The 56,853-nt window shown below is 70.8% G+C and carries 51 protein-coding genes and 1 tRNA gene (2 of these 52 cut by a window edge); 34 read left to right on the top strand and 18 right to left on the bottom strand.

Annotated elements, in window-relative coordinates:
- The 4 genes from M8542_RS14925 to M8542_RS14910 all read left to right on the top strand — a co-directional run.
- Positions 1-858: the 3' portion of a serine/threonine-protein kinase gene (locus tag M8542_RS14925; protein WP_257920742.1), read on the top strand. It extends 627 nt beyond the left edge of the window; 858 of the gene's 1,485 nt are visible here — the last part of the coding sequence; the start codon falls outside the window, past its left edge; its stop codon occupies positions 856-858.
- A gap of 87 nt (positions 859-945) precedes the next feature.
- Positions 946-2,004, top strand: a complete 1,059-nt coding sequence (locus tag M8542_RS14920) for a glycosyltransferase (protein ID WP_257921054.1) — start codon at positions 946-948, stop codon at positions 2,002-2,004.
- 39 nt (positions 2,005-2,043) lie between these two features.
- The gene (locus tag M8542_RS14915; RefSeq protein WP_257920741.1) at positions 2,044-2,568 is read left to right on the top strand and encodes a DUF4231 domain-containing protein; all 525 of its coding nucleotides are present in this window, start codon (positions 2,044-2,046) and stop codon (positions 2,566-2,568) included.
- 38 nt (positions 2,569-2,606) lie between these two features.
- Positions 2,607-3,506, top strand: a complete 900-nt coding sequence (locus tag M8542_RS14910; RefSeq protein WP_257920740.1) for an RNA polymerase subunit sigma-70 — start codon at positions 2,607-2,609, stop codon at positions 3,504-3,506.
- Here the strand turns inward: M8542_RS14910 and M8542_RS14905 are convergent.
- Positions 3,493-6,732, bottom strand: a complete 3,240-nt coding sequence (locus M8542_RS14905) for a GH92 family glycosyl hydrolase (RefSeq protein WP_257920739.1) — start codon at positions 6,730-6,732, stop codon at positions 3,493-3,495. The two genes, M8542_RS14910 and M8542_RS14905, sit on opposite strands and share 14 nt — an antisense overlap.
- Positions 6,733-6,835: 103 nt before the next feature.
- Entirely contained in the window at positions 6,836-8,152 is a 1,317-nt protein-coding gene (gene pdxR / locus M8542_RS14900) for a MocR-like pyridoxine biosynthesis transcription factor PdxR (RefSeq protein WP_257920738.1), read from the bottom strand.
- Positions 8,153-8,199: 47 nt separating this feature from the next.
- On the opposite strand from pdxR, the gene M8542_RS14895 reads away from it, so the two are divergent.
- Complete coding sequence (locus M8542_RS14895; RefSeq protein ID WP_257920737.1) at positions 8,200-9,195, top strand: aldo/keto reductase; 996 nt, start codon at positions 8,200-8,202, stop codon at positions 9,193-9,195.
- On the opposite strand, the gene M8542_RS14890 is transcribed toward M8542_RS14895, so the two are convergent.
- Positions 9,123-10,019 carry a LysR family transcriptional regulator gene (locus M8542_RS14890; RefSeq protein WP_257920736.1) on the bottom strand — a complete coding sequence of 299 codons (897 nt, stop codon included), beginning with the start codon at positions 10,017-10,019 and terminating at the stop codon, positions 9,123-9,125. The genes M8542_RS14895 and M8542_RS14890 overlap by 73 nt on opposite strands.
- Before the next feature lie 82 nt (positions 10,020-10,101).
- Between M8542_RS14890 and M8542_RS14885 the strand changes: the two genes are divergently transcribed.
- The 6 genes from M8542_RS14885 to M8542_RS14860 all read left to right on the top strand — a co-directional run bounded on the left by M8542_RS14885 (position 10,102) and on the right by M8542_RS14860 (position 17,727).
- A complete protein-coding gene (locus M8542_RS14885; protein WP_257920735.1) occupies positions 10,102-11,334 on the top strand; it encodes an MFS transporter in 1,233 nt (410 codons plus the stop codon).
- A 100-nt stretch (positions 11,335-11,434) separates the two neighbouring features.
- Positions 11,435-12,034 (top strand): TIR domain-containing protein, encoded by a 600-nt coding sequence (locus tag M8542_RS14880; protein WP_257920734.1) that lies wholly within the window; start codon positions 11,435-11,437, stop codon positions 12,032-12,034.
- Positions 12,031-13,653, top strand: a complete 1,623-nt coding sequence (locus M8542_RS14875; RefSeq protein ID WP_257920733.1) for a CATRA system-associated protein — start codon at positions 12,031-12,033, stop codon at positions 13,651-13,653. Before M8542_RS14880 ends, M8542_RS14875 begins: the two co-directional genes overlap by 4 nt.
- A gap of 9 nt (positions 13,654-13,662) precedes the next feature.
- Positions 13,663-14,292 (top strand): hypothetical protein, encoded by a 630-nt coding sequence (locus M8542_RS14870; RefSeq protein WP_257920732.1) that lies wholly within the window; start codon positions 13,663-13,665, stop codon positions 14,290-14,292.
- Complete coding sequence (locus M8542_RS14865; protein WP_257920731.1) at positions 14,289-17,378, top strand: ATP-binding protein; 3,090 nt, start codon at positions 14,289-14,291, stop codon at positions 17,376-17,378. The genes M8542_RS14870 and M8542_RS14865 overlap by 4 nt, the downstream gene beginning before the upstream one ends.
- Positions 17,379-17,550: 172 nt before the next feature.
- Complete coding sequence (locus M8542_RS14860) at positions 17,551-17,727, top strand: hypothetical protein (RefSeq protein ID WP_257920730.1); 177 nt, start codon at positions 17,551-17,553, stop codon at positions 17,725-17,727.
- 25 nt (positions 17,728-17,752) lie between these two features.
- On the opposite strand, the gene M8542_RS14855 is transcribed toward M8542_RS14860, so the two are convergent.
- Positions 17,753-20,650: an AfsR/SARP family transcriptional regulator gene (locus M8542_RS14855; RefSeq protein WP_257920729.1), complete on the bottom strand. Its 2,898-nt coding sequence runs from the start codon at positions 20,648-20,650 to the stop codon at positions 17,753-17,755.
- Between the two features lie 148 nt (positions 20,651-20,798).
- Here M8542_RS14855 and M8542_RS14850 point away from each other — a divergent pair, with 148 nt between their 5' ends.
- Positions 20,799-21,398, top strand: a complete 600-nt coding sequence (locus tag M8542_RS14850; RefSeq protein WP_257920728.1) for a vWA domain-containing protein — start codon at positions 20,799-20,801, stop codon at positions 21,396-21,398.
- Positions 21,399-21,436: 38 nt separating this feature from the next.
- On the top strand, positions 21,437-22,357 hold the full coding sequence (locus tag M8542_RS14845) for a hypothetical protein (RefSeq protein ID WP_257920727.1): 921 nt from the start codon (positions 21,437-21,439) through the stop codon (positions 22,355-22,357).
- A 12-nt stretch (positions 22,358-22,369) separates the two neighbouring features.
- Here M8542_RS14845 and M8542_RS14840 read toward each other — a convergent pair whose 3' ends face one another.
- Entirely contained in the window at positions 22,370-22,966 is a 597-nt protein-coding gene (locus tag M8542_RS14840; RefSeq protein ID WP_257920726.1) for a peptidase inhibitor family I36 protein, read from the bottom strand.
- Between the two features lie 289 nt (positions 22,967-23,255).
- Here M8542_RS14840 and M8542_RS14835 point away from each other — a divergent pair, with 289 nt between their 5' ends.
- Together M8542_RS14835 and M8542_RS14830 are read left to right on the top strand one after the other, a co-directional pair.
- Complete coding sequence (locus M8542_RS14835) at positions 23,256-23,642, top strand: hypothetical protein (RefSeq protein WP_257920725.1); 387 nt, start codon at positions 23,256-23,258, stop codon at positions 23,640-23,642.
- 28 nt (positions 23,643-23,670) lie between these two features.
- On the top strand, positions 23,671-24,003 hold the full coding sequence (locus tag M8542_RS14830; RefSeq protein ID WP_257920724.1) for a hypothetical protein: 333 nt from the start codon (positions 23,671-23,673) through the stop codon (positions 24,001-24,003).
- Positions 24,004-24,047: 44 nt separating this feature from the next.
- Here M8542_RS14830 and M8542_RS14825 read toward each other — a convergent pair whose 3' ends face one another.
- Positions 24,048-24,734: a response regulator gene (locus M8542_RS14825; protein WP_257920723.1), complete on the bottom strand. Its 687-nt coding sequence runs from the start codon at positions 24,732-24,734 to the stop codon at positions 24,048-24,050.
- Positions 24,731-25,795 carry a sensor histidine kinase gene (locus M8542_RS14820; RefSeq protein WP_257920722.1) on the bottom strand — a complete coding sequence of 355 codons (1,065 nt, stop codon included), beginning with the start codon at positions 25,793-25,795 and terminating at the stop codon, positions 24,731-24,733. Before M8542_RS14820 ends, M8542_RS14825 begins: the two co-directional genes overlap by 4 nt.
- 154 nt (positions 25,796-25,949) lie before the next feature.
- On the opposite strand from M8542_RS14820, the gene M8542_RS14815 reads away from it, so the two are divergent.
- Together M8542_RS14815 and M8542_RS14810 are read left to right on the top strand one after the other, a co-directional pair.
- Positions 25,950-26,447, top strand: a complete 498-nt coding sequence (locus M8542_RS14815; protein ID WP_257920721.1) for a GlcG/HbpS family heme-binding protein — start codon at positions 25,950-25,952, stop codon at positions 26,445-26,447.
- Between the two features lie 10 nt (positions 26,448-26,457).
- Positions 26,458-27,660 (top strand): amidohydrolase family protein, encoded by a 1,203-nt coding sequence (locus M8542_RS14810; protein ID WP_257920720.1) that lies wholly within the window; start codon positions 26,458-26,460, stop codon positions 27,658-27,660.
- A 3-nt stretch (positions 27,661-27,663) separates the two neighbouring features.
- Here the strand turns inward: M8542_RS14810 and M8542_RS14805 are convergent, their stop codons facing one another.
- The 4 genes from M8542_RS14805 to M8542_RS14790 all read right to left on the bottom strand — a co-directional run bounded on the left by M8542_RS14805 (position 27,664) and on the right by M8542_RS14790 (position 35,754).
- Positions 27,664-31,701: a TIGR02680 family protein gene (locus M8542_RS14805; protein ID WP_257920719.1), complete on the bottom strand. Its 4,038-nt coding sequence runs from the start codon at positions 31,699-31,701 to the stop codon at positions 27,664-27,666.
- A complete protein-coding gene (locus M8542_RS14800) occupies positions 31,698-32,942 on the bottom strand; it encodes a TIGR02678 family protein (protein ID WP_257920718.1) in 1,245 nt (414 codons plus the stop codon). The genes M8542_RS14805 and M8542_RS14800 overlap by 4 nt, the downstream gene beginning before the upstream one ends.
- A complete protein-coding gene (locus M8542_RS14795; protein ID WP_257920717.1) occupies positions 32,939-34,477 on the bottom strand; it encodes a TIGR02677 family protein in 1,539 nt (512 codons plus the stop codon). The genes M8542_RS14800 and M8542_RS14795 overlap by 4 nt, the downstream gene beginning before the upstream one ends.
- A gap of 80 nt (positions 34,478-34,557) precedes the next feature.
- Positions 34,558-35,754 carry a TIGR02679 family protein gene (locus M8542_RS14790; RefSeq protein WP_257920716.1) on the bottom strand — a complete coding sequence of 399 codons (1,197 nt, stop codon included), beginning with the start codon at positions 35,752-35,754 and terminating at the stop codon, positions 34,558-34,560.
- Between the two features lie 98 nt (positions 35,755-35,852).
- Here M8542_RS14790 and M8542_RS14785 point away from each other — a divergent pair, with 98 nt between their 5' ends.
- The 4 genes from M8542_RS14785 to M8542_RS14770 are packed head-to-tail and all read left to right on the top strand — an operon-like array spanning position 35,853 to position 38,136.
- Complete coding sequence (locus tag M8542_RS14785; protein WP_257920715.1) at positions 35,853-36,218, top strand: hypothetical protein; 366 nt, start codon at positions 35,853-35,855, stop codon at positions 36,216-36,218.
- Positions 36,215-36,538 carry a hypothetical protein gene (locus tag M8542_RS14780; protein ID WP_257920714.1) on the top strand — a complete coding sequence of 108 codons (324 nt, stop codon included), beginning with the start codon at positions 36,215-36,217 and terminating at the stop codon, positions 36,536-36,538. The genes M8542_RS14785 and M8542_RS14780 overlap by 4 nt, the downstream gene beginning before the upstream one ends.
- A complete protein-coding gene (locus M8542_RS14775; protein WP_257920713.1) occupies positions 36,538-37,755 on the top strand; it encodes a WXG100 family type VII secretion target in 1,218 nt (405 codons plus the stop codon). The genes M8542_RS14780 and M8542_RS14775 overlap by 1 nt, the downstream gene beginning before the upstream one ends.
- 3 nt (positions 37,756-37,758) lie before the next feature.
- Positions 37,759-38,136, top strand: a complete 378-nt coding sequence (locus M8542_RS14770) for a hypothetical protein (protein WP_257920712.1) — start codon at positions 37,759-37,761, stop codon at positions 38,134-38,136.
- A gap of 3 nt (positions 38,137-38,139) precedes the next feature.
- Here M8542_RS14770 and M8542_RS14765 read toward each other — a convergent pair.
- Positions 38,140-38,215 (bottom strand) — tRNA-Arg (locus tag M8542_RS14765).
- Between the two features lie 139 nt (positions 38,216-38,354).
- Between M8542_RS14765 and M8542_RS14760 the strand changes: the two genes are divergently transcribed.
- The 9 genes from M8542_RS14760 to M8542_RS14720 all read left to right on the top strand — a co-directional run bounded on the left by M8542_RS14760 (position 38,355) and on the right by M8542_RS14720 (position 47,941).
- On the top strand, positions 38,355-40,328 hold the full coding sequence (locus M8542_RS14760; RefSeq protein WP_257920711.1) for a hypothetical protein: 1,974 nt from the start codon (positions 38,355-38,357) through the stop codon (positions 40,326-40,328).
- A 208-nt stretch (positions 40,329-40,536) separates the two neighbouring features.
- Positions 40,537-41,190, top strand: coding sequence for a response regulator (locus tag M8542_RS14755; RefSeq protein WP_003087851.1), 654 nt, complete (start codon positions 40,537-40,539; stop codon positions 41,188-41,190).
- Complete coding sequence (locus M8542_RS14750; RefSeq protein ID WP_257920710.1) at positions 41,191-41,799, top strand: trimeric intracellular cation channel family protein; 609 nt, start codon at positions 41,191-41,193, stop codon at positions 41,797-41,799.
- 68 nt (positions 41,800-41,867) lie between these two features.
- A complete protein-coding gene (locus M8542_RS14745) occupies positions 41,868-42,560 on the top strand; it encodes a response regulator transcription factor (protein ID WP_257920709.1) in 693 nt (230 codons plus the stop codon).
- The gene (locus M8542_RS14740; protein WP_257920708.1) at positions 42,557-43,966 is read left to right on the top strand and encodes a sensor histidine kinase; all 1,410 of its coding nucleotides are present in this window, start codon (positions 42,557-42,559) and stop codon (positions 43,964-43,966) included. Before M8542_RS14745 ends, M8542_RS14740 begins: the two co-directional genes overlap by 4 nt.
- Positions 43,967-44,011: 45 nt before the next feature.
- The gene (locus M8542_RS14735) at positions 44,012-44,440 is read left to right on the top strand and encodes a hypothetical protein (RefSeq protein ID WP_257920707.1); all 429 of its coding nucleotides are present in this window, start codon (positions 44,012-44,014) and stop codon (positions 44,438-44,440) included.
- A gap of 97 nt (positions 44,441-44,537) precedes the next feature.
- Positions 44,538-45,338, top strand: coding sequence for a DeoR/GlpR family DNA-binding transcription regulator (locus M8542_RS14730; RefSeq protein WP_257920706.1), 801 nt, complete (start codon positions 44,538-44,540; stop codon positions 45,336-45,338).
- Positions 45,335-46,417, top strand: a complete 1,083-nt coding sequence (gene galT, locus M8542_RS14725; RefSeq protein WP_257920705.1) for a galactose-1-phosphate uridylyltransferase — start codon at positions 45,335-45,337, stop codon at positions 46,415-46,417. Before M8542_RS14730 ends, galT begins: the two co-directional genes overlap by 4 nt.
- Positions 46,418-46,489: 72 nt before the next feature.
- Positions 46,490-47,941 carry a S1C family serine protease gene (locus M8542_RS14720; protein WP_257920704.1) on the top strand — a complete coding sequence of 484 codons (1,452 nt, stop codon included), beginning with the start codon at positions 46,490-46,492 and terminating at the stop codon, positions 47,939-47,941.
- A 142-nt stretch (positions 47,942-48,083) separates the two neighbouring features.
- Here the strand turns inward: M8542_RS14720 and M8542_RS14715 are convergent, their stop codons facing one another.
- The 5 genes from M8542_RS14715 to M8542_RS14695 form a co-directional block, all read right to left on the bottom strand.
- A complete protein-coding gene (locus M8542_RS14715) occupies positions 48,084-48,806 on the bottom strand; it encodes a hypothetical protein (RefSeq protein WP_257920703.1) in 723 nt (240 codons plus the stop codon).
- Positions 48,803-49,918 carry a molybdopterin-dependent oxidoreductase gene (locus tag M8542_RS14710; RefSeq protein WP_257920702.1) on the bottom strand — a complete coding sequence of 372 codons (1,116 nt, stop codon included), beginning with the start codon at positions 49,916-49,918 and terminating at the stop codon, positions 48,803-48,805. Before M8542_RS14710 ends, M8542_RS14715 begins: the two co-directional genes overlap by 4 nt.
- The gene (locus tag M8542_RS14705; protein ID WP_257920701.1) at positions 49,915-50,535 is read right to left on the bottom strand and encodes a methyltransferase domain-containing protein; all 621 of its coding nucleotides are present in this window, start codon (positions 50,533-50,535) and stop codon (positions 49,915-49,917) included. Before M8542_RS14705 ends, M8542_RS14710 begins: the two co-directional genes overlap by 4 nt.
- Positions 50,536-50,617: 82 nt before the next feature.
- Positions 50,618-51,301 carry a TIGR04282 family arsenosugar biosynthesis glycosyltransferase gene (locus M8542_RS14700; protein WP_257920700.1) on the bottom strand — a complete coding sequence of 228 codons (684 nt, stop codon included), beginning with the start codon at positions 51,299-51,301 and terminating at the stop codon, positions 50,618-50,620.
- Positions 51,298-51,942, bottom strand: coding sequence for a glycosyltransferase family 2 protein (locus M8542_RS14695; RefSeq protein ID WP_257921053.1), 645 nt, complete (start codon positions 51,940-51,942; stop codon positions 51,298-51,300). Before M8542_RS14695 ends, M8542_RS14700 begins: the two co-directional genes overlap by 4 nt.
- A 159-nt stretch (positions 51,943-52,101) precedes the next feature.
- On the opposite strand from M8542_RS14695, the gene M8542_RS14690 reads away from it, so the two are divergent.
- The 3 genes from M8542_RS14690 to M8542_RS14680 are packed head-to-tail and all read left to right on the top strand — an operon-like array spanning position 52,102 to position 55,245.
- Positions 52,102-53,487 (top strand): hypothetical protein, encoded by a 1,386-nt coding sequence (locus tag M8542_RS14690; protein ID WP_257920699.1) that lies wholly within the window; start codon positions 52,102-52,104, stop codon positions 53,485-53,487.
- Between the two features lie 10 nt (positions 53,488-53,497).
- Positions 53,498-54,199: a response regulator transcription factor gene (locus tag M8542_RS14685; RefSeq protein ID WP_257920698.1), complete on the top strand. Its 702-nt coding sequence runs from the start codon at positions 53,498-53,500 to the stop codon at positions 54,197-54,199.
- Positions 54,196-55,245: a sensor histidine kinase gene (locus M8542_RS14680; RefSeq protein WP_257920697.1), complete on the top strand. Its 1,050-nt coding sequence runs from the start codon at positions 54,196-54,198 to the stop codon at positions 55,243-55,245. The genes M8542_RS14685 and M8542_RS14680 overlap by 4 nt, the downstream gene beginning before the upstream one ends.
- Here the strand turns inward: M8542_RS14680 and M8542_RS14675 are convergent.
- Positions 55,242-56,210 (bottom strand): helix-turn-helix transcriptional regulator, encoded by a 969-nt coding sequence (locus M8542_RS14675; protein ID WP_257920696.1) that lies wholly within the window; start codon positions 56,208-56,210, stop codon positions 55,242-55,244. The two genes, M8542_RS14680 and M8542_RS14675, sit on opposite strands and share 4 nt — an antisense overlap.
- A gap of 63 nt (positions 56,211-56,273) precedes the next feature.
- Here M8542_RS14675 and M8542_RS14670 point away from each other — a divergent pair, with 63 nt between their 5' ends.
- Positions 56,274-56,853: the 5' portion of a nuclear transport factor 2 family protein gene (locus M8542_RS14670; protein WP_257920695.1), read on the top strand. The gene runs 191 nt beyond the window's last position; only the first 580 of its 771 coding nucleotides appear in the window; the start codon lies at positions 56,274-56,276; its stop codon lies off the right edge, out of view.

Below are 56,853 nucleotides of genomic sequence, written 5' to 3'. Positions count from 1 at the left end.
GGCCAGCCGCCGTACGGCACGGCCGACAACCCGATCGCCTTGCTCTACAAGGCCTCCAGCGGCGAGATCGTGCCGCCGGAGAAGGCGGCGCGGCTGACCCCGCTGCTGCTGCGCATGCTGGCGTCCGAACCGGCCGAGCGGCCGTCGATGGACGAGGTCGAGCGGGAGCTGCGCGCGCTGCTGCCGGACGCGGAACCGGGCGAGTCGGTCCTCGCGGCGACGGTCCCGGAGAGCGAGGCCCCCGCGGTGTCGGCGGTCCCGACCGTGCCGGCCACCGTCGCCGTGCCGCCGGCCGGCGAGGTCGCGGCCGTGTCGCCGGGCGCGCGCAAGGGCATGATCGCGGTCGGTGCGGGCGCGGCGCTGCTGTGCGTCGCGGTCGTCGTCGCGATCCTGCTGGTCGTGCGGCAGAGACCGCCGGCCGACAACACCGCCGCCCCGCCGTCCGCGCCGGCGTCCAGCTCGGCTTCGGTGACACCCTCGACGACTCCGTCACCGGCTTCGTCGTCCTCTTCGCCGCCGGCGCCGACGAGCGCGCCGCCGACCTCGCCCACGGTGTCGACCGTGGCGTCGGCCAAGACCGCCGCCGAGGCGCTCTCCACCTACTACAGCCTGCTCCCGAACAACCCGGCGGAAGCGTGGAAGCTGCTCACGGACAAGTTCAAGGCCTCGCGGCACCAGACGTACGAGACGTACACGAACTGGTGGGGCCGGTTCAAGTCGGTGAACGCGACCAACGTGAAGGAAGCCGGGCCTAGCCGGGTCACCGCGACCGTCCTCTACGACGGCGGCAAGGCCGAGACCGACACCTTCACGATGGTCCAGGTGAACGGCACCTGGATGATCGACGGGCAAGGCTGAACCACCGGGCCACCGGCTACGTGTGACGGGTGAGCCGTCCCGCCGTCGATCCACGCTGGAGGTTGAGCGATGAGGCCTGCCGACCCGATGGTGTTCATCCTCCCCGCCGTGCCGCCGGCGAGCGACACCTACGACAAGCGGATGTGCCAGAACCTGCCCGCCGTCGGCCAGCCGGTGCTGGAGCTGCCGATCGCCGGCGAGTGGCCGGACCCCGACGCGGCGTCCCGGCGTCGCCTGGCGAGATCGCTGGCCGCGCTGCCCGACCGGACCGTGGTGCTGCTCGACGGCGTCATCGCCTCCGGCGTGCCCGAGATCGTCGTCCCGCACGCGCGGCGGCTGCGGCTGGCCGTGCTGGTGCACCAAGCGCTGGCCGACGAGCCGGGGCTCGACCCGGCGCACGCCGCGGAGCTGGACGCGGGCGAACGCGAGACGCTGCGGATGGCCGGGATGGTCGTCGCGACCAGCCCGTGGCTCGCCCGGCTGCTGATCGACCGCCACGACCTGGACCCGGCCCGCGTCTACGTCGCCAAGCCCGGCACCGACGCGGCGCCGCTCGCCGCGGGCGCCGACGGCGTCTCGCGGCTGCTGTGCGTCGGCGACGTCACCCGCCGCAACGGCCAGGACGTGCTGGTCCAGGCGCTCGGCGAGGTCGACCACCTCGCGCTGTCGTGCGTCATGGCCGGTTCGCTCGAGGGCGACCGGGCCTACGTCGACGAGCTGGGCTGGTCGATCGAACGGCTCGGCCTCGGCGGCCGCATCACCCTCGCCGGTGCCGCGGTCGACCTCGGCGAGGCCTACAACGCGGCCGACCTGCTGGTCATCCCGGCGCGCGCGGCGACGTCCGGCATGTTCGTCGCGCAGGCGCTGGCCCGCGGCATCCCGGTGCTGGCCACCGAGGTCGGCGGGGTCCACGACGCGCTGGGCGTCGACGCCGACGGCGAGATGCCGGGCCTGCTGGTCACGCCGGACGACCCGTTCGCGCTGGCCGACGCGCTGCACCGCTGGTACGCCGACCCGGAGCTGCGCCGCTCGCTGCGGACTGCGGCGCTGGGGCGGGGCAGCGCGCTGGAGGAGTGGGACGTCGCGGCGCGGCGGCTCACGCAGGCGCTCTCGAGGCTGGCGGCCGAACCCCGCATCGTCGCCTGACGCTTGCCGCGGGAGCCACGGCTCCGCCAACCTGGCGCGATGGCGTCCCCCCTCGATTCCGAACGCGGGTTCCTCGAAGTCGCCGGCCGCGACCCGGACCGGCCGCTGCGCGATCAGCTCCTCGGCTTCCGCGACCTGGTCTCGGCCGACATGGACTGGGCCGACAGCCGCAAGCGCCGCTTCCGCCGCCGCGCGTCGGCGGTGCGCGTGGCCGCGCTGCTGCTGACCGCGGCGTCGACCGTGGTGCTGGGCATCCAGGAGATCCCGGCGCGGGCGTCGATCGCGTTGCCGATGGTCGCGCTGGTCACCGTGCTCGGCGGGCTCGAGACGTTCTTCAACTGGCGCTCGCGCTGGGTGCTGATGGAGGAGACGCGCTACAACCTCAACCGGATCCGCGACGAGATGGACTACTACCTCGTCGGCACGCCGACGGCCGAGCTGAGCCGCGAGCGGCTCCAGGAGTTCTTCGCCCGGCATCAGGTGACCTGGGCCGACGCCAGCCGCCAGTGGGTCGAGTTCCGCAAGCTCGACCGGCCACCGCAGTCCCCGGAAATCCGCGCCTGAGCCGATTCCTTTTCGCCTCCTCGACGGTCAGGAAGGGTATGGACTTCGAGTCGTATCGCCGCGAACTGCTCGCGCACTGCTACCGCATGCTCGGCACGCCTGAGGAGGCGGAAGACGTCGTGCAGGAGACGTACCTGCGCGCGTGGCGGGCGTACGACCGCTTCGAAGGCCGGGCGTCGCTGCGCTCGTGGCTCTACCGGATCGCGACCAACGCGTGCCTCACGGCGTTGGAGCAGCGGGGACGGCGGCCGATGCCGTCGGGACTGGACGCCGCGGACCCGGGCGACGCCTGGCCCCGCCCGATCCCGGACGCGCTGATCACGCCGTCGTCGTCGGACCCGGCGGAGATCGCGCTGGCCCGCGACGGTGTCCGGCTGGCGCTGATCGCGGGGCTGCAGCTGCTCCCGCCTCGGCAGCGGGCGGTGCTGATCCTGCGCGAGGTCCTGGCGTTCCCGGCGGCGGAGGTCGCGGAGATGCTAGGCACGACGGTGGCGGCGGTGAAGAGCACGCTCCAACGCGCCCGGGCGACCCTCGACGCACCCCGCGAGGTCGGCGAGCTGACCGAGCCGGAGCAGCTTTCGCTGCTGAACCGCTACATGAGCGCGTTCATGAACTCGGACCTGACGGCGTTGGAAGAGATCCTGCGCGAGGACGCGGTGATCGAGCCGGTGCCGTCACGGACGTGGTTCGCCGGCCGCGAGACGTGCGTCGCGTTCCTCCGCACGGTGATGGGCGCCCCGGGCGAGTGGCGCATGACGCCGACCCGCGCGAACGGCCAGCCCGCCGCGGTGACCTGGTACCGGGGCGAGCCGTGGGGGATCGCGGTGCTGACGCTGGGGAAGGGCGGGATCGCGCGGATCACCGTGTTCGGCTTCCCTGACCTGGTGGAGCGGTTCGCCGGGCCGGACCCGGCGAACCGGACCATCACGCCAGGGTGAGCGCGTAGATCTCGACCCGCGGGTCGTTCGGCAGGCTCACCGACTGCAGCGTCTTACCGCTGTCCAACGCCGCCGAGACGCCGAACAGCCGGACCGGCGGCCCGTCGACGCCGCTGCCCGCCTTGATGCGGTGCGGCATGTCGAGGACGACCGACGCACCCGAACCGGCCCAGTCGGCGAACGTCATCGCGAGGTCGGCGCTCGTGCCGTCCGTGTAGTGCGCGGTCAGCGTCGTCGACACCGGGCCGTTGTGCGATGACCCGACCAACCGCAAGACGCCGTGCTGCCCCGCCGGCAGCAGCAACGACTGCCCGCGGGCCTCCACGAAGTTGGGCGAAGTCCCCGAAGCGTCCGGAGCCGCGTACGTGACGCCGTCCCAGGTCACCGGGCCCGCCGCCGGGAGCAGCGAGGCGTCGTAGCTCCAGCCGCCGCCGTCGAAGTTGCCCTCCGTGGACGCCGAAACTGTCGCTGTGCCGTCGTGGTTGTAGTCGCGGCCCAGGTCGACCGCGCACGACTGGCCCGAAGCAGCGCACGCCGACGGCGTCCGGACCTCGACCGTGGCCGACCGGGACACCGCGTTCGCGCCCAGCCCGCTCACCTTGACCTGCACGGGGTAAGTGCCCAACGCGGTCCCGGCCGGCACGGAAACCGTGATCGGCACCGTCTTCTGCACCGGCAGCCGCCCCGACCAGATCAGGTCGACCGGCTGAACCCGGACCTTCCAGCCCGCCGGCGCGGTCGCCGAAACCGTCACCGGCTGCAGCAGCGGGTTCTGCGCGAGGACGTCCAAGTCGAGGTGCACCTGCTGCGCCGCGCCCGCCGGGATCACCACCGACGTCTGCCGCAGCGACGCATCGACGTGCCGGCGCAGGTCACCGGCGGCCTTGTTCACCGACGGCGGCTCGGACCCGACACCCCACGAAGACGGCTTGGACCCCAGCTTGTGCGAAAGCACGCCGCCGTGGGCCACGGCAGACCAGTCCAGCGACGTCTCCCGGACGTTCCGGCCGTTCAGCGACACGCTCTGGACGTACCGGTTCGCGTCGGACGCACCCGGCGCGTTCACCGTGAGCGTGCCGCCCTGCGAGCGGCCGTACTGTCCGATCCGGACGGTCGCCGACTCGAACTGCGGGCTCGACACCGCGAGGAAGTTCGCGCCGCTCATCGTCGGGTACAGCCCGAGCGAGGAGAAGACGTACCAGGCGGACATCGTGCCGAGGTCGTCGTTGCCGGTCATGCCGTCCGGGCCGGTGGTGAACAACGTCATCGCCGCGCGGACGACGGTCGCCGTCTTGGCCGGCGCGCCCGCCCACAGGTACATGTACGGCGCGAGCAGGTCGGGCTCGTTGTTCGGGTTGTAGGTCGCCTTGCCGTAGTAGTCGTACGGGCTGGAGATCCAGTCATTGCGCGCGGTGCCCGCCGGGTCCTTCAGCAAGTTGTCGTACGCGAAGAAGGAGTCGAGCCGCTTCTCCGTCGACTTCTTGCCGCCCATCAGCGACACGAGCCCGCTCGGGTCCTGCGGCACGAGCCACTGGTACTGGTAGGCGCCGCCCTCGTGGAACTGGTGGTCGGCGTCGACCGGGTTGTACGGCGTGAGGAACGTGCCTTCGGTCGTGCGCGGGCGGAACTGCTGCGTCGAGGAGTCCCACAAATTGCGGTACCACTGGCCGCGGTCGGCGAACATCTTCGCGTCCGCCTTGTGGCCGAGCCCGCCGGCCATCAACGCCAGCGCCGCGTCGGCCGCCGAGTACTCCATGGTCGCCGACGCCGGGTGCTCGCAGTCGTTGTCGCCGCCCTTGGCCGCGCAGTCCTTGCCGAGTTCCAGGCCGCTCGGGATGTAGCCGCGGTCGTTGTAGTAGTTGACGCCGGAGCGCCCGTTGTACGGCGAGTCGGCGGGCGGTGTGCTCGTCGCGTTCTTCTTGAGCAGCGCGTACGCCTCTTCTTCGTGCCCGGCGAGGAGGCCCTTCGACCACGCTTCCACGAGGAACGGCGTCACCGGGTCGCCGGTCATGATGTTGGTTTCGCTCTCGGCCAGCGCCCACCGCGGCAGCCACCCGCCGTCACGGCCGATGGCCACGACCGACAACGCGACGTCCCGTGCGACCTGCGGTTCGAGCATTTCGAGGAGCTGGTTCTGCGGGCGGTAGGTGTCCCAGAGCGAGAAGTTCTGGTACGGCGTGTAACCGCTCGCGGTGTGCACCTTGCCGTCGAAGCCGGTGTACGCGCCGTCGGTGTCGCCGGCCAGGTTCGGGTGCAGCTGCGCGTGGTAGAGCGCGGTGTAGAACGCCGTCTGCCGCTCGGTCGTGCCGCCGCCGATCTTGATCGCGCCCAGCTTGTCGGCCCACTGCTGGTGCAGGGCGGCCTTCGTGGCGTCGAAGTCGAAGTCCTTCGTTTCCGCCGCGAGGTTCTTCCGCGCGCCGTCGAGACCCGTGTAGGACAGGCCGACCTTCAGCACGACGTCGTGGTCGGTGCTCGCGTCGAAGCTCGCCCAGGCGCCGTTGCCGCCGGTGCCCGCGGCGTCGCGGCTGCCCGGGGTGCGCGTCGAGTCGCGCCAGGTGCCAAACGAGCTGAACGGCCGGTCGAAGGTCGCGGTGAAGTAGACGGTGTGCTCGTCGTGGCCGGCGCAGAACCCGCCGGCCTTGACACGGCCTTCGAGGGTCCGGTCGCCGACGACGTGGATCTCGGAGTCCTTGACGGACTGGTTGGCCTGACCGGTGTTGAACAGGACGTTCGCCTGCCCGGTCGAGGGGAAGGTGTAGCGCTGCCAGCCGGTGCGCGCCGTCGCCGTCAGCTCCGCGTTCACGCCGTACTTCTTGAGCCCGACGCGGTAGTAGCCCGGCTCGGCGTGCTCGTCGTCGTGGCTGTACTCCGACTTGTAGGCGTTCTTGTCAACGTTGTCGACGGCGCCGGTCGTCGGCATGATCGGCAGCTCGCCCATGACACCGCAGCCGACGCCGGACAGGTGCGTCTGGCTGAAGCCGTAGATCGCGTTCTGCAGGTAGTCGTAGCCGCCCTGCCCGCCGGTGTCCGGGCTGACCTGCACCATGCCGAAGGGCGCGCTCGCGCCGGGGAACGTGTTGCCGAAGTTCTGCGTGCCGACGAACGGGTTGACCAGGCCCACCGGATCCACCGGCGCGGGCGCGGCCTGCGCGACGGCGGGCGTCAGGCCGGCGACCACCACCCCCGCGGCCACCGCGGCGGCCAACCGTCTGCTCTGCGACCACATGGGCGCACCTCCCAGGAGATGACAACGTTGTCAGAAGTGGACCTTTGGTCAGGCCCTCGGTTCGGACAGCAGCTTTCCACCTCGATGGGCGTTTGAGAAGACCTCAGCCGGCGGCTTCGCGCAGTAACCGGGCCGCGGTCTCGACAGCGTTGTCGGCGAGGTTGCCGTAGCCGAGGACGAGCGCGGGGGCGCCGGGCGCGCTCCGGTAGTCGTCGAGATCGGCGACTTTGACGCCCTTCTCGCCCGCGCTTCTTTTCACCTCGGCGGCGTCCCGGTCGAGGTGCAGGACGAGGTGCAGCCCGGCCGCGGCGCCGGAGAGCCGGGCGGGACCGAGCGCGTCGACGAGCCGGTCGCGCCGGGCGCGGTAGCGCAGCCGCGCGGCCCGCAGGTGCCGGTCGTAGCCACCGCTCTCGACGAACGCGGCGAGCGCGAGCTGGTCGACCACGGGCGGCGCGTGGCCCGACAGTGTCCACTGTGGAGGGAGCGCGACCCAGCCGAGGCCGAGCGCCGGGCTGAGCGTCTTGCTGACGCTGCCGAAGAGCGCGACCCGCCCCGGATCGGTGCCCTGGACGGTGCCGACGGGCCGCCGGTCGTAGCGGAACTCGGCGTCGTAGTCGTCTTCGAGGACGAGTCCGTCGACGTCCCGCACCCAGGCCACCAGGCCGGCCCGCCGTCGGGGCGAGAGCACGGTGCCGGTGGGGAACTGGTGCGCGGGCGTGACGAGCACGGCCCGGGTGCCGCGCGGGATGCGGCCGACGTCGATGCCTTCGTCGTCGACCGGCACCGGGTCGATGCCCATCCCGGTGCTTTCGGCCGCACGCCACAACCGCGTCCAGCCGGGGTCTTCGACGGCGAGGCGCGTGATGCCCTTTTCCCGGAGGGCCCGGCAGACCCGGGTCACGCCGTCGGTGACCCCGCCGCAGACCACGACGTCGTCAGTTTCGGCGCCGCGGACCCGCCGCAGGTAGCCGGCGAGGGTCGCGCGCAGCCGCGGGTGGCCGGCTTTGCCGGGAAGCCCCAGGTCGGTGTGGGGCGCGGTGGCGAGCACCCCGCGCACCGCGTCCGCCCACCGCTGCCGGGGGAAGTGCCGCAGGTCGGGCAGTCCGGGCGCGAGGTCGTGGCGCGGTTGTTTGACCGGCACCGGCGGCTTCGGCTCGGCGGCGCTGCCGACCCGCCGGACCCGGGTGGCGGAGCCGGTGCGCCCGTCGAGGTACCCCTCGGCGACGAGCTGGGCGTAGGCCTGCGTGACGACCCACCGCGAGCACCCGAGGTCGGCGGCGAGCTGACGGCTCGGCGGCACGGCGGCGCCGTCTTCGAGCCCGCGGATCGCCGTGCGCAGGGCACGCGCGAGCTGGGCGTGTTTCGGCCCAGGCCCGCTCAGTTCCAGCAGGACGCCCCAATTGGTCTGTGATCCGGCCACAGGATTGGACTGTAGTACCGGACCGATTCTCTCTTAGGTTCGTGGGCATGAAGAAGGTGGAACTGGGCCGGACCGGTCAGCACGTCAGCCAGGTGTCGCTGGGCTGCATGACGATGGGCACGTCGACCGACGAGCCGACGTCGGCTCGCATCCTGGACGCGTACCTCGACGCGGGCGGCGACTTCCTGGACACGGCGAACTGCTACGCGTGGTGGGCGGGACCGTCGTTCAGCGGCGGCGAAAGCGAGTCCATGCTGGGGAAACTGCTGCGCGGCCGCCGGGATCGGGTGTTCCTGGCGACGAAGGTGTCGGCGCAGCCGCTCGACCTGCCGGCGGCCCGCGCCGCCGCGCGCCCGGACGGCACGACGGACTGGGAAGCCCGGGAGCGCACTTACGAAGGGGCGGGCGCGGCGGTGATCGAGCGGGCGGCGGAGGAAAGCCTGCGACGTCTCGGCACCGACCACATCGACCTGTACTACGTGCACGTGGACCTCCGCCGCGAGCCACTCGAGGAGACACTGTCCGCTTTGGACGGACTGGTGCGGTCGGGCAAGGTGCGTTACATCGGCTGGAGCAACGTCCGGACCTGGCGCCTGGACCGGATCCGGTCGCTGGCCTTGGCCCGGGGCTGGGCGTCGCCGGTGGCGGTCCAGGTGCAGCACTCGTACCTGCGCCCCACGGGCGCCGACGTCCCGTCGATCGCGGGCGGCGAGCTGCTGGACTGGCTGGCCGCGCACCCGGACGTCTCCCTGGCGGCGTATTCGTCGCTGCTGCGCGGGATCTACGACGATCCGGGCTACCGCGAGTCGACGCAGATCTGGCGCGCGTACGCGGGACCGGACTCGGAGTCCCGCTTGGCGGCGGTGTCCAAAGTGGCGGCTTCGCTGGGGTGTTCGGGCAACCAGGTCGCGCTGGCGTGGCTGCTGCGTCGCGGGGTGATCCCGTTGATCGGCCCGCGCACGTGGGAGCACTACGAGTCGATCGCCCCGGCGTTCACTTTGGACCTCCCGGAGGAGTGCATGTCGTTGCTGGACAACGCCTGAGCGGTGGCGAGCAGCGCGGCGACGTTCGGTGTGCGTTCGTCGCGCCGCCGCCAGGTGAGGGTGACGTCGGCGGTCTCGCCGTCGAGCGGGACGGCGACGGCGCCGGGGTGGTCGACCATGGCGGGCACGATCCCGCACCCCATCCCGGCGGCCACGCACCGCCCGAGCGCGGCGAGGCTGCCGACCTCGGTCTCGACGACGGGGCCGTCGAGCCGGTCCAGCATTTCCCGGAAGCCACACCCTTTCGGCGTGGCGAGAAATCCGACTCCACGCAGCTGGTCGGGCTTGACCATTGTGTTGCCCGCCAGCGGATGCCCCGTCGGCACGATGACGACCAGCGGCACTTCACCGAGTTTCCGGCTGGCGAGATCGTCCGGCGCGGCACCGAAGGTGAAGCAAACGTCCATTTCGGACGATCTGACGGCGTGGTAAAGCTCGCCCCGCCCGCCTTCTTTGACGGTCAGCCGAACCCGCGGCCACTTCGCCCGGTAGGCACCGAGAACCGGCGGAACCCAGTGCGTGCAAAGGGTTTCCAGCGCACCGATGGTCAGCTCACCGTCGGGCTCACCGCGTTCTTCGTCGACGGCGGCCTTGGCTTCCTCGACGAGGTCGAGAACCTGGTCGGCGTAGGTGATCAGCCGCGTCCCGGCGGCGGTGAGCCGCAGCCGTCGCGCCCGGTCGAAGAGTTTCGCGCCGAGTTCGGCTTCGAGGGCCTGGATTTGTTCGGTGACACTGGACTGCGCGTAGTGCAGCTCGGCGGCGGCGTGGGTGAAGTTGAGCGTCCGCGCGACGACGCGGAAGGTGCGCAGGTGGCGCAGTTCCATGAGGCCCCCCATCGGCGTTCCCGATACCTGCCATCGTAACTCCCTGCTTCCGCCGGTGTCACGGAGTGTCCAGGCTTGCGGTGTGGCAAGACTCCTCATCGGCCTCTCGTTGGGCTACTTCCTGGTCATGCTGGACACGACGATCGTGACGGTGGCGCTCCCGGCGTTGTCACCGGACTTGCCGGACCAGCAATGGATAGCGAACGGCTACACGTTGACGTTCGCGGCATTCCTGCTGACGGCGGGAGCATGGTCCGACCGCTTCGGCGCCCGCCGGACGTTCTTCACGGGCCTCATCTCGTTCGGCGCACTGTCCCTCTTCTCGGCACTGTCGTTCTCGGTGCCGTCACTGATCGCCCTCCGAGCACTACTCGGCGTCGCGGGAGCACTGCTGGTCCCGTCATCGCTGTCCCTGATCGCGGCGGCGTACCCGGCCCCGGCGGCACGCGCGAAAGCAATGGGGGTGTGGGCGGCGTTGAGCGGAACGGGCCTGGTGGCAGGCCCACTGCTGGGCGGCGTACTGACGGAGACGTTCGGCTGGCGGTCGATCTTCGTGGTGAATGTCCCGGTGGCTCTGGTGGCGCTCTTTTTGTCTCGCTCCGCACCTTTCACCCCGTCCAAGCCGGGCCGCACGGACATCCTGGGCCAGGCGTCAGCGGTGATCGCTTTGTCGACACTGACGTACGCCCTGGTAGAGCACGCCTACTGGCTCTTACTGCTGTCGACTGCGGCCGCGGTGGTTTTCGTGATCTCCCAACGCCGCCCGGACGCAATGCTCCCATCACGGTTGTTCACGAGCCGCCGGTTCACCGGTGGCCTCGCGGCGGGCGCGATCGTGAACTTCGGACTGTCGGGAGTCCTGTTCGTCCTGTCGTTGTACTTCCAGGGGTCCCGCGGATACTCACCTTCGTCAACAGGCTTGGCCTTCCTGCCCTTGACCATCCCGACGGCGTTCAACCCGATCTTCACGGGCCGCTTGGTGGCCCGGATCGGCCCCGGAATCCCGGCGGTGTCGGGGTTCGCCTTGATGTGCGTCGGCACTTTGTCCGCCACGTCGCCGGTCGGGTTGGCACTGCTGGGTTTTGGAGTATCACTGGCAATTCCATCCCTGCTGACGGCGGTAGTGGGCGCGACGCCGGCCGAGCTGGCGGGCACGGCGGGCGGCGCGTTGAACGCGTCCCGCCAGACGGGCGCGGCCCTGGGCGTGGCGATCTTGGGAGCACTGCTGACGTCGACCGGCTTGACGACCACCCTCGTGTCGGCGGCCGCACTCCTCGCGGCCGGCGGGCTCATCGTGGCGGTTTCCGCGCGCTAGATCAACTGTCCTCTTTTTATCAGTTTTTTGGTCATTCCGGCGGTTCTGGCCACTTTTTCGTCCTGTTGTACGACCATTCGCCGTGCCTATCATCGACCGCGTGCCGGGATACGAGTACGACGTGTTCATCAGCTACAGCAGCGTCGGCAGCGCACCGAAGTGGCTGCTCAACAACTTCTTCCAGAAGTTCCTGGACTGCCTGCACGACCAGGTCGCGCCGGCGCCCCGGGTGTTCCTCGACAAGGGCATGGACCGCGGTGTGCACTGGCCGGCGGAGCTGCAGAAGGCGTTGCGGCACAGCAAGATCATGATCGCGGTGCTCTCGCCGCCGTACTTCCAGTCGCCGTGGTGCCTCGCCGAGTGGCGGAGCATGCGCGCCCGGGAGAGGCTGCTCGGCCTGGCAAGTCCGCAATGCCCGCAGGGCTTGATCTACCCCCTGCTCTATTCGGACTCGGAGAACTTCCCCGACGAGGAGGGATTGCAGCGCGCCTGGTGGAACTTCAAGGAGCTGGCCCTCCCGGACAAGGTCTTCCAGGAAAGCCGAGACTGGCTCCTGTTCCACCAGAGAGTGGCCGATGTCGCCCGTGACGTCGTCGAACTCGTGAGGCAGGTGCCCGACTGGCAGCCGGACTGGCCGGTCATCGAGGTGCCCGAGCCGCTGCTGCTGCCGCAGCCGTCGATTCCGAGGTTCGGCCGATGAACGGGACCGTGGTGACGTTCTACTCCTACAAGGGTGGCGTCGGGCGGAGTTTCACGCTCGCCAACGTCGCGCTGCTGCTGGCCCGCTGGGGTTTCCGGGTCCTCACGATCGACTGGGACCTGGAAGCACCCGGCCTGCACCACTACTTCGGCAAGCTGTTGCCCAAGTCGCCCAAGGGCGGCGTGGTCGACCTCGCCCACGACTTCCTCGCCGGCGCCGAACGGCCCGCCGACCACGCGCTCCGGCTGGAGCTCGAGGACGGGGTGGTCGCCCTGCTGGCCGCCGGCCGCGACGACAGCGACTACACCGGCCGGGTCCAGGGAATCGACTGGGAAGACCTCTACCAGCGCGGGTTCGCCGGGTTCCTCGAACGGTGCCGCGCGGAGTGGACCGAGAACTACGACTTCGTGCTGATCGACAGCCGGACGGGGATCTCGGACATCGGCGGCATCTGCACCGCGCACCTGCCCGACCAGCTGGTCGTCCTGTTCACCGCGAACCGGCAGAGCGTCGAAGGCGTCGTCGACATCGCGCGGCGCGCCAACGACGCCCGCGACCGGATGCCCTACGACCGCCCGCCGCACCTCGTGCTCCCGGTCCTGTCCCGGCTGGACAACCGCGTGGAGTACGAGCGGGCCGAGGCGTGGCAGCAGCTGTGCGCCGAGGCGACGGCGCCGTTGTTCCGGAACTGGCTCGCGAAGAGCGTGACGCAGGACCTGATGCTGCGGCACTTGACCGTGCCGTACGTGTCGTACTGGAGCTTCGGCGAACAGCTGCCCGTGCTCGAGGAGCGAACTCCGTCCTCGGACCAGATCTCGTTCGCGCTGGAGACGGTCGCCGCGGTGGTCGCGCAGCAGTTCGACCGCACGGACCTGCTCGCGGACAACCGGGACGCGTACGTGGCCGCGGCCCGCACGCAACGGCGGTCGTACAACCTGGACCTGCTGGTGTCGATCGCGCGGCCGGAACCACTCGCCGCGACCGAGCTCATCCGGGAACTGGCCGCGCAGGGTCTGCAGGTGGACCGGTCACTGTCCGGTGACCCGGAATTCCTGGAGCTGACCGGCGACCCGGCCAAGCACCTCTGCCTGGTGGTGGACGGTGAGGTGAGCCGCTGGCAGGCGACCGAGGCGGAGCGTTTCCTGCGGCACGCACTGGACGCGGACAGCGACCGCCGGCTGTTCTGCGTGCTCACCCGCCGGACCTACCCGGAGCAGCTGCCGACGTTCCTGCGCAACCTGCGGCTCTTCAAGCTGGACGCACACACCCGGCCGCGCCAGGTGGCGCGCGAGCTGTACGAAATCATGAAGAAGGCGCCGTCCGGCCGCGCCGATTCGGAACGGGCCGCGCTCCAGGACGCGGGCGCGGCTCTCCGCGCGGTGCCCGCCAATGTGACCCACATCGGCCGCTGGGCGCTCATCGAGCAGACCGTCACCGACATGACGACGGCGCTGGACCACGGCGACATGGCTTTGCTCAAGGACTTGACGGTGGACCTGGAGCAGCTGAACCACGTCCGCGCGAACGGCAGCCACTGCCCGGCCCCGGAAGGCCTCCGCCCCCGGATCGGCGAGCTGCTCGCCCGGATCGACCGTCGCACCGAAGTCTCGACCAAGTGAGGAGTGGGAATGCCGCAGAAGTACGGAATTCCGGAGCGAGCGACGCTGCTCGTCCTGATGTTGAACGGCGGGGAGATGGCCAACGCGGTCCTGAGGAAGGACCACGGGGTCGACCTCAGCCCGGCCGGCCGCGCCAAGCTGAACAAGGCGGAGCTGCTCGAAACCACGAAGGTGAGCAACCGGCTCTTCCACAAGATCACACCGGCCGGGAAGGACTGGTGTGAGCAGATGGTCGCCGACATCGAGACTCCACCGCGGTCCAGCGGCCTGGTCCGGATCCTGTTCGACGTGCTGAGGCTCTACGTGCGCAACGCACGTGAGCGGAAGGTCCGGCTCGTCGACGTGCTCGGTCCGTCGGAGCCTCCCGTCGAGCCGGTCGAGCTCGAAGACCTGATCCGCCGGGTCTACCAGGAGCTCTCGTCCCGGCCGCAAGAATGGATCCGCCTGGCCCGGCTCCGCCCCGAACTCAACGGCGCCGGGAAGGAGGAGGTCGACCAGACCCTCCTGCGGATGGTGAAGACCGAGCTCGTGCACCTGTCCCCGGACTCCGACCGCAAGGGCCTCACCGATGCGGACCACGCCGCGGCGATCCGGATCGGCAAGGAGGACAAGCATCTCGTGTTGATCGAGGAATCATGACCGAGGAGCAGGAGCGGCAAGCGCTCGCCGCGGTCAGGTTCAACTCCGCTGAAACGCCGGACGACGTCTGGGGCATCTCGCCGTCCCATGTGGACGGTCTGCACACCAGGGCCGGCAACCGGATCCGCGCGAGCATCCAGGACGCGAAGAGCAGCCGGGGCCCGAGTCCGATCGGCCTCACCCTGCAAGGGCAGAAGGGCGTCGGCAAAACGCACCTGCTGGGCCGGGTCCGGCAGGCCGTCCAGCAGGAGGACGGCTACTTCTTCCTCATCGACCTCACCACCGGGGACGCGTTCTGGGACGACGTCCTGCGCGCCATGCGCAGCGAGCTGTGGCGCCCGGATGACGACGGCGAGCTCCAGCTGGCCAAGCTGCTGCAGCGGTTGTGCGAGAAGGCGAAGGTGCCCGAGCCGCTGGCCAAGGTGGTGCTCGGCGACGCGCCGCTCACCGTCGAGGACCTCAACGGCTTCCTCGGCGCGGTGCGGCGAGTCGACGCTCAGGTGGCCGTCGAATGCGCCGACACCCTCCGCGCGCTCGTGCTGTACGCGGCGGCCGACGCGGACCAGATCACGACCGGCAAGGACTACCTTTCTGGAACGGCAGAGGAGGACCGGAAGAAGTCCCGCAAGGCGTGGGGGCTGCCCGCGGATCCGAAACCGCAGCGCGAGCTCGTCGTCGAGATCTCCCGGGTGCTCGCGCTGACGGGGCCGAGCGTCGCCGCGATCGACCAGCTGGACTCGTTGATCGCCCGTACCGTCGACGAGCCCACCAACACCGAGCTCGCGGTCATCGCCGATGGCCTGATGCAGCTCCGGGAGACGACCCGGCGAACATTGTCCATTGTGGCGTGCCTGCCCGTCACGTGGATGCGGCTGCAAAAGGTGGCGCCCGACTCGTTCGACGACCGGTTCACCGAGACCCCGGTCCTGGGTGCCATCGTCGACCCGGAACTCGGCCGGGCACTGGTGGAGAAGTGGCTGAGCGTGGTCTACACACGGATCGGGTTCACGCCGCCGCACTCCGCGTGGCCCGTGGCGACGCAGGCGTTCGGCGACTCGTGGAGCGGCTACACGCCGCGGCAGCTGCTCCGGCGAGTTCAGGAACACGCCGAAGCGTGCTTGTACGGCAAGGTCCGCGAGTTGTCTTCGTTCGACGAAGAACCGGCCGAGCCGGTCGAGCTGCCGGCACGGACCGGGCCGGAACCGCGTTACTACGCCGAGTTCGACCGGCAGTTCGCGGAACTGCGCAAGCAGGCCGACTTGACCGCGATCCTCAGCTACCACACCGAAGACAACGTCATGCCGGACCTCCTGCAGGCGGGGCTGCGGTCGTGGATCACCGAGTTCGGCAACGACGACAAGTCGTGGGAGACCGAACCGCCCGCGAACGGGATGAAGGACCTGCACGCCGGCCTTCTGCGAGTGCTGAGCGAAGAAGGCGACGTCAAGGAACGCTGGATGTTCCGGGCTTTCGCGCCCCAGCACGGCAACCGGGTGCTGCGGCGGGTGCGGAACGCGATCGACGCCGCGGGTATCCGCGAGGGCGTGCGCGACCGGCACCTGGTGCTCATCCACCACGGCGCGAAGGGCTGGGACGGCGGCAAGACCAAGGACGCGATCCGCGTCCTGCCCAGGGCCGGCAGCCAGCGCGTCGAGATGGGCAAGGACGACATCCGGACCTTGTGGGCCCTCAGCCAGCTGCTCACCAACCAGAGCTACGAGCTGCTGAACTGGCTGGTCGCCCGGAAGCCGGCGAGCAAGACCGGCCTGCTCCGGAAGATCCTCCCCGATCCGGGGCAGTCCCGGAGCAACCAGCGGGAAACCCGCCCCCCGCCGGAACCCGAGGCGAAACCCGAACCCCCGAAGCCCAACACGATCACCCTGGGCACAACCGGCGAAATCTCCATCGAACTGGAGTCCCTCCGCAAGCACGCGGTCATCTTCGCCGGCTCCGGCACCGGAAAGACGGTCCTCCTCCGCCGGATCATCGAAGAATGCGCTCTCCACGGTGTCTCCGCCATCGTCCTCGACCCGAACAACGACCTGGCGAGACTCGGCGACCCCTGGCCCGAACCTCCCACAGACTGGCGCCCAGGAGACGCCGAAAGCGCAACCGACTACCTGGAGCACACCGAAGTAGTCGTCTGGACCCCGGGCCGAGCAGCCGGAAGACCGCTCAGCTTCCACCCCCTCCCGGACTTCTCCGGAGTGAGAGACGACGAAGACGAGTTCGCCGCGGCCATCGAAGCGGCCGTGGCACGCCTGATTCCGCACGCCAGGCTGACCGGCGCAGCCAAGGGTGCCCAAAGGGGAAAAGCCGTCCTCAGAGAAGCCCTGATGCACTACGCGAGAAAGGATTCCCGCAGCCTCTCCGAGTTCGTCGACGTCCTGGCCGACCTGCCCGTCGGCGTCAGCAAACTGGCCACCGGCACCAAAACCGCCGCCGATCTGGCCGAGACGCTCAGAGCCGCCATGGTCAACGATCCGCTGCTCGGCGGGGCGGGTGAACCCGCCGATCCCGCCGTGCTGCTGACGCCCTCGCCCGGTAAACGGGCGCGGATCTCCGTGGTCAGCTTCATCGGGCTGCCCTCGGAAGAACAGCGGCAGGGCTTCGTCAGCCAGCTACAACTGGAAGTGTTCGCCTGGATCAAGCGCCACCCGGCAGCCGACCGGCCGCTCGGCGGCCTGTTCGTCATGGACGAAGCCCAGACGATCGCGCCGTCCGGGGCCGGGACCGCCAGCACCCACAGCACCATCATGCTCGCCTCCCAGGCCCGCAAGTACGGGCTCGGCCTGCTCCTCGCGACGCAGGCGCCCAAGGGCCTGCACAACCAGATCACCGGCAACGCGACCACGCAGTTCTTCGGCCGGCTCAACAGCCCGGCGCAGGTCGCCGCCGCCAACGAGATGGCCAGGGCCAAGGGCAGCACCGTCGGGGACATCTCGCGGCTGGAACGCGGGCAGTTCTACGTCACCGGCGAGACCTTCGGGTTCCGGCCGATGCGGGCGCCGCTGTGCCTGAGTCACCACCCACCCAGCCCGTTGCGGCTCGAGGAAGTCCTCGACCGGGCCCGCGACGGCCGCTGACGCGAAGGCCGCGTTTCCGAGGGGGAAACGCGGCCTTCGTGCGTTTCCCGTTGACTCCCTTTCGGGAAACGGTCACCTCATTGTTCGCCCGCCACGCATGACGAATCCTGGTTGCAGGGCGCGGAAATACCGCGAATTCCCTGATCAATCACTTTCCATCGGAGGATTCGTCATGTCCAAGAAGCTGGCCAAGTTCGGTGGCCCCCTCCTCGCGCTCTGCATCATCGCCGCGGCGCCGCTGCTCGGCTCCGCCACGGCGTCCGCGGACGGCGACGGCGGCACCCCGCCGCCGGTCACGACCACCACCCCGCCCCCGGCGGGCACCGACGGCAACCCCTGGCACGGCTGAGTGCACCGGGCCGGCCGGGCACCGGTCACGGCCGGCCCGAACCGCAGGCGCAGTCGAACGCGGCGCGTTCGGCGCGCACTTCGAGGGCCTCCGGGAAATCGAGCGCGGTGAATTCGTTTTCGGCGGCCACCCAATGCGCGACGGCGTTTTCGTGTTCGCCCATCGCGTGCAGTGTTTCCGCGACACCGCGGTGCGCGCGGGCCTGGTAAGCGCGGTTCCCGTTTCCGTCGGCCAGGTCCAACGCCGCTTCGCACGCCGTGAGCGCTTCCCGAGGCACACCCCGGGCGAGCGCCGTCGCGCCGCGGTCGAGGTAGAGCTGCGTGCGCAGGTCGGCGTCCGGAACGTTGGCCGCGACCTCACGAGCCTTGTCGTGGTACCGCACGGCTTCCGGGAACTTCCCGCGTTGCCGGTGCACGTTCCCGATGTTGTTCAGCGCGTACGCCTCGACGCAGCGGTCGCCGACCTCGGCGGCGTGCCCGTGCGCGTCCGTGTAGCTGGTCAACGCCTCCGCGAGCAGACCCAGCCGCTCCTGCACGGACCCGAGGTTGTTCAACGCGTGCGCGACGCCCTGGGTGTGCCCGATCTCGCCGAGCATCCGCGCGGCCGCCGAATGCTGGTCCAGCGCGACCTGGAGGTTTCCGTGCAGCTCGTTGAGGTAGCCGAGCATGCTCAGCGCGTGGGCCTCGCCCCGCCGGTCCTCGCTCTGCTCGTACTTGGCCAGCGCGGCTTCGAGGTGGGCGATCGCCTGCTCGTGCTTGCCCAGCTCCATGGTCGGGATGGCGAGCGCGCACAACGTCGCCGCCTCACCCCGCGGGTCGCCGAGCCGGCGCCACTTCGGCAACGCCTTGGCGGCCAGCTCGAGTGCTTCGGTCAGCTGACCACGCCGGTCGTGCGCGGTCGCCAGCCGGAGCAGGACGTGCGCCTGGCCGTAGTCGTTCCCAGCGTCTGCCGAGACGATCTTCCAGGCGAGCTCGAGCGTGCCGATCCAGTCCTCGAACTGGTTGGTCGTGTTGAAGTAGCGCCACAGCAGCACGGCGAGCCGCCAGGTGTGCCCCGGCAGGTCGTGCCGCGCCGCGTAGTGGATCGCGGCCACGAGGTTGTCGCGCTCGGCGACGATCCACCGCAGCCCCGCGTCGGCGCCGGCGAAGGCCGGCGACACCGGGCTCGCGTGCTCCAGCGCGGGCAGCTGGGCGCGGTCGAAGGGGTACGCGGCGCCGACCGCGGCCGCCAGCGTCACCAGGTAGAAGTCGAGCAGCCGCACCAGCGCCTGCCTGGGCGCCGGGTCGGCACCGGCGAACTCCTTGAGCGGGTCGAGCATCTGGTACCGCTCCGGCGCGGCCTCTTCGAGCAGGCTCACCTCGTGCAGGTCGTCGAGCAGCAGCCGCGCCTCGGCGACGTCGCACCCGGCCAGCGCCGCGCCGCCGACGACGTCGACGTCCGGTCCCGGCAGGCTGCCGAGCAGCCGGAACATCGCCCGCTGCGGCTCACCGAGCTGCTGGTAGGACACCCGGACCGCGGCGGTGCCGTCGGCGTCGTCGGCGCCCCACGGCCCGTTCTCCTCGAGCAGGTGGAGCAGGTGCTCCAGCGGCCACCGGGTGTGCCGCCGGAACAACGCGGCCGCCACCCGGATCGGCATCGGCAGGAAGCCGCAGCGCTTGACGATCAGCGCGACCTCGGCTGTGCGCCCGCGCACCCGCGGCGGGTCGGTCAGCGCCTGGAACAGCTCGGCCGCTTCTTCGGGTGGCAACGGCGAAAGCCGGACGGGCTCGCCGGTGTCGCCCATCCGACGGCTGGTGACCACGGCCAGGCAGCCGTCGGCCTCCGGCAGCAGCGGCCGGATCTGCGCCGGCGACGCGGCGTTGTCCAGCACGACCAGCGTGCGCGTGCCCCACAACGTCGTCTGGTAGAGCGTGACCTTGCGGCCGACGGTCGCCGGGATCTGCTCGGCCGGCACGCCGAGCTCGACCAGCAGCTCGGTCAGCGCGTCGCCGACGCTCGTCTGCTCGACCCCGGGCGTGAACCCGTTGAGGCGGACCATGAGCTGGCCGTCCGGGAACCGGTCGCGCAGGCGGTGGGCGGCCTCGACCGCCAGGCCGGTTTTGCCGACACCGGGCGCGCCGCTGATCCAGATCGCCCCGCTCGCGGCGGCCGCCTCGATCGCGGCCAGCTCTTCGGCCCGGCCGGTGAACCCACCCGGTCGCGACGGCAGCGAGCTGGGCGGCTCGCCGTGTTCGGCGCGCGCGGCGAGGTTGCGCAGCACCGGGCCCGGCTCCATGCGCAGCTCGGCGAGGGCGTCGCGGGTGCCGTGGAACACGCGCAACGCGCCCACCCGGTCGCCGCCGGCGAGCAGCGCGCGCATGAGCAGCTCGGCGTGCTTCTGGCCGGCCGGGTCGGACCGGACCAGCGGCCGCAGCCGGTCGCGCGCCGACCGGTGGTCGCCGGCGTCGAGCTCCAGCTCGGCCAGGTCACCGACGGCGTCGGGCAGGCTCTCCTCCGGGAACGCCACCTCCGGGCCGCCGACGCGGTCGATGTCGATGTCCTCGAGGAACCGCCCGCGCCACAGCCCGACGGCTTCGCGCAGCAGCTCGATCTTGCGGCGCACGTCGTCGGTCCGGCCCGCGTCGGCACGCAGCCGCTCGAACCGGACGGCGTCGAGCTGGTCTTCGCCGATCCGCAGGAGGTAGCCGGTCGGCGTCGTCTCGATGCCGACACCGACGTCGCGCAGCCGCTTGACGTAGCCGCGCACCAGGGTGGGTTTCGTCTCCCGGCCGGTCCAGACGATCTCGGTGAGGCGCGCGGTCGACACCGGCTTGTTCGCGTTCAGGAGCAGCACGACCAGGACGAACCGCTGCTGCTGGTCACCCAGCTGCACCGGTGCGCCGTCGTGCCACGCCTCCAGCGGGCCGAGCATCCGAAACTCCACGCAGCCTCCCGGGCCGTCAGCTTGCTGTCCTCCGTTGATGTCGCGCAATCGGCCGTTGGAGTTTCGGTAATCCGCATTTCTTGCACGTTCGATACACGCCGGGTTGCCAGACTCCGCCGGTCGAATCAGGGGTGAAGGAGAACCGGGTATGGGGTCCGACGTGTTGCCGTGTTACGTGGCATGCGACGTCTCGCTTTCGATGGCCGACCACATCGACGAGCTGAACCACGGGCTGCGCGAGTTCCGCGGCGCGGTGCACGCCGACGCGTCGATCGCCGACCGGGTGCTCTGCAGCCTGGTCGGGTTCGGCGACAAGCCGTACGTGGTGCACGGGCTGTACCTGACCGGGGAGGTCACCGACCTGCCCGCGCCGGGGCCGTGCGCGGGGACCAACTTCGGGCCGCTGTTCCCCTTCCTGCGCGACGTCATCGAGGAGGACGTCCGCCTGCTGGCGACGCACCGGGTGCGCGTGCTGCGGCCGATGGTGTTCTTCCTGTCCGACGGCCAGCCGACGGACCCGGTGACCTGGCCGGCGGCGTTCGCCGCGCTGACGGACCCGAGGTGGCGGCTCCGCCCCCGGGTCGTGACGTTCGGCGTCGGCGACGCCGACGAGGACGCGCTCGGGCGCATCGGCACGTTCCGCACCTACCTCGGCCGCGACGGCATCCGCATGGGCACGGCCTTGATCGCTTCGGTGATGCACGTTCTGTCCACTTCCGGTCCACCGGCCGACCGCACTCTGTCCTGAAGGGGGTGGCCATGGAAACGCACTGAAGGAGAGAACCGGTGAGTGGGCGCGCAGAGCTGGTCCAAGAGCTGAAGATCCTCCGCAAGGGACGCGGCCTGCTCGCGGGCCGGATCGAGGACCGCGTCGGCCCCTCCCTGCGTTCGGCGTGCGAGGTGGCGGACGACGACGGGCTCGTCGCGATCCGCCAGAAGGTCGCCGGGCGGCTGTCCGAACTGGCGGAGCACCTGCCGGAGGACCTGCGCCTGGCGGCGTTGGCGGCCTTCGCCATCACGGCGGAGGCCCGCCAGCCGCTGTACCAGGACCGCGTCCTGTGGGCGGCCCGGCGCGTCGACCGGGACCCGCGCACGGTCCGCCGCCGCGTCGACGAGGCGATCGACCTGCTGGCGGAGCTGGCGACGGGCTCGTCGCCCGCCTCGTCGGCCGCGCAACCGGAGGCCCGCTGGCACACGGCGTCGCTTTCGGTGGCGCTCGTGCTCGACCAACCGCGGCCGGTGGTCCTCGAACACCGCCGGATCGTCGCCGACCAGGACGGCCTCCGGACCCTGGACCTGGCGGTGTCGCTGCCGGGCGGCCGCGACGGCCTGTCGGTGACCGTGTTGTACGGCGGCACGCTGCTGGACCGCGGGATGGAGGCGAGCGACCGCTGGGGCTACGCGCTGGAGCTGCCCCGGCCGCTGTCGCGCGGCGAGGCGTGGGAGGTTTCGATCCTGTTCGAGCCGGCGTCGGCGCTGCGGCCGCACATGGTGTGCGTGCCGCGCCACCCGTGCGAGCAGTTCGACCTGCGCGTCCGGTTCGCCGGGACACCGGAGGTCCGGGTCCTGGACGGCGCGTTCCAGCGGGACGTGTCGGACCCCGGCTACCGCGGCCGCGCGCACCAGATCGACTCGGCGGGGGAGGTGCACCTGCGCTTCCGCGGCCTCATGCCGGGGCTGGCGTACGGGGCCCGGTGGGCGGAGTGACCGGGCCTGGCTTCAGGAGTGCTTGTAGGCGTTGACGTCGACTGAGGGCTCGACACCGCCGAGGTGCTGCAGGACGGTCGCCGCGCCCGTGCAGTCGCTGTTGGCGTACCCGCGTTGCCGTTCGCGGCTGTTGTTGACCACGGAACGGGCCGCGAACGGCAACCGGACGCAGTGGCTGCCGGTCGCCCAGTCCGGGTCGAGCTGAACCTTCGTTCCCGCGAAGCCGGTGTCGCTCCAGAAGCACACGAACCCCGGTGCGCACGCCGGACTCGACGACGGTTTCGCCGCGCTCGCCGGCCCGAGCGGGTCACTCGACGCCCGCATCACGATGATCACGACGGCGAGGCAGGCCACCGCGCTGACCGCGGCCACGATGGCGACCCGCCGGCCGGAGACGGCCGCGCGCTGGGGCAACGGCTCGATCGACGGCGTCAACTGGCTCCGAACCGCGTCGAGCTCGTCGAACAGATCCGGCTGCCCGCAACCCCGCAGGTAGCAACGCAGCTGCTCGGCGGTGGGCAACAGCCCGTTCTCGATGTAGGACACCCGCTGCCGAGGCAGCGAGGCGTGCCCCACCGTCGAATGCCGCGCGACGGACGCCTGGGTCAACGACCCCCGAAGCCGGCGCAAGTGGCGCCCGAAATCTTCCGCGGTTGTGATGTCGTGCTCGTCGGCAAGCATCATGCCCTCCCCGGTCGATGCCTTCTGACCAGGCTAAAGCCGTGTCACCTTTGTCCGCGGACAGTTCCGGACACATCAGCCCATGGTGCGAGCACACACCACGTGCTGTGATCGAAACCGGCCGGCAAATGACCGGTCGATCCCCGTACGGCTGAGCCCGGAAATCCCGGGCGTCGCGCCGACGCCGTCCACCGGAAATCACCCGAAAGGAAGTCGAATGCGTTCAGGAAGCCGAATCGGCGCGATCGTCGCCGGAGCCGTTTCCCTGGCCTTGCTCGGCACCGGAGCCGCGTCCGCCGGGCAACTCGGGGGCTGCGATTCGTTCGGTTGCGGCGTGGTCGACAACGCGGTGAACCAGCCGGTGGAGATCTGCTTGAACTGGGGCAGTTCCACCTGCAAGCCAGGGCAGGCGAGCTACCTCGCGCCCGGTCACACCGCCGGTGGCAACGGCACCGACATCGACGGCTACTACGTTCCGGCCGGCCGGCGCTTCGCGATCTGGAACGGCCGGCCGCCCAACCAGATCTCCGACGTGGTCGACGCCGGCTGGCACCGGATCCACAACGGGACGTACATCAGCGTCCGCCGGGTCCTCCCGGCCTGACCCATCCACCGAAGAAAGGGAGAAACAAATGTACCGACTCCGATTCGCCGCAGCCGGCGCGGCGCTGGCCGCCGCGTCGCTCGGTGTGGCGACGCCGTCCGCCAGCGCCGGCACCGGCTCGCCCGCCACCGAATACATGACGTGGTACAACACCGCGACCAGCAGGCAGATCGCCGTGAGCCCCGGCCCGTGCCGGAACGTCGACGGAGGAACGCCGTACTGGAAGGTGATCAACAAGACGAGCCAGGGACAGATCGTCTGGCAGCTCCCCAACTGCCAGGGCGTCGGCGTGCGGCTGACACCCACCCTCGGCTCGTGGAAGGTCGAAGGCGGCGAGTGGCGCAGCTACAGCCACACGTGACGGGCGCGTGCTCGCCCAGGCCAGGGGGCTGGGCGAGCACGCGTTCAGTCCAGGAGCCGTTGTTCCTTCGCGACCGCCACGGCGCCGGCCCGCGTGTCGACGTCGAGCTTGCCGTAGATCCGGCCCAGGTGGGTCTTGACCGTCGCTTCGCTGATGAACAGCGCGCGGGCGATCTCGCGGTTGCCGAGGCCCTGGGCGAGCTGACGCAGGATGTCCCGCTCGCGGCTGGTGAGGGCGGGCCGCGGGGTGCGCAGCTGGGCCATCATCCGGTCGGCGACCGGCGGTGACACCGCGGTGCGCCCGGCCGCGGCGGCTTCGATCGCCGCGTACAGCTCGTTGGCGGATCCCGCCTTCAGGAGGTAGCCGGTGGCGCCGGCGGCGATGGCCCGGCTGATGTCGGCGTCGGTGTCGTAGGTCGTGAGGACCAGGACGTGCGGCGCGTCCGGGCCGCCGCGGATCCGCCGCGTCGCCTCGATCCCGTCGATGCCGGCGCCGAGCTGCAGGTCCATCAGGACGACGTCCGGCGCCGTGGCGGCCACGGTCGCGACGGCCTCCTCGCCGCTCGCCGTTTCCGCGACGACCTCGATGCCTTCGGCGCCGGCCAGCAGCGCACGCAGGCCGGCGCGCACGACGGCGTGGTCGTCGCAGACCAGCACGCGGATGTGGCTTTTCGGGGGTTCCGGGTGGCGGAGCCCCCGGCCCGGGACGGAGTCCCGGTTGTCACAGCTCATGGGGCGTCCTCCACCGGGATCGCGGCCGAGATGACCGTGCCCTGGCCGGGCGCGGATTCGACGGTCAGCCTGCCACCGAGCTGCGTCGCCCTCACCCGCATGGCCGGGAGGCCGTGACCGCGGTCGTTCCGGGGTTCCGCTTCGGTGAACCCGCGGCCGTCGTCGGCGACGTCCAGGACGACCTGGTCGTCGAGGTAGGTGAGGGTGAGGACGGCGCGGCCGGCGTCGGCGTGCTCGAGGGCGTTGGCCAGCGCGCCCTGCGCGATCCGGACCAAAGTGGACTGGACGCGCTCGGGCAGCGCTCTCGGCACGCCGTCGACGCGCACTTCCACCGGCAGCCCGGCCTGCCTCGCGGCCACGGCGTCGAGCGCCTCTTCGAGCGTGGCGTCGGCGAGGTCGGCGGGCGCGAGGTCCTGCACGAGCCGTCGCGCTTCCGAGAGGTTCCCGGCGCCGATGCGCTGCGCGGCCTTGACGTGCTCGCGCGCCAGCTCCGGCCGGTCCCAGGCCTGGTCGGCGGCCTGCAGGAGCATCGCCTGGCTGGACAGACCCTGCGCGAGCGCGTCGTGGATCTCCCGGGACACCCGGTGTCGCTCGGCCAGCACGCCGGCGCGCCGCTCGGACTCCTTCAGGCGCTCGGCCTGGCGGCGCAGGAAGAGGATGACGGCGGCGGTGACCACGGCGATGGCGATCGGCACGATGGTGAGGTTCGGGTCGAAGCCGTCGGCCAGCCGGTTCTGCGAGACGACGACGAGCGCGGTGACGACGGCGACCAGGGCGAGGGCGGGGCGGGTCGGCAGGGTGCGCAGGCCGGTGACGAACAGCGGGATCGCCGACCAGGCGAAGCTGGGGGCGAGCAGGACCAGGACCACCCAGAGGGCCAGGACGAGCCAGAGCAGCTTTCTGATCTTGATGCTCACGCCGTAGGCGACGACGAGGGCCGCGGTCAGCCCGATCACCCAGAGCGTGCTTTCGTGGCGCGTCAGGTACCGGACGGCGGAGCCGAGCACGAGCAGGAAGAAGGCCGAGTGCATGACGGCGGCCAGCCATCGCGCGTCGTCCATGCTTGCTCCTTCCGCTCTCTGACCAGCGTCGACGGGGCTCCGGCGCCGCGCATCAGCCGATCGGATGACCCGGTTGTCCGCCGGGACGACGACCGGATCGGCCCCGCGGCGGGATGAAGCTTGAGTCAGCCAACCCCGTCTTGAGGAGTCTCACATGATCTCGACCCGCACCCGCATCGCCGCCGCGATCGCCGGCCTCGCCGCGGTCACGGCGGTCGCCGTCCCGGCCGCCGCTTCGTCCGGCCGCCTCGTGCAGACGTCGCACCTGTCGATCGCCGCCGCGCAGAAGGCGGCGTCCGCGGCCCTGGACGCGGCGACGAAGGCGGGCCAGCACGTGTCGGTGGCGGTGGTGGACCGCGACGGAAACACGGTGGTGACCCTGCGCGGCGACGGCGCCGGGCCGCAGTCGTACAGCTCGGCGGAGCAGAAGGCGTTCACGGCGGTGTCGTGGAACGCGAAGACGTCGGAGCTGGTGGGCCGCCTCCAGCAGAACCCGACCCTGAAGGACATCGACGGCACGCTGTTCCTGGCCGGCGCGGTGCCGTTCGCGGCCGGTTCGACCCCGATCGCGGCGGTGGGTGTGGCGGGCGCGCCGTCGGGGGCCCAGGACGAGTCGTTCGCCCAGGTCGGCGTGGACGCGCTGGGCAAGTAACGTGTCACCGGTGTTGATCAGCGACGTCCGCCCCTGGGGCGGCCCCCGCAGCGATGTGGTGCTGGACGGTTCTCGAATCGCTTCGATCCGGCCGCATTCACCTTCTGCTGCTCCTTCGCTCGACGGCCGCGGTCGCCTGCTGTTCCCAGCGTTCAGCGACGTCCACGTGCATCTCGATTCGACGCGCATCGGCCTCCCGTTCCGCCCCCACACGGGCGGTCCGGGGGTGGTGGCGATGATGGAGAACGACCGCGCCAACTGGCGGTCCGCGGAGGTGCCTTTGGTTACCCGAGTGGCGGACACCCTGTCCCGGATGATCGCCCACGGGACAACCCGGGTACGCAGTTACGCCCAGGTGGACCTGGACTGTGGTCTGGAAAAGCTGGAAGCGGTCTTGGCGGCGCGGGAGAAGTTCTCGGCTCAGGCCGAGGTCCAGGTGATGGCGTTCGCCCAGGCGGGAATCCTTCGCGAGCCAGGCACGTACGACGTGCTGGACGCGGCAATGCGTTCGGGCGCAACGGTGATCGGCGGCATCGACCCGTGCACGCTCGATCGAGACCCCAAGGGACACCTGGACGCGGTGTTCGCACTGGCGGAGAAACACCAGGCGGAGATCGACATCCACCTGCACGAGCCGGGGCACCTGGGTTTGTTCTCGACGGATCTGGTGATCGAGCGGGTGCGGGCGTTGGACATGCGGGGCAGGGTGACGATGTCGCATGCGTATGACTTGGGGTCGATCTCGGAGTCGGTGAGTCGCCGGGTCATCGACGACTTCGCTGCATTGGACATCGCGATGACTACTGTTGCGCCCTCTGCTGCTGGCCAGTTGTCCCTTCTGGACTTGGTTTCGGCCGGCGTCCGGGTGGGCTTGGGCGAGGACGGGCAGCGCGATTATTGGAGCCCGTACGGCAATTGCGACCTGCTGGACCGGACTTGGCAGCTGGCCTTCACACGCGGCTTTCGGCTGGACTCGCACATCGAGCTGGCTTTGGCGGTGGCCACGATGGGCGGGGCGTCGATCATGAGCCACTCGGTGCCGCGGTTGTCCGGCGTCTCGGACCGCCCGGGTTTGGCGGTGGGCGACCGCGCGGACCTGGTGCTGGTGGACGGCGAGACCCCGACCAGCGCGGTGATGGACCGAGGTCGCGATCGAACGGTGCTGCACAACGGAGTGGTGGTGGCGGACGGCCTCGAGGTGGTGACACCCTGACGATCAGTCGGCCGTCAGCAACTCGTAGCCGTCCCACGTGAATCGAGCGGTGGTGACGGCATCGTCCCCGTCGGAGCCGGTGATCAGCTGATGGATGCCGATGCCACTCAGCTCCGAGTAGACACACCATTCGTGGTCCGACGTCAGTATGAGGTCAAGGTCAAGCGCCGACAGCAGGGCGAAAACCTGCCCTCGGTTCGTGCCGTCGACCCCCACGAACACCTCATCGAGCAGGATGACGCGCGGCGCCTCGGGCGCAGCCTGGTAGTGCGCGGCGACAGCGGCGAAGAGAGGGAGATGGAGCGCGATCGCCTTTTCGCCACCGGAAAGCGCACCGTGCAGCTTGCGCGTCAACAGCTTCCAGCCCTCGCCGTTGTCCCGGTCGACCTTGACCACGAACTGGTGCCAAGCCGTGTAGTCGAAGACTTGGGCGAGCTGCTGCTCCCAGCTCGTCGCGGTGTCGTCCGCCTTGGCCTGTTCAATGCGGTCCCGGAAGAACCGGTGCAGCGACTCCCGTTCCGAATCGTTCAACCCGGCCGGGTCTTTGAGCAGGAGGTCGCGGGCCGCTTTTGTGCCGGTCGGCAGGTCCGGTGCCACTTGCCACACCAGGCGGACCGCGACCTTGGAAGCCGTCCGCACGCGTTCCAGCCGGGCGTTCATGCCGTCGACGAGCTCGTTCGCCTGCCTGATCCGCGCGGCCAGGTGCCGCCGGGTGTCCCCGGTCAGGGTCTGGTCGAAGAGCTGCCGCTCGCGTTCGGTGATCTCGTCACGGCTCTGATCGGCTTCCGTCCGGAGGATGTTCAACAGCTCCGTGGCACCGATGCGGACACCGTCCACGACCGCGGTGAAGACCTGCACGTCGTCGTCCGTCTCGAGGTCGAGGTCCGCTCGCGACTTCAAGGTTTCGCGACAGGAGTGCACGGACTCGGCGAGCCGGTGCAACGCATCACCGATGTTCGCTGGCGAGTGGGGGACGGCCGGCCAGGCCGCCGCGACCAGGCGGGCGGCTTCCAACGCGGCACGAACGCCCTCTGATGCGGAAAGAGTTGCGTCGAACGCGGCCAGGTCGATCCCGCTGTCCGCGGGGAACACACCGGTTGCGAGCCGCCGGAATCGGTGCGCCGTGGCGTCGCGATGGGTGCCGGCCAGCGTGTGGGCTTTGGCATCGGTTTCGCGCTGCACCTTCAGCCCGCCGAGTTCCTCGGCGAGCTGATTGACCAGGCGCCTGGCCGAGCGCTCCTCCTTGTGCAGCCGTTCTTCTTTCGTTCGCAGGCCGTCGATTTCCGCCAGGACTTCGCGGTAATCGACGCCGAAAGTGCTGTCGACCGCTTCGAGCGTGGCGGCCAGCCGCTCGTGTTCGGAAGCTGCTTGCGCCGCTTCCTCCTCACGCTCGGTTGCGATCTCTGCCGAACGCCGGGCCTGCTCGGTCGCCGAGTCGGCGACCTGCCGGAACCGGACCAGCTCACCGTGCGCTTGCAGCCAGCCTTCGGCCCGGTCGTGGAATGAGCCAACGGCCGTGGCCAGGGTCGCCAGACCGGTCCGCTCGGTCGGAACGCCGTGCTCCGCGGCGATGCGGGTCAGCTCGTGGAGCGCCTGAGCCACTTCCCGGTCCCGCACGGTGACATCGCCGACTCGATCACGGACGTACTGCTCGGCCACCGCACGCTGCGACTCGAGTCGCACCACGGTTTCGGTCGCGACGTTCACCTCGGCATGGCCGGGGCGGGCGGCCCGTTCGTGTGCGATCACTTCCCGGCGCGTCCGCAGCGCAGTCAGTTCTTCGCCGAGGGAGGCCAAGATGGCGTTGTGTTCCGCGACCGAGGTCGTCAGTTCGTCGATACGACGTTGCCGAGCGCGTTGACGTGCGAGTGTGCCGACGTAGGAAGCGTGCTCCTTCTCCCAGCTTCCACTGAGGGAGCCCAGCCGCCACGAGCCGTCGGCACCGATTGCCGCGGACGCGTCCACGGGCAGTTCGTCACCGAAGGCGATCGACCTCAGCAGCCGTTCGACGACCGCGGGCTCGACACCACCGTCGCGTTCGGCGACCAGGACATCGCCGAGTGACCGCCCGGAAGCCGCCGGCAACGCGTCCGGGTCCGCGAAGACGTCGTGGCCGGCTACCTCACCGCGCGGCCCGATCCATGCGTCCAGCAGCCCGCTGGCTTCGAGCGCGGCCTCGACCCCGGCAGCCGTGCGTGAAGGCGTCGCGTCAGCAAAGTCGACAAGGCGCCACAACGGCGCGCCGGCCATGGTGGCGCGGTCGGTCGTCCGCGTCAGGGGTACACCCGGTGGCACGTCCTGCTCCGTGCGAAGCCGCTCGAGAGCTTCGACCAGCTTGTCGCGCTCGCGCCGAGTCGTGGCGAGCGCCGCGTCGGCCGTCGTCTCCTGGCGGGTGATGTCCTCCAGAACCGGTGTCACAGCGGCGTCGACGGCCGCCAGCACGGCCGGCTCCGACTCCAAGACGGCCAGCAGGCTTTCAGGTTCCGGGAACTTCAGCTCGCCACAGCCGACCATCCAGACCCGCAGCTCATCGCTCAACGTGGCCAGGGCGGTTTCGCGGACAGTGACTGCCGCCGCGAGCTTCTCCTGCGCCTCGGAAAGCTTGGTTCTGGCCGTCTCCAGGTCAGTCTCGGCTTGTGTGCGCCGGTCCACGGCACGTTCATGCCCCTCGAGGGCTTTCTCCGTTGCCCTGAGTTGTTCTCGCCTGCTTCGCACCGCCCCGGTGAGCAACGCGCGAGCGGCGCTTGTTTCGGCTTCAAGCCGAGACGAAACCTCTTCGTGCACGCTCACCAACCCGGCACGTGCCGCGGCGTTGCGTGTCTCCAGCTCTTGGCCGCGAACGGCTTCCGTCTGCTGGGCAACGGTCTGTGCGGCCGCCTGCCGAGCCTTTTCGTCTTCCGCCGCCGCGGATCGTTTGTTCGCCGCATCCCGGCCGAGGCCATCGGCCCTGGATCGTGCGGTTGCCGTCCGGCTGCGCAACCGGTCCAGCTCTTGCCCTTGTTTGTACTCCTCGCTCTCCATGAGCCCGGTCTTGCGTGCTTCGGTGGTGTTGATCTCCGCGGCCAGGGACTCGGCTCGTTGCTCGGCCTCTGCCTTCCGCGCCGCGGTGGCGTCGTGGCGCTCGATCGAGTCCCGGGCGGCCTTGGCCAAGTGGTCCAACTCGGTGGTCGCCGAGATCAGGTCCGCGGCGCGGGACCGCAACACCCGCCGGGCATAGGTTTGCTGACGGGCGGCCAGGGTCCTGGTCGCCTGGACTTCTTCCTCGAGAGTCTTGAGCCGGTCTCGCTGCGCGTCGAGCCGCTCGAAACCTTCGGCGAGGTCGGCGATTTCTTGCTGCCCCAGCGGAGGCAACGCGCGCGACAGCAAACTCGACAGCATGGCGGGGTCCAGCCGCTGCGACAGCTTCGGCATGCGCAGCTGGAGCAGGGCCATGATCAGGGCCTCGAAGCGCTGTTCGGTCAACCCGGGGAACAGCGTTGCCCGAACGTCGGCGCGGTAGTCGCTCGCGTTCGCATGGACCACGCCGTGGGCACCGAGGCGTTCTTCCAGCACACTCCTGGTCAGTGGCTGCCCCGCTTCGTTGACGAGGGACAGCTCGTCCGGGCCGATGCGAAGGCCGGTGGTGAAGTAGTCGGGGTGCACGGTCGTGGTGTGCGAACTCGCCTGCAACCGGGCGCCGCAGGTGAACCACCGGTCCGGTTCTCCGGGGAACCGGAACTCGAGCCAGACGTAGCCGACCCTGGTGGTGCCGGTGGTGCCTTCCCCCATCAGGTTCCAGTGCATGGTGCGCTCGCTGGTGCCGAACGTCGAGAGCCGGTTGGCGCGCAGGCTCGCGTCGAACAGGAACGGCAGCAGGAGTTCCAACGCCTTCGACTTCCCGCTCCCATTGGGGCCGCGCAGCAGCAACCGCCCTTCGTGGAAGTCGAACACCTCGTCGTAGTAGCGCCAGACGTTGAGGATCCCGGCGCGGCTCGGCACCCAGCGTGCCGGCTTCGTCGCGGAGTCCGCCACGGTGTGGTGGGGGAGTTCGGTCACCGTCACGACGTGCCCTCTCCGGATTCGGTGGTCCGGGCGTCACCCACGGCGTAGCGCGCCGCTGCCGGCAGCGGCCGGACCAGACCGCCTTCCTGCTGGGCAAGGCCGAACGAAGTGAGGACTGCGATGGCGTCGGAAGCGAGCTGGCGCGGACCGTCGCCGTCTCGGTAGGTCTTCGCCCAGCGCGGGAAGCGGTCGAGCAGTCCGGCAGCCGCGATCTCCAGCTGTTCCACGGTGGCCGGCCCGGTCAGCGATTCGAGCAACAGCAACGCGGCCACCTTGGCGCTGCTCGCGTCATCGGGGAAGCGACTGTCGGATGCGATCCCGTCCGAGTCGACGAAGAGGATTCCTTCGGCTCGTTCTTCCAGGACGAAACCCGCTTGGTCCGCGGCACGGCGCAGCAACTGCCGCCCGGTCGGTGAGGACAGGTAAGCGATTTCGTCGGCTCTGAGGTCGTCGATGTAGAGCACCGGATCGTCAACGAGCCGGCGGAACACCGAATGTCGCAACCACAGGTTCCGCTGGACGTCCGAGTGGGTGGCGGTTTCGTCATGGGCGCCCGAGGCCAAGCCGTAACGTCGTTCGCGTGAAACGGCGACGAGCAGCTCGTCGAAGCGCAGCGCCACGTCGTCGACCGGCACCGCCAGCTGCGACGCTCCGACGGGTGCGGCGAGGAGCCTGAGCAACAGGGTCGCGTCGATCCGGTACAGCACTTTCGCTTCCGCAGAGTCGACGAAGGCTTCGGTTGTCCCGTCGACGACCTCGACAACACCGTAGGACTCGAGCAAGCGCAGAACGTCCACGAACGCCATGCGTTCGCTTCGTTTCGCGGTGTCGAAGCCCGGCACCACGTCGTCGGCGGCCGTTGCCCGGCCGACCCGGTCGGCCAGCAGGCCGATCGTGGTCACCGGACCGGCGAGCAGTTCGGCCGCGACGACGCACAACAGGGCGTACCTGCGACGGTCGAACGCAGCACGTCCGGACCGTGGGCGCCGGGCGGGCCGGGTCGGGTCCGTGACGGTTCGCACTTTGACCAGCCGGGCGTAGCCGAGCCGTGGTTCGACGGTCAGGGACCATCCGCAGTAGTACTCGAACCACTGCCGGATCGGGTCCCGGCGCCGTCTCACCAGGTCGAAGCTTTCCGGCTGGCTTCGTTCGGTGATCAGCGGAGTTGCCAGCAGACGCCGGATGCCGTGCGCGACCTCTTCGCGCTCGGCGGTGACCAGCTGGTTGTCGAGCCTGGTCACGACCGGCCCCCGGCGGTTCGTCGCACGGGCCGCTGTCCGGCTGTCCTTACTTCGACCTCGTAGTCGGGCCCGCGGAACTCTCCACGCGGGGTGGTCAGCGTGGCTGTCGAGCCATCTCGCGGCACCCGGAGAACGATCTCGATTCGCCCGTCGGAGGTCATGCTCCGCCGGTCGCCACCGCGGCCGGGCGCGGCGCTGAGCGCACGCCCCAGCAGGTCGAGCAGCCGTTCGAAGACGCCGTGGTCGAGGGGACCGAACGAGGACAGCCGAACGGCGCCGCCGGTGTCCAGCATGTCCCAAGCGGCTTCCAGCTCTGCTCGCTCCGCGCGTGCTTGCTCTTCTCGCGCCGCGCGGACGGCTGCGACGTCGCGCACCTTCCCGGTCCGGCTGAACCGCTCGGTGCGTCCGCTGGTCCTGAGCAAAGGCGAGACTTCGACCGGCGGGGCGTCCGACCACGAGGCGGTCGAGCTGATCAGCTCGGGGTCGGAGTGAGCCAGGTGGGCGTGCCGAGCGGAGCTCAACCCGAAGACGGTCGACCACAGCCGATGGAGGTCGTCCTGAGCGGGGACCACGGTGAACCACCGGGCGAGCTCGCGGAAGTCGGAGACGGCGCTGCTCGCTCTCCGGCGCGACTCCGTGATCCGGTCCAGGACCTGGAGCAGGGTGATGATCGCTTTGCGCGCCACGATGTGCAGCTGTTCCACTCGTGGCTGGGCGCCGTCGGCCGGGAGGAACCACGCGCGCAAGCCTTCCCACTTCGCACGCCGATGGGCGAGCCACGCGGGTCCGGGGTCGCCGGCGGTGAGCTGCGGAAGATCGGCTCCGGTCAACGCGCGGAGTTGCATCAAACCCACGCCGTGGTCCTCGATCTCCTGGATCCGGGTCGCGATCGTGTGCACTCGGTGCTCGAGGTTGGCGAGGAACTCCTGGAGGTAGGCCACCGTGCTCGCCTTGACCTCGTGGAACGTCGTGAGGTTCGCGCCGTCGGCACGCAGGAGCCGCTGCAGCTCTCCGTTGAATTGTTTCGTGTTGCTGCGCAACGCTTCCAGGTGCGCCTCGAGTTCGAGCAACGCCGTGAAGATCCGCCGGTTGGTCCCGCGTTCCAGCTCCCGGACCAGATCCCCGAGCCGGTCGGCGATCGCGTCGAGCACCGCGGTCTGCAGCGCGCCGGTCGCGGCGAGGACGCTCATCGCGTGCACAACACCGGCGAACGCGGCTTCGCCTTGGCGTGTAAAGGAGTACTGCAGGTTGCGCCGCTCGTATTCACCCGCTGTCCGGTAGTTTTCGGAGTGGTTCTGGACGACGTCGACGAGGTTCCACTCGCAGAGCTGCTTCAAGCGCTTGGTCAGCTCTTCGTCATCGATCGCTTCGAGCCAGCCGGTGGAGCGCAGCCAGGCTCGGACGTCGTCGAGGCTCAGCGCGGTCTCGAGCCGTTCGTTCGCCTCGCCAAAGGCGTGCAGGATCGAGACGTCGAGCCCGGCCCGATCCCCGCTGGTGAAGCGGAACATTTCGGGCGGGACACGGATCGGATCCATGCTGCCTCCCGGTGGTCGATGACCAAGCTAACGGACAGCACCGACAATTTGCGGCGCGCTGGTTCGGTGACCACGGTTTGTCACGTTGTTGTCCGCCGGGCGATTTCATCCAGAAGGACCAGCGCCAGCCGCTCCTCCGGAACGGTCCGCCCGGTCTCGCTGAGTTTCTTGGCCAGGTCGGCGTCCCAAGGGGCTTCGGTGATCCGGCCGACCGGGGGGCCATCGGCCACGGCGGCCAGGTAGTCGGAACTGGTCATCCGCCACGGCAGAGCGCCGCACCTCGCGACGACGTTCGCGGCGATCCTGAGCCCTTCGCCGTCGAAGTCGCCGTGGTAGTACAGCGTCGAACCGGCCGCGCGCAACTGCTTGAGCAGCAGGATGCCGGCGCTGCTCGGCCAGCCCGAAGTACAGACGAGCGGTGGGCACCGCCGCCCGAACCGGTCGAGGGCCACGGCGAGCACGCTGGGGTTCTCGAAGATCCACACGTCCGGAGGAGTTCCGGTCAGTCGTGCGGTGGCTCGGAGCTGCTGCAGGGTCAGCGTCGCGGCCAACCCGGCGTCGGCACAGAGGGCGAGGATCCCGCCGGCTGCACCACCTTGTGCGCGTAGTCCGGCGGCCAGCACGGTTGACGAGAGCTGGTCGTCGGTGATCCCGGCACGTTCCCACAGGGCGCGTCGCTCCGGCGCATCGGCCGGGGTCGGGACGTCGTAGATGGCAACCAGAGCCTTCATGACAAGGCTCGTGCAGCGTCTGCCCTCATCGAGAGCGTGTGTGTCGCCGAGTACCTCATCGGCGAAGTTCGGGAGAGGGCGACCGGCGGCAGGTAACTCGGCGAGCACCTTGAGGACCTTGTCGAGCTCCGCCTTCGTGGTGGCGATCGATCCCGCGATGAGCCCGGCCCGCCGGACACCGGCCACCCAGTCGGTCAACACCGGCTGCGCCGCGACGACTGGGTGATCCGCGAGCCATGTCCACAGTTCCGTCCGCTGTTCGGCAGCTCGGCGACGCTCGGCTGCCCGGTCGCCGACCGGGCCGATCAGCTCCGTGACGATCTGGCGGGTGTCCCGGCCGGTGCGCTCCACCAGCACCTCATCGAGCTTCGTCAGGCTGATGTCGAAGTGCTCGCCTGGCAGCCGCGCGGAGCCGAGCAGATCCGCGAGGGCCGTTCGCTGGCGGAAGTCGAGCGGCCCCACCTTGACCCGGCTGACCGGCTTACCGGTCGACAGCCGCGAGTGCGCGGCCTGCCAGAGTGGCATCAAGGCTGGCGACAGTTCCACGATGGTTCCAGGGTACGGAGTGGATCACCTCGGCGTGAGCCCGACATCGCCCGATCCGCTGAACGTTACTCTTCGCAGCGAGCTGTACGCTCTTGGCTATGGAGGGGCAGGTCGGGGAACCGGGCAGTGAACCCGCTCTGGTGGCCTGCGCGAAAGATGTCCTGGCTGGTAGCCGAGGCCTACACGACTTCGGCTCAGTATTCGCTCGGGCCACGATTTACGGCCGTCGGCCGGCGCATCCCGGAGTCGAGACAGTCGACGTCGACGGCCGCGGGCGGTGGACGTTCGTCTTCTCCACGCCGCAGCGGCTCGCGGCGCACGCCGGAGACTGCGACGTCTATGCGACCACCGGCGCCGATCTCCTCGGCCAGCTGCCGCCCGGAATCGGCGTGATGCTCGATCCTGATGACCGGCATCGATTTGCGGTCCTGGTCGGGGCCCGGCGTCGAGAGGAAGCCGGATGAGCGTGGATGGACCTGGCTTCCACGTCGACGTCGATGTTCTCGACAACGCGGCCGAAGGAATCGCCCAAAGCGTCCACGACCAGGAGACGTTCGAGTTGCGTGGCCTGTGCGGCGATGCCGGACTCTACGGTCACGCCGGTGTGCACAGTGCGCTCGCGGACTACTGCGCGCGATGGAGCGCGGGGCTGGACACCCTGGTCGAGGACGCCGGCATGATCGGTGACTGCCTGAAGCGCACCTCCGACGCCTACCGCGGAATCGACGAGGCGAGCGCGCGCAGACTGCCCGCGGACCCGGGAACCGCGGCGATCGGTGACTGATGGCCGAACTCGGAGAGACCGGCGATTCGCGCGCCCTCGTTCCCGGCGATCCGGCTGCGATCGAGGAGAACGCTCGTGTTCTCCAAGGCAGGGCTCGCGGCACTGGCCAGGCGGGTGACAGCCTCCGCCGGATCGACACGGGCTCGTGGGCCGGGCCGGCCGCGACCCGGTTCCACGACAAGTTCAGTTACGAACCCGCCAAATGGATGGCCGCTTCCGACTCGTTCGACGCGGTCGCTGAGGCATTGAACGGATACGCGCAGACGCTCCGCTGGGCGCAGGGCCAGGCGGGCGACGCCATTCTGTTGTGGAACCAAGGCCAAGCCGCGACGGCCGAGGCGAAGACCCGATACGACCGCGATGTCACCGAGGCCGAAACCCAGAACCAGCAGCACGCGGCGAACGGCGATCCCACGCGGGTGACGGTCGCGCCGTTCTCGGATCCCGGCGAAGCAGACCGGCAGGCGGCGCGCGACATGCTCAACCGTGCTCGGCAACAACTCACCGAAGCCGGTGGCCGGACCACCGAGACAGTCTCGGAGGAGGCGGGCGGCGCGCCCACCGCGTCGGACTGGCTCGACGACGTCGGCGGCTTCTTCGCCGACCTCGGCGAAGGTACTTGGAACGCGTTCAAGGGGGCCGGCGAAGGTGTGTGGAACCTCGTCTACGCCATCGGAGACCCGGGCAACCCCGACCACGAGGGCCTGACCGACATCGCTTCGGCGGCGTGGGACAACGTCACCCACCCCGTGGACTTCGGCAAGAAGCTGATCGCTTGGGACGACTGGGCCGATCACCCGGGCCGGGCCACCGGTCAGATCATCGGGGGCCTGCTCATCGGCGGCGTGGCAGGCAAGCTGCTCAAAGGCGCTCGCGCGGGGGAGAAAGCCGAACCGCCCGGGCCGAAGCTACCGCCGGTGAAGGCCGCGCTCAGGGAATACTTCGACCAGGGCGCGCCGCCGAAGGCATCCGATCTGGCGCGCTACGCCGAATCGAGGGGATGGACGAAGCAGCAGACTCCGAGCGGGCCACCGAAATACGTCGACGAGAACGGCATCATCCGAATGACCCTCAAGGAGGGCAGCGGCCGCGCCCCGGGAAGCGAGAACCCCCATGTCGAGCTGCGCAACGAGGAGGGGATCCGCATCGACCCGCAAGGCAACCCGGTCTCGAGGAAGAGCCTGGGAAACCACACGCCGATCACCTGGGACCACTGACCGATGACGAACTACACCGGCTTCCCCGACCTCGCGAACGTCTACCTCGAAGACAGTTTCGTCCTCGCCATCGACGAGACACCCACCTCGCTGTCCTTCCGGCTCGAAGCAGTACTGACCGAGGCGCACCCGCGCTACCACGAACCGCGAACGGGCGAACAGTACTGCTACGCGGACGCGGTACTGACCATCTCGGAGGCGACGAAGATCGAGTGGATCACCCGGTCGTCCCACGCTTCGCGCGACGCGACCGGCGAAGAAGACCTCGGCAACATCGACGACCTCCGCCAGAACGGCGACCACTACGAAATCTCCGGAGACTGGGGCTACGTCCGGGTCTATTCGACGATGGCGCCACGGCTCGAATTCGCTGGAAAGTGATGCTGGTGCCCCCGGCAGGATTCGAACCTGCGACACCCGCTTTAGGAGAGCGGTGCTCTATCCCCTGAGCTACGAGGGCTTGCGTACCTCGGACAGGTTACCTGACCGGTGGCAAGCTCCGCGGGCGGTCCACCGCGGGGGACACGACGGCGTGGCCCCTGCAGGGCCAGGGCGACTCCGTCGGTACCTTCGTCGGCAGCCGACAGGACGGGACCGGAGTGCGTACTTACTACGACGAGGACGACTACGAGGGCTACGCGGCAGGTCAGGACCTCCTGGTCCGCCGTTTCACCACCTGGGCCGCCACCCAAGACCGCGAAATCGACCCCTTTGCCGTGATCTCGGCGCTCGAGTTCCGGCACACCTCGATCGATGGGCGGCTTGCCTACTGGACCACCCCGCTCGTCCGGGACTTCCTGCTCACGTGCGTGCCGCGCACGATCTCGGCCACCGCTGACGAAGCCGTTCTCGTTCCCGAAACCTTCCGGCTCTTCCTGCGCTACCTGCACGAGACCGAACTGGCCGACCCGATGGGCGAGCCGCTGGCGGATCTCGAGGGGGCGGCCGTGAAGGCGGCCGCCGAGTTCCCCGGCGCGATGGCTGATGAACGCAACTTCGGTGTCGGCAAGTACTGGGTCATGACCGCCGTCCGGCACGGTGTCGACCGGGAGGACTCGGACGCGCTGAACGCCTTTCTCGCCGACGTGCGGGACGGCAAACACCCCTACGACGCCGAACTCGTCGCGGAAATCGCTGCTCGGCAGGCTCTTGAGCAGACCGTGCGGGCGCTTCCGCAGCTGCCCGTCTCCCTGCCCGCGGAGCCAGAACTCGCGGCCGCCGCGGAGCGCTCCTCACTCGTCGTCAAGCTGCGGAAGTTCGTCGAGTGGGTCGGTGACGGGCGGACGTTGACCGGCACCGGCGTCCTGAAGCTCGCCGACGCCCGCGAGCTCGTGGCGCTGCTGGACACCGGTGACGACCTCGACGTCCGCAGCAGCGCCGACCTGCCGAACCTCGCCATCCTGTTCGAACTCGCGAAGCGCGCCCGGATCGTGCGGGTCATCAAGGGCAAGCTGGTTCGCGTGGCGAAGGTGGCGCCGCTGGTGAAGGACGCTCTCGCGTTGTGGACGACGGCGTTCGACGCTCTCCCCGAGCGAGGGCTGACGACCAAGGAGAGCAGCTATGCCTTGCTGCTCGACGACTGCCTGGACTTCGTCCTGCCGGACGTGCTCAACACGGTCTACGGCATGCCGGAGCCGATCCCCGTGGTGCGGCTCGCCGAGAGCGCCTGGCTCGCCTGTGCCGAGCTGGTCGACATCGGACCGTCGATCGTGCCGATCTGGCGGGAGGGGTTCGCGGCCGAGTTCGGCGAACTGTTGACCACGCTGGCCGAGTTCGGCGCGGTCGAGCTGACCTCCGGGCCGGCCGATCCGATTTTCAGCATGGACTTGGTGCCGGAGAACCCCGAGCTCCCGCCGGACGTCCAGGACCGGCTGCGGGCCGCGCTCGACGCGCCGTCCGTCGACCTGGTTGCCCTGACGCCACTGGCGACCTACGCGGTCCGGGAACGGCTGCGGCGTGAAGGCCGGTTCGTGCCGGTCGTCGGTGAGCTTGCCGCCGCCGGTCCGGCCGGCGTGCTGGGCGTGGTCGCGGAGCACTTCAGCGAAGAGGAGGCCGCGGCGGAGATCGGCGGCTGGCTGGCCGCGCACGGTGGCCGGGAGGCGGGGCTGCCCCTGCTGCTGGACGCCGTCCGCGCGTGCCCGTTCCGCACGCGGGCGTCGGTCATGCTCGAAATCCTCACCTGCTCCCTGCCCGACGGCGACGCGGTGCTCCACGGCCTGCGCATCGACTCGGCCTTGGGTCCGATCGCGACGCAGTTGCTGGTCGAGCGTGGCGAGCTGGCCCCCGAAGGCCTCGAACCACTCGAAAGCCTGCTCTGCCTGGCCGAACAGTTCCTCGGGCTGCTCGAGTCCGCCGGGCCGGAAGCGACGGCTTCGACGCTGGCCGAGATACCGGCCGGCGAACGCGCGCACCTCGCGGAAGCGCTCCCCGCGTCGGGTCACCCGGACCGGGTCGGGCTCGCGGAGCTGGCCGAAGTGCTCGAACAGGTTCGGCCCGTCCTCGCCGCACACCCACTGGGTGGGTTGGCCCGATCCCGCGGCAACAAGGGGAAGACCAAGAAGCGCCGCCGCTGAACCAGACTCTCGTATTCACCCAGGTGAGTGGTTCTTACCCGCGCCCAACAGCTCTAGTACACCCACCCGGACGGGCCACCGCACCTGACCTGGACGGACCAGCCCGCCACCCGGTCGTGTCTGGTTTCGAACTGCTGAACAACAGTAGGTAACCTTCGTTAACGGGACGCGGGGAGCCGCCTCCTACTGGCTGTTGCGGAGGGCTTCGTTGATCAAGCTCATGTTCGCCGACGACGAGGAACTGGTGCGCTCGGGGTTGCGCGCGATGATGTCCGGGGCCCAGGACATCGAGATCGTGGGCGAGGCGAGCGACGGCAGATCCGCGGTCGAGGTCGCCCGGCGGTACCACCCGGATGTCGCCTTGCTCGACATCAAGATGAGGGCTCCCGACGACGGCATCCGGGCGCTGCGGGCCATCCTCGCCCTGCCCGACCCGCCCACCGTCGCCATGCTGACCACCTTCGACATCGACGAATACGTCAGCCTCGCGCTCAGGCTCGGCGCCAACGGCTTCCTCCTCAAGGACATCGATCCGGCGGCGCTCCTGCGCGCGGTCCGGGACCTGGCCAGGGGCGGCGCCGTCCTCGACCCCGGTGTTGCCGCGCGGATGGTTCAGTCGCACCGGGACGAACAGCGCGCCGCTCAGCCCGCGCGGAAGCTGCTCGCCTCACTGTCCGAACGCGAACGCGAGGTCGTCGCGCTCATCGGCCAGGGGCTGTCCAACGCCGAGATCGGCGGCCGGCTGCACCTCTCCGAGGCCACCGTCAAGGGGTACGTCTCCGCCGTGCTCTCCAAGATCGGCGCGGCGAACCGGGTGCAGGCCGCTCTGCTGGCCTACCGCGGTGGCCTGCTCGACCAGTAAATGCTGCTCACGGCGCTGGAGTTCCTCGGGCTCGTCGCCTTCGCGGCGTCCGGGGCGCTCGCCGCCGTGCGGGCGCGGCTCGACGTCTTCGGCGTCGTCGTCCTCGGGCTCACCACCGCGCTCGGCGGCGGTGTCATCCGGGACGTCCTGCTCGGCATCCACCCGCCGACCACGCTGCGGAACTGGCCCTACCTCGCCGTCTGCGCCGCGACCGCCCTCGTCGTCTTCGTCTTCCACCCGCAGGTCGCGCGGCTGCGGCGGGGCGTGCTGCTCGCCGACGCGCTCGGCCTCGGCGTCTTCGCCACCGCTGGCACCACCATCGCGCTCAACGCCGGCGCGACCGTCTACGCCGCGTGCCTGATCGGCATGACCACCGGGATCGGCGGCGGCGCCGTGCGCGATCTCCTGCTCCGGGAAATCCCGCTCGTCCTGCGGAAGGAGATCTACGCCGTGGCCGCGCTGGCCGGGTCGGTGCTCGTCGCCGTCGGTCACGCTCTGCGACTGCCGGCCGGGCCCGTCACCGTGGTCGCCGCCGCGGGCGTGGTCTCCATCAGGATGGTCGCGCTCTGGCGGCACTGGAACGCGCCGCTCCCGAGAGCGCCGGAGTGACCGAATCTCTTTGTGTGTTCTGTGTGTGTTCTTAGGCGGGTCTCAGCACGCTGAGTAAAACTGTCGCCATGCGCATCCTTGTGGTGGACGACGACCGCGCCGTCCGTGAGTCGCTTCGGCGGTCCCTGGAGTTCAACGGCTACCAGGTCGAGCTGGCGAGCGACGGTGCGCAGGCGCTGGAAGCGATCATCGCCGACCGGCCGGACGCCATGGTCCTCGACGTCATGATGCCGCGCCTCGACGGCCTGGAGGTGGCCCGCCGCCTCCGCAGCACCGGCGACGACCTGCCGATCCTCGTGCTCACCGCCCGCGACACGGTCTCCGACCGGGTGTCCGGGCTGGACGCCGGCGCCGACGACTACCTGCCGAAGCCGTTCGCGCTCGAGGAACTGCTCGCCCGGCTGCGGGCGCTGCTGCGCCGCGCCGTCCCGGAGGGACCGAACGGCCAGGCCTCGGAGGTCCTGTCCTTCGCGGACCTGACGCTCGACCCGGGCACGCGCGAGGTCCGCCGCGGCGGCCGCGAAATCAGCCTGACGCGGACCGAGTTCGCGCTGCTCGAACTGTTCCTTTCCTACCCGAAGCACGTCCTCACGCGGGGCCGGATCCTGGAGGAAGTATGGGGTTACGACTTCCCGACGTCGGGCAACGCGCTGGAGGTCTACGTCGGCTACTTGCGCCGCAAGACGGAAGCCGAGGGGGAGCCGAGGCTGATCCACACGGTGCGGGGAGTGGGCTACGTCCTGAGGGAAACCCCGCCGTGATCGAGCCCGGCGACCCCCGCGGCACGCGCTGGGGGACGCGCCGGTTCTCGCTGCGCGGCCGGGTGACGCTGCTCGCCGCCGCCTGTGTCGCCGGCGCCGTCGCGCTGGTGTCGCTCGGCGCGTACATGGTCGTGCGCAGCAACCTCTACCAGCAGCTCGACGACAGCCTGCTGGCCCGCGCCCAGGCCGCCGCCGACTCGCCGCAGGTGCAGACCGAGCTGCGGCAGGTCCCCGGGGCGTTCCTGGCCAGCGCGGACCTGCAGATCGGGCAGCTCAACGCCGCGCCCGACGTCGCGCACGCCGTGATGACGTACCCGCTGTCGAGCTCCGCGCCGCCGTTCGGGCAGGACGAGCTGAACGTCGCGAACGGCGACTCGGCGGAGTCCCTGCGCACGGACTTCCGCACCGACAGCCGCGTGGTCGCGCTGCCGACCGGGCACGGCGAGGCCATCGTGCTCGCCCAGTCGATGGGGCCGACCAAGCGCACGCTCAACGAGCTCGCGCTGGTGCTGTTCCTGATCGGCGGCGCCGGCATCCTGGTCGCCGCCGCGGCGGGCACCGCGGTCGCGCGGGCCGGCCTGCGCCCGGTCGACCGGCTGACCTCGGCCGCCGAGCGCGTCGCCAAGACCGGCGACCTGCGGCCGATCCCGGTCAGCGGCGACGACGAGCTCGCGCGCCTCACCACGAGCTTCAACACCATGCTCGGCACGGTCGCGGACTCGCAGGAACGCCAGCGCCAGCTGGTCGCCGACGCCGGCCACGAGCTGCGGACGCCGTTGACGTCGCTGCGCACCAACCTCGAGCTGCTGCTCGCCGCGAGCAAGCCGGGCGCGCCGCCGCTGCGAGACGAGGACCGCGTCGACATCGTCGCCGACATCAGCGGTCAGCTCGACGAGCTGACCCAGCTGATCGGTGACCTCGTCGAGCTCGCCCGCCAGGACGAGCCGCGTGAGCGCTTCGAGCGCGTCGAGCTGCTGGACGTCGTCGAGCGCGCGCTGGACCGGGCGCGCCGGCGCGCGGGCGAGATCAACTTCGACGTCTCGCTGCAGCCGTGGGTGCTCACCGGGGACAACAGCTCGATCGAGCGCGCGATCTTGAACCTGCTCGACAACGCGGTGAAGTTCTCGCCGCCGGAGTCGACGGTCTGGGTGCGGCTCTACCCGCTCGGCGACGGCACCGCCGTGGTCGAGGTCGCCGACGAGGGCCCGGGCATCGCCGAGGAGGACCTGCCGAAGGTGTTCGACCGCTTCTACCGCTCGTCGGAGGCGCGGACGCTGCCCGGCTCGGGGCTCGGCCTGGCGATCGTGAAGCACGCGGCGGAGCGGCACGGCGGGGCGGTGTACGCCGCGCGGGCGCCCGAGGGCGGCGCGCTGATGACGATCCGGCTGCCGGGGGCGCCCGGCTGAGCCGTTTCCGGGACGCGGTCCGGTCGCATCGGCCAGGATCGGCGCATGCTGCTCGTCCGACACGGCTTGGTTCAGCGCTGCCTGGTCGCGGCGGCGAGCGCGCTGCTCGCGTGTTTGGCCATGAACGCGCTCCCGGCGGACGACCTGTGCGTCGGCGCGGCGTGCATGGTCGTCGGGCTGGTCGTCGCCCCGCTCATGGTGTTCGGCGCGGCGCTGCTCGCGTACGCGCTGATGGCGCTGGGCCGGGTCCGCCCGGCCTGGCCCGTCGCGCTCGCCGGGCCGGTGACCGTCCTGGCGGTGGTCGCCACCGTCGACCCCGGGACGTTCCCGGGTTTCGTCGCCGTGGCCGCCGCTTGTTACGCGTACGCGGCGCTCGTCACCGCGGACGAGCTGCCGAACGCGTGGCGGGTTGCGCTCGGCTCCCCCGTGGTGGTGTTGTTCGCGTGGGGCGTGGTTCTGCCGATCCTGCGGTGACCTGGTCATTCGAAGTTCACCCACGCTGAGCCTGCGGATCCTGTGTTGAATCGTGTAGGATTTTGTGTGGTTGGGGCATACGGGACGGAGTTGAACGGTGCTGGCGCGTCAGCGACAGGCGGTGATCCTGGAAGAGGCACGCCGGACCGGCGCGGTCCGGGTCAGTGACCTCGTGACCAGGCTGGGCGTGTCCGACATGACCGTCCGCCGCGACCTGGACGTCCTCGCCGGGCGCGGGCTCGTCGAGAAGGTGTACGGCGGCGCCACCTCGGTCGTCGGCAAGAGCACCGACGAACCCGGCTTCGAAGCGAAGTCCGTCCGCCAGCGGGCGCAGAAGGAAGCCATCGCCGAGCTCGCCGCGACGCTCGTCCGGCCCGGCACCGCGATCGGCATCTCCGCCGGCACCACCACCTGGACGCTCGCCCGCGCGCTCGACGCGATCCCCGGGCTCACCATCGTGACCAACTCGATCCAGGTCGCCGACGTCCTCCGCGGGTCGACCCAGCCGGACCGCACCGTCGTGCTCACCGGTGGCGTGCGGACGCCGTCGGACGCGCTCGTCGGGCCGGTCGCCGTGCACAGCCTGCGGTCGCTGCACCTCGACGTCGTCTTCCTCGGCGTGCACGGCATGGCCGACGGGCCGGGCTTCACGACCCCGAACCTGACCGAGAGCGAGACCGACCGCGCGCTGGTCGAGGCCGGGCGCAAGCTGGTCGTGCTCGCCGACCACACCAAGTGGGGCACCGTCGGGATCTCCACGATCGCCGATCTGGACGAGGCCGACGTGGTCGTCACCGATGACGGGCTTTCCCACGAAGCCAAGGAAACACTTGCCGAAAGGGCAGGGGAACTCATGATCGCCGAGACGGCGGAGACGGTCGAGGCCGAAGAAGCGTGAAGCGCACCGTACGACACCTGGCCGACGGCCGGGAGATCATCTACTTCGACCAGCCCGGCGCGCCCGACCGCGTCGCCGAAGACACCCGTGACCTGCCGCCCGTTTCGGCCGCGTCGGAGATCCGGCTCGACCCGCTGACCGGCGAATGGGTCGCGATGGCCGCGCACCGGCAGACGCGGACGTACAAGCCGCCGGCGGACCTCTGCCCGCTGTGCCCGAGCAAGCCCGGCAAGCCGAGCGAGATCCCGGAAAGCGACTACGACGTCGTCGTCTTCGAGAACCGCTTTCCGTCCTTCGCCGAAGACGTCGTCGGCGAACCGTCCACTGTGGATGGATTCGGGCTGGTGCCGGTGCGGCCCGGGCGTGGCCGCTGCGAGGTCGTCTGCTTCACCAGCGACCACGACGGCGCTTTCTCGCGGCTGACGCCGAAGCAGGTGCGCGCGGTCGTCGACGCGTGGGCCGACCGCACGGCCGGACTGTCCGAAGTGCCCGGTGTGGAACAGGTTTTCCCGTTCGAGAACCGCGGCGAGGAGATCGGCGTCACGCTGTCGCACCCGCACGGGCAGATCTACGGCTACCCGTTCGTCACGCCGAAGACCGAGCGGATGCTCGACGTCGCCCGCGCCTACCAGGCCGAACACGGCCGTCCGGTGCTCGGTGACGTGCTGGCCGCGGAACGCAAGTCCGGCGCGCGCGTGGTGGCGTCCGGCGAGCACTGGACGGCGTACGTGCCGCCCGCCGCGCGCTGGCCGGTCCAGGTGCAGATCGTGCCGCACCGGCAGGTTCCGGACATCCCCGCGCTGACCGACGCCGAGCGCGACGACTTCGCCGACGTCTACCTGGACGTCCTGCGCCGCTGTGACGCGCTGTACGACCGGCCGCTGCCCTACATCGCGGCGTGGCACCAGGCGCCGGTGCGGCGGGACCGCGACCTCGGCTGGCTCCACTTGGAACTGTTTTCGGTGTTGCGCGCCAAGGACAAGCTCAAGTACCTGGCCGGGTCCGAATCGGGCATGGCGGTGTGGATCAACGACGCGACGCCGGAGCAAATCGCGGAACGGCTCCGCGCGGCGGGCTGATCCGGCCATACTCATCTCCGATGCACAGGTTCGGCTCAGGAACCTCTCAGGACCGTCCCGCAAGGTGATGACATGACCGAGAACGACCCCAGCGCGCACGACCCCGCGGCGCCGCGGCACCCCGAGACCGGCCAGCAGGCCGCGCACGGTGGGTGGCCGTCGAACCCGTACGGCGAGCAGCCCGCCGCGCCCGAGTCCGGCGGCACGCCGCAGTACTCCGAGCCGACCTACCACGCGGTGACCGGGGCCGATCCGTCGTACGCGGCGCAGCAGCAGAGCGCCAACCCCTGGTCCGCACAGGGCGCGGCGGCCGGCCAGACCCAGCCCGGTCAAAGTCAGCCCGGCCAAAGTCAGCAGAGCGTCTACCCGCCGCCGAACCCGTACGCGCAGCTCGGCACCTCCGCCTACCCGGCGCCCGCCCCGCAGCCGAAGCGCTCCGGCGGCAAGATGCTCGCCGGCGTCGCGCTGGTCGCGCTGCTGGTCGGCGGGATCGCCGGCGGCGCGGTCGGCTACCTCACCGGCGGCTCGTCCGGCGGCCCGGTCGGCAACGCGCTCGACGCGCCGAAGCCGGCCCAGCAGACCGGCAACGCGCCGGCCGGCTCGGTCGAGTCGGTCGCGCAGAAGCTGTCGCCGAGCGTGGTCGAACTGCAGGTCAGCGGGCAGCAGGGGGCCGGCGAGGGCTCCGGGTTCGTGATCAGCACCGACGGCTACATCCTGACCAACAACCACGTCGTCGAGGTCGCCGCGAACGGCGGGCAGATCCAGGCGGTGTTCCAGGACGGCCGCAAGTCGGCCGCCAAGGTCGTCGGCCGCGACCCGACGACCGACATCGCGGTGGTCAAGGTCGACGGCGTCAACAACCTCACGCCGGTCGAGATCGGCCGCTCCGACGACCTGCGGGTCGGCCAGCAGGTCGTCGCGATCGGGTCGCCGTTCGAGCTGGCCGGCACGGTCACCTCGGGCATCGTCAGCTCGCTGCACCGGCCGGTGCGCGCGGGCGGCGGCCAGGGCGGCCAGGAGACGGTGATGGACGCCGTCCAGACCGACGCGGCGATCAACCCGGGTAACTCGGGCGGGCCGCTGTCCAACATGTCCGGCCAGGTCATCGGCATCAACTCGGCCATCTACAGCCCGCAGTCGGCGTCGGGTGGCCAGGGCCAGGGCGGCTCCGAGAGCGGCAACGTCGGCATCGGGTTCGCCATCCCGATCGACCAGGCCCGCCGCACCGCGGACACGATCATCAAGACCGGCCAGGCGGTGCAGACCTACATCGGCGCGCAGGTCACCGACGCCCCGCAGGGCGGCGCCCAGCTCGGCACCATCACGGCCAACAGCCCGGCGGAGAAGGCCGGCCTCAAGGCGGGCGACGTCGTCACCAAGATCGACGACCGCACCATCGACAAGGCCGACACCCTGGTCGCGGCCATCCGCACCCGGGCCCCGGACGAGAAGGCGAAGTTCACGCTCGCCGACGGCCGCACGGTCGAGGTGACCCTCGGCGGCCAGCCCGTCCCGGCCAACTGATCCGCATCCGACGCTCGGCCGCCTCGGCGCGGCCGAGACCAACTTCGGCTCGACCCCCGTCTTCGTTTCGGGGCCGGACCCACAAAGGCCACGCGCGACCAGGCACTCGATGCCGGTCGCGCGTGGCCGCGTTTGTGCGGGGTCAGGTCGCGGACGGGTCGGTTCGCGTGCCTGGGTGGTCGGTTGGCGTGCGCGGGTGGTCGGTTCGCGTGCCTGGGTGGTCGGTTCGCCAGCCTGAAGGGCCAGCTGGCGTGCCCGGGCGGTCGGTTGGCGTGCTTGGGGGGTCGGCTGGCGTGCCTGGGTGGTCGGCCGGCGTGCCCGGGCGGTCGGTTGGTGTGCCCGGAGGGTCGGCTCGCGTGCCTGGGGGGTCGGTTGGTGTGCGGGAAGGGGCTTCAGGCGTGTCTGGAGGGGCATCACCCGTGATTGGGCGGGCATCACGTGTGATTGGCGGGGCATCACGTGTGATTCGGGGGACGACACGGGTGACCGCCAGGATGAGCCAGACCGCGGTGACGGTCAGGATGAGGCCCAGCGCGGGGTTGCCGTCGTGGAGGCCTGGCATGGGTGGGGTGCCGTATGGGCGCCAGAGCAGCGGGAACGCCAGGATCGCCAGGATGCCCGTGATCACCGTGCCGGTGATGACCGTCGTGCGCCAGCGGGGTGGGAGCAGGCGGGTGAGGGCGAAGCCGAGCAACGCCGTGAGCGGGGCGACGACTCCGTCGTTGACCAGCGGGCCGGCGATGACCCAGCCGACCGTGCCGTAGACGTCCGGGCGCAACGGCAGCGCGTACTCGGCGAACAACACCACACCCCAGGCCAGCGCCGCGAGTCCCGGGAGCGCGAGCAGCGTGCGTGCGGCTTTCACAGCGCCTCCAGTTTCGTGACCCACTTGGTCTGCAGGACCCCGGGCCGGTTCGGGGCGATGATCCGGCAGGGGAAGCCGTGGTCGAGGTCCAGTTCTTCGCCGTTCAGCTCCAGCGCGAGGAGCGTCAGCTCGTCGGCCGTGTGCTCGCCGGGCAGGACGCTGACGTTGTACAGCCCGGAACGCTCCGAAGAGGACACCCGGACCGCGGTTCCCGGCGCTGCGCCGACGTGCTTCAGCAGTGCCGGCAAGGAAATCCCGCGCCAGGTCGCCGACTGGCTCCAGCCTTCGACGCACGCGATCGGCAGCTCGGCCGTCGTCTGCGGCAGCGCGCGGAGTTCGTCTAGGGAGAGCTTCGTCGTGCCGCGCGGGGTCACCACCGAGAGCCGCCAGTCCGCCGGGCGCGTGATGCCCGCGGCCGCCGCGGTGCGGTTCACCGGGAGGCCCTGCGTGCCGTTGGCCGTCTTCCAGGAGAGCCCGGAAATCCCGCGCAGGAACGGAACGGTCGCGCCGGCGGTGGCGACGACCGCGGCGCCGGTCGCCAGCCCGGTGGTGCGCAGGAACCCGCGTCGGGACAGTCCGGCGGCCGGCGGTTCCTCGGCGCCGGCGCGGCTCAGCGCCCGGCGGATGACCGGCAGCTTCACCGCGACGTGCACCAGGATCGACCCGATCGCCAGCCACGCGACCGCGTAGTGCACCTGCGGGAAGTAGAACCCCCACGGGTAGTTCTGGGCGACGTTCAGCAGGCCGGTGGTGAGCTCGAAGAACGCCGAGCCCGAGAGCACCAGGATCGACAGCCGCTCCAGGGCGTGTGGCAGTGAGCGGACGAGCGGCCGGCCGAAGAGCTTCGGGTAGACGCTCCAGAGCTTGGCCAGCAGCAACGGAATCGACGCGATCCCGGAGATCACGTGCAGCCCCTGCGTGACGCGGTAGAGCCCGGCCGGGCGGCTGGGCCAGAAGAACCACTCCGGCGGGTGCTGGATCAGGTGGCTGATCAGGCCGGTGACGAAGCAGGTCGTGAACGTGACGGCCAGCGCGAGCCCGATCTTCGACGTCACGCGTTCGTCGTGGGCGGGCGCCTTGAAGTGTTCTTCCTTCGGGACGGGCAGTTTCACGATCGCTCCAACCGCGCGAACCAGCGGTGCTCGTGGCGGGTGGTCCAGTCGACGCGCAACCCGGCTCGCATCGCGACACCGGCGATCGCGTCGACGCCGACCCACGCCCAGGTGAACCAGGCGCCGTCGGCCCGGCCGGGCCGCAGCCGGACGCGCTCGTGCCGCAGGCCGTGCCCGGGCGGCTCGAGCTCGAGGAGGACGTCGCCGTCGTCGGCGATCAGCTGCGCGGTGCGGCGCAACAGGCCGACGGGATCGCCGCCGATGCCGATGTTGCCGTCGGCGAGGAGGGCGTGCTGCCAGCGGCCTTCACCGGGCAGCCGGTCGAAGACACTGCGGCGCAGGGCACTGCCACCTCGCCGCCGGGTCAGCCGGACGGCGGTCCTCGAGGTGTCGACGCCCAGTGCGGCGACGCCGCGGTGGGCGAGCGCGGCGGTGAGCCGCCCGGGCCCGCAGCCGAGGTCGACGGTGGGGCCGGTGCAGGCGTCGAGCAGGACGTCGTCGCCGTCGGAGGGGGCGGTCCAGCGGTGGACGGGCAGCTCGATCCGCTCGCCGTCGGCCAGTTCGAGCCAGCAGTGGTGGCCGAGCAGGCCGCGGTCGAACTCGGTGCCGGTGATCATGCGACCACCTGACGGCGGGTCGTGTGGCCGAGCCCGCCGGCGGGCGTGGTCGCCGAGCCGGGGCGGTCGTCGAGGGCCGGCATCAGGCCACCGCCCGGCCGTGGACCGCGGCGACCGCCGTGGCGAACCGGCTGCCCGAGCATGCCGCCGCGACGGCCCGGGCGTCCGTCATGGTGTCCACATCGGACAGTTGTCGGGTGGTTCTCGGGTGCAGACCGCACTCGGTGAGGGCGCGCAGCGTGCGTTCGCCGGTGTCGTCACGAGACATCGGGACACCCGCGAGGACCTGCGCGTGCCGCGGGTCGGCGAGGCCCAGGGCCCACCAGCCGCCGTCTTCGGCCGGACCGAGGACCGCGTCTTGCCCGTCGTGCACGATCGGCGCGGCGGCCGCGGCAAGGGACTCCGGGGTGACCTGCGGGGTGTCCATGCCGATCTGCAGCACGGGCAGCCCGGCGTGGACGGCGGCGGTGTCGGCGTGCGCGTTGGCCAGCCGGGCGCCGAAGTCCCAGCCGCGCTGCGGGATCACGGTCGCGCGGCGCAGGGCGAGCCCGATCTCGGCGCCTCGCGCGGCCGCATCGAGGTCGCCGGTCATCGCGACGATCGGTGCGGCGCCGGGTGTCGCGCAGACGGCGTCGAGCGTGTCGAGCAGCGCCGCCGCGGCGATCTCCGCCGCCTGGGCCGGCGTCGCGGGTGGGGAGAGCCGCGTCTTGGCGAGGCCCGGGATCGGCGCCTTGGCCACCACGAGCAGGGCGAACCGGGCCGTCATCGGGTCAGCACCCGGCCGAAGTCGCGGATCGCGCGCAAGGTTCCGCGCAGTGATCCCGAGACCTTCGACTTCGTCCCCTTGGCCCGTTCGCCGTAGCCGACCGGGAACTCCGCCACCCGCCAGCCGGCGCGCTGGGCCTTGAGCAGCAGCTCCAGCGGGTAGCCGAACGCGCGGTCGGTGATCCCCAGCGCGAGCAGGGCACGGCGGTCCGTTGCGCGGAGAGGCGCGATGTCCCGGACCGGCAGGCCGCGGCTGCGCAGCAGCAACGCCAGCACCACGTTGCCGGCCCGGGCGTGCCAGGGCCACACCCCCGGCCGGTTCGGCACCCGGCGGCCGACGGCCAGGTCGGCGCCCGCCGAAACCGCGGACACCAGGCGGGGGAGGTCCGCGAGGCTCAGGGAGCCGTCGGCGTCCGCGAAGCACACGATGTCCGCCGTCGCCGCTTCCAGACCCGTGTGCACCGCCGCGCCGTAGCCGCGCTGTGGTTCGTGGACCACCTTCGCGCCGAGGGACGCCGCCACTTCCGGGGAGCCGTCGGCCGAACCGTTGTCGACCACGATCGCCCGGTATCCCGGTGGCAGGCCGGCCAGTACGGCCGGGAGGGCGGCTGCCTCGTCGAGGCACGGCAGGACGACGTCCACTTCCGAATCAGTCACGGCGCCGACCGTAAGTCCGCAGTGGACTTCGGGAAAGCCTTGTGCGCCTTACTGAATCATGACGTGTGACGAGTTCTTACCGCGTCGTTACGGCTGCCGGTCCCAGGGCGCGGAGCACCGGTTCCGGACTTATGGTGGACAGCGATGAGCGAGCCGAACCCGGCAGCCCGGCTCGCCGAGCCGCCTGCCCGCGAACCTGAGCCGTCCGGCCGGCGTGCCGACCTCTTCGCCGTCGCCGGCGCCGGGGTGCTCGTGGCCGTGGCCGCTGTCGTCGGGGTGTACTACAACCGGCCGCATTCCGGGGTGATCATCTTCGTCGCGGCGCCACCGTTGTTCGCCGACTGGCTGCCGCACGTCGGGCCGGGGTCGGTGTTCGCCGTGCTCGTCGCTGTCGCCGTCGTGCTCCACGGCCCGACGCTGGCCGCCCGCCTGCCGTGGCGGCGGGCGCTCGGCGTCGGCTACCTGGCCTCGCTCGCCTGGATCTTCTCGCTCGCCATGGTCGACGGCTGGAGCCGCGGGTTCGCCGGCCGGCTCACCATCGAGCAGGAGTACCTCCACGAGGTGCCCGGGATCACCGACATCCCGCGGATGCTGCGCGAGTTCTCCTCCCGCATCCTCGACTTCCAGCCCGGCGCCTGGGCGACGCACGTGTCCGGGCACCCGCCGGGCGCCACCCTGGTGTTCGTCTGGCTGGACCGGATCGGCCTGCACGGCGGCGCGTGGGCGGCGACGGCCGTCGTGCTCGTCGGCAGCCTGGTCGCCGTCGCTGTGCCCGCCACGATCGCGCTGCTCGGCCGGCCGGACGCGGCCCGCGTGGTGCTGCCGTTCGCCGTCCTGACCCCCGGCGCGGTGTGGATCGGCGTGTCGGCGGACGGCCTCTTCGCCGGGACGACCGCGACCGGCCTGGCGCTGCTCGCGTTGTCCGCGAAGGGGTTTTCCCTCGGCCGCCGGTACGCCGTCCCGGCCGGGCTGGTGGCCGGCGTGCTGCTCGGCTTCGGCATCTTCCTGTCGTACGGCCTGGTGCTGCTCGGCCTGCTCGCGGTGGCCGTGGCCGTGCTCGGCCGGCAGTGGCGCGCGGCGGCCCTGGCGATCGTCGCGGCGCTGGTCGTCGTCGGCCTCTTCGCCTGGGCGGGCTTCTGGTGGCTCGACGGGTACCACCTGGTCGTCGAGCGGTACTACCAGGGCGTCGCGCTGGTCCGGCCCTACTCGTACTTCGTCTGGGCGGACCTGGCGGCGGTGGCCGTCGCGCTCGGTCCCGCGGTGATCGTCGGTGTCCGCCGGGGCATGGGGCGGCCGCGCTCGTGGTTCGCCGACCCGGTGCTGCTGCTGGGCGTGGCCGCCCTGGTCACCATCGTGTTCGCCGACGTTTCGGGCCTGTCGAAGGCCGAGACCGAACGGATCTGGCTACCGTTCGGGGTGTGGTTGCTGCCGCTGACGGCCCTGCTGCCGCGGCCCGGGCGCCGGTGGTGGCTCGCCGCCCAGGCGGTGACGGCCCTGGTGGTCAACCACCTGCTGCTGACCGGCTGGTGAGGGAGACGTGATGAACGATCAGGCCGGGCGCGTGCTCGTGGTCGACGACGACGAGACGGTCCGCGACGTCGTCCGCCGCTACCTCGAGGTGGCCGGGTTCACCGTCGACCAGGCCGGCGACGGTGGCGAAGGGCTGGCCCAGTTCGCCGCCCACGAACCCGACCTCGTCGTCCTCGACGTCATGATGCCGGGGATCAACGGGCTCGAGGTGTGCAAGCGGCTGCGCCAGGTCAGCCAGGTGCCGATCGTCATGCTCACCGCGCTGGGCGAGGAGGAGAACCGGATCGCCGGGCTCCAGCTCGGCGCCGACGACTACGTCACCAAACCCTTCAGTCCCAAGGAGCTCGCCCTGCGCGTGGCTTCGGTGCTGCGCCGCGCGCGAATGCCGCGCCCGGAACCGGCCGCCGCGGAACTGGCCGACGGAAACCTCCGCCTGCAGATGACCGCGCGCACCGCGACCCTCGCCGGCCGCGAACTGCCGCTCACCACCCGGGAGTTCGACCTGCTGGCGTTCTTCCTCTCCCACCCCGGCGTCGCCTACTCGCGCGCGGACCTGCTCGAAAAGGTGTGGGGCTGGGACTTCGGCGACCAGTCCACTGTGACCGTCCACGTGCGACGGTTGCGCGAGAAGATCGAGCGCGACCCGGCCAAGCCGGCCCGGGTCGCGACCGTGTGGGGTGTCGGCTACCGCTACGACCGGGAGCAGCCGTGATCGAGCCTGGTGAGTCCTTCGGCGAGATGGTGACGCACCTCTGGCACATCCTGCCGTTGGCGCTGCTCTTCTCCCTCCCGGTCGCGGCCATCGGCGGGGTGGTGCTCTACGTCCTGCGCCGGGGCTCGCTGGCCACCACGCTCACCGTGCTGGTGCTGATCCCGGTGCTCGCGACGCTGGTCGGCGTCCTGGGCGTCAGCGGGTTCATGTTCACCCCGGCGCTGACCACGATGCTGCTGGTCTGCCTGCTCGTCGCGGTGGGCACGGTGCCCGCGGCGATCATCCTCGGCCGGGCGATCGCGCGCCGGAGTGTGTGGGAGCGCGAGGCCCGGGACCGGGAACGCGCGGCCGAGGCGTCCCGGCGCGAGCTGGTCGCCTGGATCAGTCACGACCTGCGCAGCCCACTGGCGGGCATCCAGGCGATGGCCGAGGCGCTGGCCGACGGCGTGGTGTCCGAACGCGACGAGGTCGCCGACTACGCCCAGCGGATCAGCGGCGAGACCACACGGCTTTCGGCCATGGTGGGCGACCTGTTCGAGCTCTCGCGCATCACCGCCGGCGCCCTCGAGCTCACCATGTCCGCGGTGCCGCTGCAGGACGTCGTCAGCGACGCCGTCGCCGCGCAGAGCCCGGTCGCCGAACGCAAGCGCGTGCGTGTCCTCGCCAACGCCTCGACCTGGCCGGTGGTGACCGGCAGCGACCCGGAACTGGCTCGGATCGTGCGGAACCTGGTGTCCAACGCGATCCGGCACACCCCGCCGGACGGGACGGTCGCGGTGCAGATCGGCGTCGACGGCGACGAGGCCCTCCTCGCCGTCGACGACTCCTGCGGCGGCATCCCGGACGACGAGATCACCCGCGTGTTCGACGTCGCCTTCCGGGGCACGCAGGCCCGGACCCCGGAACGCGGCGGCACGACCAGCGGCGGCGGGCTCGGCCTGGCCATCACCAAGGGCCTGGTCGAGGCGCACCGCGGGAAGATCGGCGTGCACAACCACGGGCCGGGCTGCCGCTTCGAGGTCCGGCTGCCGCTCGCGACGTCCTAGCCGTAGTTCCCGGCCATCGCCCGCACGGTCCGGACGACCTCGGCCCGGAGCGCTTCCGGCGCGACGACTTCGACGTCGGCGCCGAACTTCAGCAGCTCGGGTACGGCGGCCTCGACCGATTCGATGGGAATCTCGACCTCGGTCCAGCCCGCCGGGTCCGCCCCGGCGATCGTCTTCCGGGCCGCGACGACGGCCGGCTCCAGCAGCTGGGGCAGCCGGTCGAGGCCGCGCGCGGAGAGCCGTAGGACCGCCGTGTCCTGGTGCCGGCGGCGGTCGAAGTGGTCGAGGTAGCTCTCCCAGTGCGCGGCCAGGTCGAACCCTTCGGCCCGCTCGAACGCGTCAGGCAGGACGTCGACGTCGAGGATCCGCGAGATCCGGTAAGTGCGGAACTGACCGTGTGCGCGAGCCACGAGGTACCAGTTGCCCGCCTTGAGGACCAGCCCGTGTGGCTCCACCGCGCGCGTGATTTCTTGCGGCTCCGCCCAGCGCAGGTAGCGGATCCGCACGGCCCGCTGGTTCCAGGTGGCCTCGGCGATCGGCGCCAGGTGCGGAGTCCGCTCGGCGCCGAGGTACCACGGCGGGAGGTCGAGGTGGAACCGCCCGGCGACGCGCCCGGCGCGATCACGCAGTTCGGCGGGCAAGGCGGCCATGAGCTTGAGCTGCGCGGTGGTCGTCGCGGCCGTCAAGCCGAGCTGGGCGGCCGCGGCCGGGAGGCCGGTCAGGAACAGCGCCTCGGCCTCGTCCGCGGTGAGGCCGGTCAGCCGGGTCCGGTAGCCGTCGAGGAGCCGGTAGCCGCCGTCGTGGCCGGGCTCGCCGTACACCGGCACACCCGCGGCGCCGAGCGAGTCGACGTCCCGGTAGATCGTCCGGACCGACACCTCCAGGGCGTCCGCCAGCTCTCGGGCGGTCATCCGGTCCCGGGACTGCAGCAGCAACAGCAGGGAGACCAGCCGCGTCGCGCGCATGCCGGCAAGTCTGCCGGAATCCACTGACAGCAGGTGTCAGGGAACCCGGAATAGCGTCCGGCCATGACCACGAAGTTGATCGACCGCTATGTGGCGGTGTGGAACGAGCCGGATCCCGCGACGCGCCGCCGGGCCGTCACCGAGCTGTGGGCCGAGGACGGCGTGCAGTACACCGAATCCGCCGAGCACCGCGGGCGCGACGCTCTCGAAGCCCGCGTCGCCGGCGCTCACGAACAGTTCGTCGCGCCGGGCGAGTTCGTCTTCGTCGCCGCGGAAGAGGTCCTGGACCACCACGACGCGATCACGTTCACCACCCACATGGTCCCCACGACCGGCGGCGCTCCGGTATGGAGCGGCACCATCTTCCTGATGCTGGACCAGGACGGCCGCATCCGGCACGACCACCAGTTCACGGGTGCGGAAGCGGGCACGCGGGCCGCGGTGACGGAGTTCCTCACCCGGCTGGCCGACGGCGACCCGGACCGGATCGCCGAGCTGTTCGCCGCGGCCGTCGACTGGCAGCTCGACTGGCCCGAGGCGGGGCATCCGGCGGTGCCGTGGATCCGGGAACGCTCGACGCGCGCCGACGTCGCTGAGCACTTCCGCGAGCTGAACACGTTCCATGTCCCCGGTGCGCGGGGCG

The sequence above is a fragment of the Amycolatopsis iheyensis genome (assembly GCF_024703995.1).
GTDB lineage: Bacteria > Actinomycetota > Actinomycetes > Mycobacteriales > Pseudonocardiaceae > Amycolatopsis > Amycolatopsis iheyensis.
Note: the sequence above shows the minus strand (reverse complement) of the source record. Positions and strands in the feature narration are given on the sequence as shown.

Excerpts from the sequence above, each read along its gene's own strand:
- M8542_RS14850 (WP_257920728.1), top strand. The coding sequence starts at position 20,799 with ATGGGGTCCGACGTGTTGCCGTGTTACGTGGCATGCGACGTCTCGCTT.
- M8542_RS14890 (WP_257920736.1), bottom strand. The coding sequence starts at position 10,019 with ATGGAACTGCGCCACCTGCGCACCTTCCGCGTCGTCGCGCGGACGCTC.
- M8542_RS14785 (WP_257920715.1), top strand. The coding sequence starts at position 35,853 with ATGGAGGGGCAGGTCGGGGAACCGGGCAGTGAACCCGCTCTGGTGGCC.
- M8542_RS14910 (WP_257920740.1), top strand. The coding sequence starts at position 2,607 with ATGGACTTCGAGTCGTATCGCCGCGAACTGCTCGCGCACTGCTACCGC.
- M8542_RS14865 (WP_257920731.1), top strand. The coding sequence starts at position 14,289 with ATGACCGAGGAGCAGGAGCGGCAAGCGCTCGCCGCGGTCAGGTTCAAC.
- M8542_RS14825 (WP_257920723.1), bottom strand. The coding sequence starts at position 24,734 with ATGAGCTGTGACAACCGGGACTCCGTCCCGGGCCGGGGGCTCCGCCAC.
- M8542_RS14685 (WP_257920698.1), top strand. The coding sequence starts at position 53,498 with ATGAACGATCAGGCCGGGCGCGTGCTCGTGGTCGACGACGACGAGACG.
- M8542_RS14780 (WP_257920714.1), top strand. The coding sequence starts at position 36,215 with ATGAGCGTGGATGGACCTGGCTTCCACGTCGACGTCGATGTTCTCGAC.
- M8542_RS14820 (WP_257920722.1), bottom strand. The coding sequence starts at position 25,795 with ATGGACGACGCGCGATGGCTGGCCGCCGTCATGCACTCGGCCTTCTTC.
- M8542_RS14775 (WP_257920713.1), top strand. The coding sequence starts at position 36,538 with ATGGCCGAACTCGGAGAGACCGGCGATTCGCGCGCCCTCGTTCCCGGC.
- M8542_RS14915 (WP_257920741.1), top strand. The coding sequence starts at position 2,044 with ATGGCGTCCCCCCTCGATTCCGAACGCGGGTTCCTCGAAGTCGCCGGC.
- M8542_RS14815 (WP_257920721.1), top strand. The coding sequence starts at position 25,950 with ATGATCTCGACCCGCACCCGCATCGCCGCCGCGATCGCCGGCCTCGCC.
- M8542_RS14875 (WP_257920733.1), top strand. The coding sequence starts at position 12,031 with ATGAACGGGACCGTGGTGACGTTCTACTCCTACAAGGGTGGCGTCGGG.
- M8542_RS14745 (WP_257920709.1), top strand. The coding sequence starts at position 41,868 with ATGCGCATCCTTGTGGTGGACGACGACCGCGCCGTCCGTGAGTCGCTT.
- M8542_RS14860 (WP_257920730.1), top strand. The coding sequence starts at position 17,551 with ATGTCCAAGAAGCTGGCCAAGTTCGGTGGCCCCCTCCTCGCGCTCTGC.
- M8542_RS14870 (WP_257920732.1), top strand. The coding sequence starts at position 13,663 with ATGCCGCAGAAGTACGGAATTCCGGAGCGAGCGACGCTGCTCGTCCTG.
- M8542_RS14795 (WP_257920717.1), bottom strand. The coding sequence starts at position 34,477 with ATGGATCCGATCCGTGTCCCGCCCGAAATGTTCCGCTTCACCAGCGGG.
- M8542_RS14700 (WP_257920700.1), bottom strand. The coding sequence starts at position 51,301 with ATGACGGCCCGGTTCGCCCTGCTCGTGGTGGCCAAGGCGCCGATCCCG.
- M8542_RS14830 (WP_257920724.1), top strand. The coding sequence starts at position 23,671 with ATGTACCGACTCCGATTCGCCGCAGCCGGCGCGGCGCTGGCCGCCGCG.
- M8542_RS14735 (WP_257920707.1), top strand. The coding sequence starts at position 44,012 with ATGCTGCTCGTCCGACACGGCTTGGTTCAGCGCTGCCTGGTCGCGGCG.
- M8542_RS14705 (WP_257920701.1), bottom strand. The coding sequence starts at position 50,535 with ATGATCACCGGCACCGAGTTCGACCGCGGCCTGCTCGGCCACCACTGC.
- M8542_RS14675 (WP_257920696.1), bottom strand. The coding sequence starts at position 56,210 with ATGCGCGCGACGCGGCTGGTCTCCCTGCTGTTGCTGCTGCAGTCCCGG.
- M8542_RS14770 (WP_257920712.1), top strand. The coding sequence starts at position 37,759 with ATGACGAACTACACCGGCTTCCCCGACCTCGCGAACGTCTACCTCGAA.
- M8542_RS14720 (WP_257920704.1), top strand. The coding sequence starts at position 46,490 with ATGACCGAGAACGACCCCAGCGCGCACGACCCCGCGGCGCCGCGGCAC.
- M8542_RS14920 (WP_257921054.1), top strand. The coding sequence starts at position 946 with ATGGTGTTCATCCTCCCCGCCGTGCCGCCGGCGAGCGACACCTACGAC.
- M8542_RS14690 (WP_257920699.1), top strand. The coding sequence starts at position 52,102 with ATGAGCGAGCCGAACCCGGCAGCCCGGCTCGCCGAGCCGCCTGCCCGC.
- M8542_RS14905 (WP_257920739.1), bottom strand. The coding sequence starts at position 6,732 with ATGTGGTCGCAGAGCAGACGGTTGGCCGCCGCGGTGGCCGCGGGGGTG.
- M8542_RS14895 (WP_257920737.1), top strand. The coding sequence starts at position 8,200 with ATGAAGAAGGTGGAACTGGGCCGGACCGGTCAGCACGTCAGCCAGGTG.
- M8542_RS14750 (WP_257920710.1), top strand. The coding sequence starts at position 41,191 with ATGCTGCTCACGGCGCTGGAGTTCCTCGGGCTCGTCGCCTTCGCGGCG.
- M8542_RS14835 (WP_257920725.1), top strand. The coding sequence starts at position 23,256 with ATGCGTTCAGGAAGCCGAATCGGCGCGATCGTCGCCGGAGCCGTTTCC.